Here is a 56,300-nt window from a genome sequence, read left to right on the forward strand (position 1 = left end):
ACCTGACCGCCATCGACCCGAAAATCGGCGGCGTGCTGATCGAAGGTCCGCGCGGCATGGCCAAATCCACCCTGGCCCGGGGCCTCGCGGACCTGCTGGCCAGCGGTCAGTTCGTCACCTTGCCGCTGGGCGCCACGGAAGAACGTCTGGTCGGCACCCTCGACCTCGATGCCGCGCTGAGCGACGGGCGTGCGCAATTCTCTCCCGGCGTACTGGCGAAGGCCGATGGTGGCGTGCTCTACGTCGACGAGGTCAACCTGCTGCCCGACCACCTCGTGGACCTGTTGCTCGACGTCGCCGCCAGCGGCACCAACCTGATCGAGCGTGATGGTATTTCCCATCGGCATTCGGCGAAGTTTGTGCTGATCGGCACCATGAACCCGGAAGAAGGCGAACTGCGTCCGCAATTGCTCGACCGCTTTGGCCTGAACGTCGCGCTCAGCGGCCACACCGCACCGATCGAGCGGGGGCAGATCATCCGTCGGCGCCTGGATTTCGACAGCGATCCGCAGCGCTTTTGCGCGCAGTGGGAACACCCGCAGCAATCGCTGCGCGAACGGTGCGAGAAGGCCCGCCGCCTCTTGCCGAGCATCCCGCTCGACGATCAAGCGTTGGCGCTGATCACTGAGCGCTGCTTTGCTGCCGGCGTCGATGGCTTGCGCGCTGACCTGGTGTGGCTGCGTGCGGCTCGCGCCCACGCTGCGTGGCGCGGAGCGAACGCGATCAGTGAGGACGATATCGACGCCGTCGCTGAATTCGCCTTGCGCCATCGCCGCCGCGAGCAATCACCGCCGGCCCCGCAGCACAGTCAGGCGCCATCCCCGCAACAGTCCGCCCCGAGCGAAGGCCAGGGGCAATGGGGTGAAATGCCCGCCCAGGCGCTGCCGGTTGGCGCCCGCCGTGAAGTGCCGAGCTGGCCAAAAAAGCCCTAGGCATTCGCCCTCGATCTGACGCGGGGGCGAATGCCAGACCCCGTACAGGACGGCTGGACAACGGCAAACAGGGCAAACGCCATGCTGCACGCAGCGGCTCGATCAACTGGCCCGGCACCTTGCTCAATGGTCGGCCTCGTTCGCGCAGCGACGTGTTGTTCCACCTTCGCACTCGAAGCGCCCATGAGCTGTGGCTGGTGATTGTCGACGCCTCCGCCTCGACTCGCCGACATCAGGCGTTGAGTGATGCGAAGGGGTTGCTGGCGCAGCTGTTTGACGATGCCTACCGTCAGCGTGCGCGCCTGGCGTTGTTGACGGCCAGCGGCAATGTGCCGAAATGGCAGGTGCAAGGCTTGAAAGCGTCCAGCGGATTGCGGACCTGGCTTGATGGGTTGGGCGCCAGCGGTGGCACGCCAGTGTTGGCGGCGCTGGGTGAGGCGGGGCGTTGGTTGGAGACGCGCAAAAAGCGCTTTCCGGCGGAACAGCAGCGTGTGTTGTTGCTGACTGATGGGCGATTGAAGGAGTGGTCATTGTTGCCAGCGCTGGAATGCCCCAGCCTGCTGATTGATATCGAGCGCGGGCCGATCCGGTTGGGCCGGGCGAAGCAGTTGGCGGCAGAGCTGCAAGCGGATTATCGGCACATTGATGAGCTGATTCCTGGTTGAGTGATTGACTGGCTGTCCTGGCCCCATCGCGAGCAGGCAACTCGGTCTAAATCTATTTACCCATCGCCTGACGGTACTGCCGCGTACGCCGGCCTATGTACAGCCGGTCAAGAATCAACGCCCACACCGCCCAGACCTGAGGACGAGGCTTGCGCCCGCGGCTCAATTGATGCAGCTGAAACTTCACCACTGCCATGTTCGCCAGTGCGGCGAACGGTTTGCGCTTCCATAGAATCGGCGGCAATTGCGGATGGCTGTTGCGGCCTTCGCGCCAGTGTTTGACCAACTGCGGTTCAACCGCCAGTGCCGTGCCGATACCTGCCATGGCGATGCCGCTGTCGAGCACCTGCTGGACGATGGCCAGGCGCCGAATGCCGCCTGTCACCATCACCGGCATGTGCGCGACGCTGGACAGTTCAGCGGCCATTTCCAGGAAGTAGGCTTCACGCGCCAACGTCCGGCCGTCGCGGGCTTCGCCTTGCATCGCCGGCGCTTCGTAGCTGCCGCCGGAGAGCTCCAGCAGGTCGATGCGCTGCTCGTTGAGCCACACAATCACTTGGCAAGCATCGTCGGCGTCAAAGCCGCCTCTCTGGAAGTCAGCAGAGTTGAGTTTCACCGACACGCAAAACTGCGGTGAGACCGCGCGGCGAACGGCGCGGACCACGTCCAGCAACAAGCGCGCGCGGTTCTCCAGTGAGCCGCCCCAACGGTCGGTGCGGTGATTGGTCAACGGCGAGAGGAACTGGCTGATCAGGTAACCGTGAGCCGCATGAACCTGCACGCCCGTGAACCCGGCCTTTTCCGCGAGGGCCGCGCTGGTGGCGAAGCGTGCGATCACTTGGGCGATATCGTCTTCGGACATCGGTTTGGGCTCGGCGAACATCTTGGAAAACGCGCCCAGGTCCAGTGCGACGGCAGAGGGTGCCCAGGCTTGTTGACCGAGGTTGGCCATGGTTTGGCGACCGGGATGATTGAGCTGCATCCAGAACTGCGCGCCACCGGAACGCCCGATCGTCGCCCACTGACGAAAGCGCTGCAGATCGCGTTCATCTTCCAGCACCACGCCGCCGGGACCCGTCATGGCGCGGCGGTCGATCATCACATTGCCGGTCAGCAACAGGCCCGCTTCGCCCTCGGCCCAGGCCTGATACAGCTGAAACAATGCGCCTGACGGTGCTTGCCCGGTGTCGGCGAGATTTTCTTCCATGGCGGCTTTGGCAATACGATTGCCGACGGTCTGGCCGTTGGGCAGATTCAACGCTTGGAAGGGCGACATGCTTGACTCCTCATCAGTGAAGAGCAGAGGCTAAGCTTAAAGTTAACTTTAATGTCAAGCAGGCAAATGAGGCCGGGATGAAGATTGGTGAATTGGCGCAGTTGAGCGGATTGAATGCATCGCGCATTCGCTTTTACGAGTCTCAGGGATTGATTCGTCAGGTAGAGCGCTCGGCCAACGGCTACCGGCATTATCCCGCACAAGTCCTGCAAACGCTGATGATCATCCAGTGCGCGCAGCAGGCCGGGTTCAGCCTTGAAGAGCTGAAGCAATTGTTGCCGGATACGGTGACGGGCGAGTTCAAGCACGAAGAATTATTGGCGGGGCTGCTGCGCAAGGTCGAGCAGATCGAACAGATGCAACTTCACCTGGCACAGAGCAAGGCGAAGTTGCTGGGGGTGATTGAAGGCATCCAGGCGCGGCCTGAGGGGATAGCCTGTGAGGCGAATGCCGAGCGGGTGATGGCGTCGCTCAAACATCAGTTCTGATCGATGCACGAATCACCGAACGCTTGATAGCGCAAGACGTGGGTAGCGCCCATCGTGTCGACGTAGGTCATCTCCCGTGGGCCAATGCCGCAATAGTCGCCGCGGGTGATGTTGACGACCTTGGCGATATTCAACGGTGTCGAATAGCGGTAGTCCTCGACATTCGAGGTGCTGGCGGTGGCGGCAGACGCAGCGGCGGCAGTGCCGCTGAGGGCAATCAGAAACAGCGTGGACAGGAGGCTTTTCATGGCGGGGCTCTCGTGGTGGCTACTGAACGATTTCAGTGGCAGTACGACGAGCCCGGTCAGGGTTTATTCCAGGCTGACTACAAATTTTGAAATGATTTTCGATTGTAGGAATTATCGGTTTCGCCTGTACGATCCAAGTCCTTTTGTCTTTCAGGACTTGCATGAACACCCTCTTGGAGCCTCCCGGTTATCCTTCCTCATCGCGCCATTGCGCGCTCTTGAAACACCCGGTCTTTCGACATTCAAAACACTTCGTCATTGCAATCCCACGGCCTCTGCGCCGCGCCTTGCCGTGCCTGGCATTCTGAGTTCACTGAAGAGATCGAGACGTTTTTATGGAATGGTTAGCTGACCCCACCGCTTGGCTGGGCTTATTGACGTTGATTGTGCTGGAGCTGGTGCTCGGCATCGACAACCTGGTGTTTATCGCGATCCTTGCGGACAAATTGCCGCCCGAGCAGCGCGACCGTGCGCGAATCATTGGTTTGTCGTTGGCGCTGATCATGCGCCTGGGCTTGCTGGCGAGTATCTCGTGGCTGGTCACCTTGACGCAGCCGCTGATCGAGGTGTTCGACAAGAGCTTCTCCGGTCGTGACCTGATCATGCTGTTCGGTGGAGTGTTCCTGCTGTTCAAGGCCACCATGGAATTGCACGAACGGCTCGAAGGCCATGTCGGCCAGCGCTCGGCCAACGCCGCATATGCGATGTTCTGGCCGATCGTGGCGCAGATTGTGGTGCTCGACGCGGTGTTCTCCCTCGACGCAGTGATTACCGCTGTGGGTATGGTCGATGAACTGGCGGTGATGATGATCGCGGTGATCATCTCCATCGGCCTGATGATCGTCGCCAGCAAGCCGTTGACCCGGTTCGTCAACGCGCACCCGACAGTGATCATGCTCTGTCTGGGCTTCTTGATGATGATTGGCTTCGCGTTGACGGCCGAAGGGTTGGGTTTCCACATTCCCAAAGGCTATCTGTATGCGGCCATCGGTTTCTCGATCCTGATCGAAGTGTTCAACCAGATCGCCCGCGCTCGCCGCAAGAAATCCCTGCAGGGACTGCGGCCCATGCGCGAGCGAACGGCCCATGCGGTGTTGCGTTTGCTCGGCGGTCGCAGCATGGCGGTGGAGGAAGTCGGTGAGGAGGTTGCCGACCTGCTGGACAACGGCGACGCACCGGGCGAAGCACTGTTCGACCGCCGCGAGCGGGTGATGATCAGCGGCGTACTGCAACTGGCCGAACGGCCGATCCGAACGTTGATGACCGTGCGTGCCGACGTTGATTACATCGACCTGGCCGATGATGCGCCTACCATTCGTACGCGGCTGATGCATTCGTCCTATTCGCGCTTGCCGTTGATCCGTGACGGCGCGGTGGACGAGCCGCTGGGCTTCGTGCACAAGAAGGAGTTGCTCAACGAATACCTGGCCGGCAACGAACCGGATCTGGAGCAGTTGGCGCGCAAGACCGTTAACTTGCTGGACAGCTACTCCATCCTCAATGCGCTGGAACAGATGCGCCAGGCCTCGACGCACATTGCATTCGTGGTCAATGAATTCGGTGATTTTGTGGGGGTGTTGACCATGACCGATATTCTGGAATCGATTGCCGGCGAACTGCCCGACGCCAGCGAAATCGAAGGCCCGGACGTGGTGGAAGAGCAAGGCGGTTTTTTGGTCAGCGGTGCGTTGAACCTGACACGGGTTCGACAGCAGACCGGATTCGTGGCTGAGCCTACTGAGGACTATCAGACCCTGGCCGGGTTGGTCGTGAGCTTGCTGGATCGATTGCCGGTGATCGGCGACAGCCTGGAGTGGCAGGGCTGGCGAATGAGAGTGGTGGCCGTTGAGGAGCGGCGGGTGACGCGGGTGCTGCTGGTGTGTATCGACCGCTAGTTTTTTCCGGGATTCAGGGCCTGTTCGCGAGCAGGCTCACGCCCACACGGGTCGTGTGAGCACTGGAGATCCAATGTGGGAGCGAGCTCGCTCGCGATAGCGTCCTGCCAAACGCCATCGCTCCCAAGCCCTAACACCCACTACGACAATTCAACCGCTCTAACGCCCGAGGCACCGTACACAACCCGCGCAACGTCTGGCGCAACCACGCCAGATCGTGACGCGTTTTATGCGGCACGTATCGCGGCCTGAGCCTGCCAACATGGCTGGCGAAATCCTCCTCCAGCGTCTCTCGGGTGCCAATGCCCTTGAGCTTCTTCCGCAATCGCCCGTCCTTGAAGAACAACACCGTCGGTGTGCCGGTAACGTTCGGGTGCCGCGGTGATTCACGGGTGTTCAATACATAAATGTTCGCGTGATGACGATAGCGTAGGGCGACTTCGCGAAAGACCGGTTCTGCCCATTCACAGGCCGGACAGTGTTCATCGCCGAAATACAGGATCACCGGGCGCCAGGTTTTCAGCGCCTTGCGGTAGACCGGGGCGAGCGATGCCAAGTGATGTGTCGAGCCCATTGAAAATCTCCTTTTCACAACGACCATCGAGGTTTGTCGACGTTAAAGGAGGGAGCGGGGGCGGGTCTACTGTCAGAAATTACAGGTGACACGCTGCGTCAATTTCGGTCATTCATCTCCAATTGTGGTGCAAGTACCCGCACGCTGTAGCCAACGGTAGCGCTTCCCCTCGCGTGCGTTTGGTAACAGATCCCTCAGTGTTTTTCCCATCCCGTTGATTCAAATCGATTTTCAATCTCCCCAACATTCTCTCCGCAACCTGTGGCACACTTTCTGCTGTCTATTCCGTTGTTACATACCAATGTCCGGTATAGCGGAATAAACATCATCCTGGAGTGCTTGCCATGCATCGCCGACCTTCCTTGTTAAAAGCGTGTGTTTTTGTTCTCGCGGCTACCGCCGCTGCCATGGGCGTGGCCCAGGCGGCGGACAGTAAGCTCGATAGCGTGCTGGCCCGTGGAAAATTGATTGTGGGCACGGGCAGTACCAATGCGCCGTGGCACTTCCAGGGAGCGGATGGCAAGTTGCAGGGGTTCGATATCGATATCGGGCGGATGATTGCCAAGGGGTTGTTCAACGATCCGACCAAAGTCGAGTTTGTGGTGCAGTCGTCCGATGCGCGGATTCCCAACCTGCTGACCGACAAGGTCGACATCAGTTGCCAGTTCATCACCGTCACCGCCAGTCGTGCGCAGCAGGTGGCGTTCACCCTGCCGTACTACCGCGAAGGCGTCGGCCTGCTGCTGCCGGCGAACAGCAAGTACAAGGAAATCGAAGACCTCAAGGCTGCCAACGACAGCGTGACCGTGGCGGTCTTGCAGAACGTATACGCCGAAGAACTGGTGCACCAGGCGTTGCCCAAGGCCAAGGTCGATCAATACGACAGCGTGGACCTGATGTACCAAGCCGTGAACTCGGGCCGTGCCGATGCCGCCGCCACCGATCAGTCGTCGGTGAAATACCTGATGGTGCAGAACCCTGGCCGCTACCGCAGCCCGACTTACGCCTGGAGCCCGCAAACCTACGCCTGTGCAGTTAAACGCGGTGATCAGGACTGGCTGAACTTCGTCAACACCACCCTGCATGAAGCCATGACCGGCGTTGAGTTCCCGACCTATGCGGCGTCCTTCAAGCAATGGTTCGGTGTCGATCTGCCGACTCCAGCCATCGGTTTCCCTGTCGAATTCAAATGATCCCGTGAGAGCGGGGCGCTTGTAACGCGCCCCGTTCAAGGTACTGCTGACCATGAACTATCAGTTGAACTTTGCCGCCGTGTGGCGCGATTTCGACACCTTGCTGGCGGGGCTCGGTCTGGGTCTTGAGCTGGCGCTGGTGTCGATCGCCATCGGTTGCGTGATCGGCCTGATGATGGCGTTTGCTTTGCTCTCGAAGCACCGCGCATTGCGGGTGCTGGCGTCGGTGTATGTGACGGTGATCCGTAATACGCCGATTCTGGTGTTGATTCTGTTGATCTACTTTGCCTTGCCGAGCCTGGGCATTCGTCTGGACAAGATCCCGTCGTTCATCATCACCCTGTCGCTCTACGCCGGGGCGTATCTGACCGAAGTGTTCCGTGGCGGTTTGTTGAGCATTCCCAAGGGCCAGCGTGAAGCCGGGCTCGCCATCGGCCTCGGCGAGTGGCAGGTCAAGGCTTACGTCACCGTCCCGGTGATGCTGCGCAATGTGCTGCCGGCCTTGTCGAACAACTTTATTTCGCTGTTCAAGGACACTTCGCTGGCCGCTGCGATCGCGGTGCCGGAGCTGACCTATTACGCGCGCAAGATCAATGTCGAGAGCTACCGGGTGATTGAAACCTGGCTGGTGACCACGGCGCTCTATGTGGCGGCCTGTTACCTCATTGCCATGATGCTGCGTTACCTCGAACAGCGTCTGGCGATTCGCCGATAGGAGCCCCCCATGTACGAATCCCCTGGTTGGTTGCATGAGTTATGGGTTGCCCGCGAAGTGTTGTGGCAAGGCTTCCTGACCAGTGTGCAGGTGTCGGCGCTGGCCATTTTGCTGGGCACGATGGTCGGCATTGTCGCCGGTCTGGTGCTGACCTACGGCAAGTTCTGGATGCGTGCGCCGTTTCGCGTCTACGTCGACCTGATTCGCGGTACGCCGGTGTTTGTGTTGGTGCTGGCCTGCTTTTATATGGCGCCGGCACTGGGTTGGCAGATCAGCGCGTTTCAGGCCGGTGCGTTGGGGTTGACGCTGTTTTGCGGCTCCCACGTCGCCGAGATCGTGCGCGGCGCGTTGCAAGCACTGCCTAGCGGTCAGATGGAAGCGAGCAAGGCGATTGGCCTGACGTTTTTCCAATCCCTCGGTTACGTGCTGTTGCCTCAAGCGTTGCGGCAGATCCTGCCGACCTGGGTCAACTCCTCGACGGAAATCGTCAAGGCCTCGACGCTGTTGTCGGTGATCGGCGTGGCGGAGTTACTGCTCAGCACACAGCAAATCATCGCCCGGACCTTCATGACCCTGGAGTTTTACCTGTTCGCCGGATTTCTGTTTTTCGTCATCAACTACGCCATCGAATTACTCGGCCGGCACATTGAAAAGCGGGTGGCCTTGCCATGACTCAACTCTCCAACACGCAAAACGGTCAGGCCCTGCTGGACATACGCGGCCTGCACAAACAATACGGCAAGCTCGAAGTGCTCAAGGGCGTCGACCTGAGCATGCAGCGCGGCAACGTCGTCACACTGATCGGCTCCAGCGGTTCGGGCAAGACCACCTTGCTGCGCTGCGTAAACATGCTCGAAGAATTCCAGGGCGGGCAGATCATGCTCGACGGCGAGTCCATCGGCTATGACGAGGTCGACGGCAAACGCATCCGTCACCCGGAAAAAGTCATCGCCCGGCATCGTGCAATGACGGGCATGGCGTTCCAGCAATTCAACCTGTTCCCGCACCTCACCGCCTTGCAGAACGTCACCCTGGGTTTGCTCAAGGTGAAAAAACTGCACAAGGACGAGGCCGTTGCTCTGGCGGAAAAATGGCTGGAGCGCGTCGGCTTGCTGGAACGCCGTGATCACTATCCCGGTCAGTTGTCCGGCGGTCAGCAACAGCGCGTGGCGATTGCCCGGGCGATTGCGATGAACCCGAGCCTGATGCTGTTCGACGAAGTCACCTCGGCCCTCGACCCGGAACTGGTCGGCGAAGTGCTGAACGTGATCAAGGGCCTGGCCGACGAAGGCATGACCATGTTGCTGGTCACCCACGAAATGCGTTTTGCATTCGAAGTCTCGGACAAAATCGTTTTCATGAATCAGGGGCGCATCGAAGAGCAGGGGCCACCCAAGGAGCTGTTCGAGCGCCCTCAATCACCGCGTCTGGCTGAGTTTCTCAAAAACACGCGCTTTTAACTTTTCAGAATTCAATCAGGAGAAACACTCATGAGCATTACTCGTTACGGCACCGGCAGTAGCGCCGCTGGCGGTACGCCTCGTCCTTTCGCCCGCGCCGTTGAAGCCGATGGCTGGCTGCACGTTTCCGGGCAGGTGCCGGCGCTGGATGGCGAGATCATTACGGGTGGCATCGTCGAACAGACCCACCAGACCATGAAGAATCTGATTGCGATTCTGCAAGAGGCCGGTTATGGCCTGGAAGATGTGGTGCGTGCTGGCGTGTGGTTGGAGGATCCACGGGACTTCACGAGTTTCAACAAGGTCTTCTCCGAGTACTTCAAACCCGAACACGCTCCGGCCCGTGCCTGCGTGCAGGCGAACATGATGGTCGACTGCAAGGTCGAGATCGACTGCATCGCGTACAAGAAAAAGGCCTGAACCGAGTCGCGCCCATCGCGGGCAAGCCACGCTCCCCCAGGGGAATGCATTTCAAATGTGGGAGCGTGGCTTGCCCGCGATGGCGGCCTAACAATCGCCACCGCACTCTAGGTAAACTCCCGGCACTTTGTATGGGAACCAATGAAATGACCGAAGACACCATCAAGCGCCGGGCTCGCGGTCTGGACCGGGCGTTCGATATCCTCGACTTCCTCAAGGAAATCGGCAAACCCCTGCGCCCGAATGAAATTGCCAGCGGCATCGGCAGCCCGAAATCCACGGTCTACGAATTGGTGGCCTCCCTGCTGGAACGGCGCATTCTGGAAACCGTGGGCAAGGACGGTCATGTCTACCTGGGCCGTCAGTTGTACTTCCTCGGACAGGCGCATTTGCGTCATTTCGACCTGACCCGCGAGGCCGATCTCGCCTTGCAGGAAATCGTCAGCCAGACCCACGAAACCGCCCAGATGTGCCTGCTCAATGGGCGCAAATACACCGTGGCGCTGATGAAGGAGGGCGAGCGGCATTTCCGCATTTCCTCGGACATCGGCGAGAACGCGCCGATTCCCTGGACCGCTTCCGGGCGCCTGCTGTTGGCGCATTTGAGTGACGAGGAAATTGTCGACCTGATCGACCATGACGACTTCATTCTGCCCAACGGCGAACGCCTGCCGCTGGAACAGTTTCTGGCGGAAATCCGGCAGGCCGGCATCGATGGCTTTTTCTCCTTCGATAGCGTCGCCGACACCTTTACCCATTGCTTCGCCGCCCCGGTCAAAGACCCCAACGGCGTGGCCATTGCGACCCTGTGCATCGTGGCCCCACGGGCTGATGCCAAGACCCATTACAACGACTATCGCCGAGTGCTGATCGACAACGCCAACCACCTGGCCCGGCGTATCAACGAATAAATGCGGCTGCCTGCGGCCGCGAATGTGAGGAGTTCGACCATGTCTACTGCCAACAATACTGCCGCCGTGGAAAAGGGTTTTGCCCAGACCGGCGCCAACCTGGTCCGCGATGTCAGCCTGCCGGCGCTGGTGCTGCACCGCGAAGCGCTGGAACACAACATTCGCTGGATGCAGGACTTTGTCAGCAACAGTGGCGCCGAGCTCGCGCCCCATGGCAAGACCAGCATGACCCCTGCCTTGTTTCGCCGCCAACTGGACGCCGGCGCCTGGGGCATCACCCTGGCCAGCGCCACGCAAACCCGCGCGGCCTATGCCCATGGCGTGCGTCGGGTGCTGATGGCCAACCAATTGGTCGGTACGCCGAACATGGCGTTGATCGCCGATCTGCTGGCGGACCCGACGTTCGATTTCCATTGCATGGTCGATCATCCGGACAACGTCGCGGACCTCGGTGCCTACTTTGCCTCGCGCGGCGTGCGCCTGAACGTGATGATCGAATACGGTGTGGTCGGCGGCCGTTGCGGTTGCCGCACTGAGGACGAAGTCATCGCGCTGGCCAAAGCCATCAACGCGCAACCGGCGCTGGCTCTGACCGGTATCGAAGGCTACGAAGGCGTGATCCATGGCGATCATGCGGTGACCGGTATCCGCGCATTCGCCCAGTCATTGGTGCGTTTGGCCGTGCAGTTGCAGGACAGCGGCGCGTTTGCGATCGCCAAGCCGATCATCACTGCGTCGGGTTCCGCCTGGTATGACTTGATTGCCGAGGAGTTCGAAGCACAGAACGCTGCCGGGCGTTTCCTCAGTGTGTTGCGTCCGGGCAGCTACGTGGCCCACGACCATGGCATCTACAAGGAAGCGCAATGCTGTGTGCTCGACCGTCGTAGTGACCTGAATGAAGGCCTGCGTCCGGCGCTGGAAGTCTGGGCACACGTGCAGTCGATGCCGGAACCGGGTTTTGCGGTGATTGCCCTGGGCAAGCGCGATGTAGCGTACGACGCCGGTCTGCCGGTGCCGTTGCTGCGTTACAAGGCCGGTGTGGTGCCGGCGAAGGGCGATGACGTCAGTGCCTGCAAGGTGACGGCAGTGATGGACCAGCACGCGTTCATGACCGTGGCGCCGGGGGTTGAGTTGCGGGTCGGCGACATTATTTCGTTCGGCACGTCGCACCCGTGCCTGACGTTCGACAAGTGGCGCACGGGGTGTCTGGTGGATGATCAGATGAATGTCATCGAAACCATGGAAACCTGTTTCTAAGGCTTGAGACCGAGGCGCTGCTATCGCGGGCAAGCCCGGCGCCTACATGGGTAACACGATCCCTGTGGGAGCCGGGCTAGTCCGCGATGAGGCCCGCCCAGACAACAAAGAAACACCAGAGACCCCACACCATGCACACCATCAACACCCTCGGCCCCAACATCCCGCGCATCGCCCTGATCGGCGAATGCATGATCGAGCTGCAACAACGCGCCGACGGCAGCCTGCAACAAAGCTTCGGCGGCGACACCCTGAACACCGCCGTCTACCTGTCCCGTGAACTGGGCGAGCGCAGCATCGTCGATTACGTCACCGCCCTGGGCGACGACAGCTTCAGCGACGCGATGTGCCAGAACTGGGCCAGCGAAAACATCGGCCTGGGCATGGTCCAGCGTTTACCCGGACGTTTGCCCGGCTTGTATTGCATCCAGACCGACGCCGCCGGCGAGCGTCGTTTTCTCTACTGGCGCAACGAAGCGGCCGTGCGCGATTGCTTCACCACGCCCGCCGCCGCGCCGATTCTGGCGGCGCTGCCGGATTACGACGTGTTGTACTTCAGCGGCATCACGCTGGCGGTGCTCGGTGTGCAAGGTCGGGCAAAATTGTTGGAAACCCTGATCGAAGCCCGTCAGCGAGATGCGCGCATCGTCTTCGACAACAACTATCGGCCGCGCTTGTGGGCGTCGGTTGAGGAAGCCCGCGCGGCGTATCGCAGTGTGTTGCCGTATGTGGACCTGGCGTTGCTGACGGTTGAGGACGAGCAGGCGCTGTTCCATTTCTCAAGTTGCCAGGCGGTGTTCGATGCTTACGAGCAGATCGGCACGCCGGAAGTGGTGCTCAAGCGCGGTTCAGACGCGTGCCTGATTCGCTGTGACGGTGAGTCGTTTGAAGTGCCGGCGCAGAAGGTCGACCGCGTCGTAGATACGACGGCGGCAGGGGATTCGTTCAGTGCGGCGTACCTGGCCAGTCGGCTCAAGGGCGCGAGCGCGGTGGAAGCGGCTGAGGCGGGGCATCGGTTGGCGAGTCGGGTGATTCAGGTGCCGGGGGCGCTGATCCCTAGATAAGGGATGAATGGCCGTCTGCTTCGCAGTCGGTTCGCGAGCAGGCTCGCTCCCACAGGGGAACGCATTCCAATGCAGGAGCCAAGCTTGCTCGCGATGAGGCCCTCAAGGCCACCCCTCAATCCCGGTAAAACACCTGCACCAGGTGATACCCGAACTTGCTCTTGATCGGTCCGTGTACCACCCGCAGCGGCTTCTTGAAAATCACCGCATCAATCACCCCGACCATCTGCCCCGGCCGCACTTCACCGAGGTCGCCGCCGCGCTTGCCGGACGGGCAAGTGGAGTACTTTTTTGCCAGCACGTCGAAGGCTTCGCCCTTGGCGATGCGTTGTTTGAGCTGCTCGGCTTCTTCCGAGGTTTTCACCAGAATATGGCGGGCTTGAGCTTTCATGGGGCGTACCTTGCAACGTGCTGACAGCGGGGCGGGCGATTATGCCTCAACTCACTCGGGTTGGCCGATCATCGTGCGAATCTTGTTGGCCAGCAAGTCGATGGAAAAGGGCTTGGCCACCATGTCCATACCTTCCTCCAGAAAGCCCTGACGTTCGGCGGCGGTTTCCGCGTAACCGGTCATGAACAGCACTTTGAGGTCCGGGCGATGCTGGCGGGCGATCTCCGCCAGTTGCCGACCGTTCATGCCCGGCAGTCCGACATCGGTCACCAGCAGATCAACACGCAAATCCGATTCCAGCAAGGGCAGGGCGGTCTTGGCGTCTTCGGCTTCGTGAGCGTGGTAACCCAGCTCATTGAGCAAGTCGAGCACCAGCATGCGCACCGCCGGGTCGTCTTCCACCAGCACCACGGTTTCACCGGCAATCGCCGCGGGCGCCTCGCCCGTGACCGGCACCAGCACGTTTTCCGGTTCCATGGCATGCAAGCGCGGCAGGTACAAGCGCACGCTGGTGCCCTTGCCGGGCAGGCTGAACAGGCTGACATGTCCGCCTGATTGCTGGGCGAAGCCGTAGATCATCGACAACCCCAGCCCTGTGCCCTGGCCGATGGGTTTGGTGGTGAAGAACGGGTCAAATGCCTTGGCCAGTACCGAGGGTGTCATGCCGGTGCCGTTGTCACTGACGGCGATCATCACGTAATCCCCGGCCTTGACCGGTTCCAGTGTGGTGATGTCAGTGCCGTCGAGGTAGACATTGCTCGTTTCGATCAGCAGTTGGCCGCCATCGGGCATCGCATCGCGGGCGTTGATCACCAGGTTGAGCAGGGCGTTTTCCAGTTGGCTGACGTCGGTGCTGATCGGCCAGACTTCATCGGCCAGTTTCAGATTGAGCTCGATGTGGTCGCCCGTGGTCCGGCTGAGCAAGTCTTCCAGCGAGCGCACCAATTCATTGGCATTCAGCGGTTTGCGATCCAGTGACTGGCGACGGGAAAACGCCAGCAGGCGATGGGTCAACGCGGCGGCGCGGTTGGCCGAGGACACCGCGGCTTCGGTAAAACGGCTGATCTCGTGAGTGCGCCCATCGGCGATGTAGCGCTGCATCAAGTCAAGACTGCCAATAATCCCGGTAAGCATGTTGTTGAAGTCATGGGCGATGCCGCCGGTGAGTTGGCCGACTGCTTCCATTTTTTGAGCATGGCGCAAGGCGTCCTCGGCACGCTCGCGCTCGACCATCTCGTTTTGCAGGCGCTGGTTGGCTTCGGCCAACTGCTGGGTGCGAGCGGCGACGCGCTCCTCCAGGGTTTCATTGAGATTGCGCAAGGCTTCTTCGGTCTGTTTGCGCTCGGTTTCGTCGATCACAAAAATGTAGAAGCCATTCACCGCGCCATCCGCACCGTGGCGCGGCAGGTAGTTCATCAGCGCATGCCGCAGGCTGCCGTCGCGGTGTGGCGTGCTGATGCTGAAGCAGCAAGGTTTGCCCGTAAGTGCTTCAGCAATGTGTTCGGCACGTAAGGCATAGGCCTCGTCACCCAGTACTTCGCGAATGGTTTTGCCGTAGAGCTCTTGCGGCGTCAGGCCGTACCAGTCCAGGTACGCGGAATTGTTCAGGCGGAAACGCTCTTCGCTGTCGACGTAGCTGATCAGGATCGGCATCGCGTTGATGATCAATTGCAGCTCGGTCTGGCTCTGGCGCAGGGCCTGTTCGGTGCGTTTGCGCTCGGTCAGGTCCAGCGCGGCACCGAGAAAGCGCATCGGCCGGCCGTGATGATCCTTGTAGCAGCGCCCCCGGGCAAACACCCAGCTCAACTGCCCATCGGGTTGCAGCAGGCGATATTCCTCGGCGTACTCGGTGCCATGGGTGATGCAGTGCTTGATGCTGCGCGCAATCATCGCCCGGTCTTCCGGATGCACGCCCTGGAGGTACGCGCTGATCGGCAATTCCCCGGCCAACGCCGGATCGATGCCGTGCAGTTGGGCAAAATGAGCGTCGGCGAGGAAACGGTCTTCGCCGATGTCCCAATCCCAGGTGCCCACCGAGTCGGTCGCGGCCAAGGCCAGTTGCAGGCGCTGCTCGGTTTCGCGCTGGGCCTTGAGGCTGGCGGCCGAGCGTTGTTCCAGTTCAAGGGCGATGCGGCGACGTTCGTTGGTTTCGATGGCGGTGACCAGAATGCCCGCCACCTCGGCGCTTTCATCGCGGATCGGGCTGTAGGTCAAATCCAGCCAGAAGTCGGAATCGCCACCGTCACGTTGCAGGGTAAAGCGCTGTTCGCTGTAGGTGCGCACCTGGCCTTGTAGGACGGCGCTGTAAATCGGGTCGGTAAAGTCCTGAAGTTCTGGCCAGATCTGGTGCGTCGGCTGTCCAAAAGCGTGTGGATGTTTGCTGCCAGCGAGCAGGGCGAAACCGTCGTTGTAGATCTGTGTCAGCTGTGGTCCCCATAGCAACAGCATCGGCATCGGTGAGTGAATCACGATGTCGACGGCGGTGCGCAGGCTCTGCGGCCAGGTGCCAGCAGGGCCCAAGGGGGTCTGTGTCCAGTCCAGTCGGGCAATCAAGGCCTGGGCATCGCTGCCGGTGGGTGATGCGTTCATCAAGTGGTCCTGCGCTCAAGTCGGTGTGGCGGCGTCTACTATCCTCGTAGGGCGGTAGAGGCTGGATGACCCATGTCGGGTCATTATTTTTTCATTGAATGCTTCGCGGGTGTTTTTTGCCATGGAAATCGATGCACTGTTGAAACTTCTGGCCAGCGGTAATGGCTCCGATCTTTATCTCTCCACGGCGGCACCGCCCAGCGCTCGGTTGAACGGCGTCCTTGAACCGTTGTGCGATCAGCCGTTCAAACCCGGTGAAGTCGCGGCAATGGCCGCGTCCATCATGGACGCCGAACAGCGTCTGGAGTTCGACCGTGAGCTGGAAATGAACCTGGCCATTTCGTTGTCGGGAATCGGGCGCTTTCGGGTCAATCTGTTCAAGCAACGCAACGACGTGTCCATTGTGATCCGTAACATCAAACTCGACATCCCGCGCTTCGAAGATCTCAAATTACCCCCCGTGCTGCTGGACACCGTGATGCTCAAGCAAGGCCTGATACTGTTCGTCGGCGCCACAGACTCGGGCAAGTCGACATCGCTGGCGGCGCTGATCGACTACCGCAATCGCCACAGCAGCGGTCATATCGTCACCATTGAAGACCCGATCGAATATATCCATCGGCACAAGCAGTCGATCATCAATCAGCGCGAAGTGGGCGTCGATACCCGAAGTTTTCATGCGGCATTAAAAAACACCCTGCGCCAGGCACCGGACGTGGTGCTGATCGGCGAAATTCGTGACCGCGAAACCATGGAGCACGCGCTGGCGTTCGCCGACACCGGTCATCTGGTGATTTCCACGTTGCACGCACACAACGCCCATCAGGCGCTGGACCGTATCATTAATTTCTTTCCCGAAGAGCGGCGGACGCAGTTGCTGCATGACCTGGGCAACAATCTCAAGGCGTTTGTTTCACAACGACTGGTGCGTACCCGCGACGGTCAGCGCAGGGCGGCAGTGGAAGTGATGTTGGGTACACCGACGATTGCTGACTTGATTAGACGCAATGAACTCGATGAACTTAAAAACATTATGGACAAGTCTGCAGAGTTCGGTATGCAAACGTTCGATGGCGCACTGTATGCGCTGGTGGTGGAAGGCGCAATCAGCGAGGAAGAGGCGCTAAAACATGCGGACTCGCTTTGTAATCTTAAGTTGCGCCTTAAGCTTTATGGCGCAGGGGTTTCGAACGTTAATATGCGCAGTGATGGCTGGGGGTTGGTGGATTGATTAAATTGGTAAAGTGAGTGGTTGTGAAATATTGTCTTATGACTTTTTACTGTTTAGTTATTATTCGATGAGTCAGGATTAACCGTCGTTGAATGAATCAGTTAACTAATTTCATAAGGTTGTTATGTTTTATAAGTTTAAGTATAAAGACTATCCGTTGTCCGGGGCGGTTTCTGAAGTTCAACACCTTTGGTTAAAGGTCGATGCGGCTGAGCGACAGGTGGTCGTGCGCTTATTGCAAAGTGTCTTCGAGGATCAAGAGGACGACGGGCCCTACCATTGGCAAGGCTACGAGTTTGAGCTGGCGAAAGGCTCTTCGTTGTATGAAGTCCATATGCCGGGTCGAGTGGCATGGAATAACCTGGCCAACTACACGGTCGTGATGGATGAACTCCGTCGCCACGGCCCCGAGAACATGGCCGCAACCCGTATCAACGAAACCGGCGGGCTTGAGATTTTCAGAAAAGACCGGTTAGTGTGGGACGTCGTCGACGTGAATATCGTCCAGGAGTCCCACTATTATCAGAAGCTTCTGGTGATAGGTGATATTGCCAAACAAGCCGGTGGTTACATTTATAGCGAAGATTTCGTCGATGTGGACCAATGGCTGAAGTTTCATGGCCTGATGGTTCCAAGAAATGCCAGCGAAACAAAAAACCTGATCGCGCTTTTCGAGTTCGATCCTGAGGTTGATGAGCTGGGTAACTATTGGGGGCAGCTTGTTACGGATGATCCGTCGTTAGCCGTCTTGTCGGTTGAGCAGCGCGACGCCATTCGGCAGGTCACCCAGCGTGTCGCCAAAAACACCAAACTGCTGGATAAGTTGTTCCGCGAAACGGGGCGCGTCATTGCGACGCACGATAATGCCGCGCAACGGATCGGTCAGTTGATCAAGCATCCGGTGGCCCAAGCTTGTGCCAGGAAACTCCTGGAGGAGTCGGCCTGGTTCGGCGCGCAATCCGGGCAAGAGGTCTCTTCACAAGGTCTTGAGCAACTGCTGGTAACCAGCCTGTTGCTGGATCTTTATCCGTCTCTCGGTAGCACCCAAGACCGCAAGCGTATCGCCGGTTTCGCTTTATATGCGCCGAGCAACGTTGAGCGGTCGCCGGCCGTGGTGCGCGAGGAGCTGCAAGCCTTACTCTATACCAAAGGCTGGGTTGATCCTGCCGCGGCGCCGCTGGCGTGTCATCTGCTGCTGGCGGAGATGGCGCCGGAATTTCTGGTCACGGGCGTGCCAGCAGCGATGACGATGGGCTCGGTTGCCTGGGTCACCTTTTGCCATGGCGTTGCTCTGGCGGAAGCGGTGAGGAAGGGGGCGTCGCGTGTGCTGACGTATGCGCAGATCATGGCGTATGTCGAACTGGAACCTGTCAGCGAACCGCTGTCCCGACTGCGGGAATTGGCGATGATCGATCCGATCGTTGACTGGGCGCTATTGAATGGCGTTATCAGCGAAAGCGAGCTCACTCAAGCGGCAAAGGAAACCACCGAGCGGGCAATCACGGCGTTCCAGGAATTCGCGGAGAACTTCACCCATCTGGCCAGCGTCTATTCCATCCCAATGCCCAACCGCGAAACCATTGCGCGCGAAGCGTTGAAAGGAGCAGTGCCGGAGTGTGATTTCCTGGACGATAAAGTGCTTTATCAACACCCCGGCCTCTATGCATCCCCCAACCCCATGTCGATGGTCGGCTTGCACATGTCGGCGGACCTTGCGGGTGGCCAGTGGGATTTCCGCGCGGTCTTTCCCGACGATGTTTTTTCCAGAACCCCTGATTTGTTGGCCGGTGTGACCAATCAACAAAGACCAACTCACTACGACCCCTCCGTCACCAGCCTTTATAGCCGCTTTCCAAGGTTGCAGAGCCTGCCGCCCAACAATGTCGAATACCATCGCCTGTTACGGAATTATCTCGGCGATCTGAATAAAGCGCTGGCGACCAATGTGAAGTTGGCCCTTTCACACATGCTTGCCCATGATCTGGAGATTTTTCTAAAAGGTAAGATCACCTTTTTTACCGTTCGTCTTCCAGCGACCAGCACCGAGTCTTACTTCTCAATATCGCCGGTGCCCGTTTCGACGACTTACGAAACACAGCAAAGTAACGATGCTGTGAAGGGACGTTTTGGCATTGTCATGTTCGCTGCCCACGGCAATGCGGTTGCCTGTTATGAGTTGTTTGCCTTGCGCGGTGAATTACGGAAAAACACCACGCTGGCGACGCTGATAACCTCAACGGGTAAATTGCGGACTGCCGCCCGAATGGATTTTAACGGGGAGCTGAATGCGCCCCTGCGACCTGCGACTCCCGAATTGTTGCCTCTCTCGGTTGTTGAATACACTGCCGGCGATTTTGCTGAGAATGACGCCAGCAGCGCCATGGGGATTATTGAAAAACTGGGTGAGCTTCCCGCACCAGCGTCTGTGTCGGCGCGGCAGCAGAGTCACTACCGTAATTTCGGTAATCCGCAGCTACGGCGAATTGCCGAGTTCGTTGTGAACAATCATCCGTTGCGCACATTTGACGAAATCGAGTTAATGGCCACGGTACCGACAGCACTTGAAACAGAACGCAAAAATGGCGAAGAGACTGCAGATTACATCGTGAATTTGGTGGTTCCGTTCAAGAAGTGCATCGAGGATTTGTCTTCTGGAGAACACAATAAGGTCGTTGACGGGATCTACGGTTGCGTCATGGATGCTATGGCGTTGGGCAGTGCATTTGTGGGGGCGGGCGCCAAAGCGCTGAGCATTTCGTCGAAGGCGGTCTCCTTGTCGTCCAAAGGCGCCCGCCTGACCAAACTGGCGTTTGCGACGTCCGTTTCCCTCTTCAACCCCGTGGATGATGTGCCAACGGTGTTCTATGGTGCCGGGAAACTCATCCACAAAGGCGCGTTACGGTTCAGCAAGCAGGCTGAAGAGCTTCTCGGACTGGCAAAGTCCCAGTTGGGCAGACTCCATGGCAGCCACAATTCCTATGACTTGGTCCGCGCAGCCAGCAACGTCAACACCGGACAGGGTACCTGGCGACCCCGTGGTGCCATCGGTGAGGAGCTCACGGTGGTGGCGACCCGCAATAATTTTCAATGGTATGCCCTCGACCGTCTGGGCAAAGCCTGGGGGCCAAAACTCGACAACTTTGCCTATGTGGCCCCTGTCCGTTTGCCGCGATCTACCAAGACATTGCCTGTCAGTTATACCCGACAGTTCATCGAACAAAGTCTGCCGCGGGCCCGGACGAAAATCGAAAACGCGATCAACGCCTTGACCCATCGTGACTTTGTGTCGCAGCGCAACCTGGTTGCCAGACTGCTGATGGGAAGCGACTCGAACGATGCAATCAATCAGTTATTGAACTATTTGAGAGCGGTCAGGGCCGACTTTGGGGGCGTTTCCATCAGTAACTTCATCCTTGATCCACTCAAGGACACCCACCACATTGCCGCTTTCGACACGAGCGCTTACCAACAGTGGAAAGGTGCCGCCGGGCAATCCGACGCGAAGTTCATTGAAATCTATACGCCCAATCTTAACCGGCACTTCATTGGCCTGGGATTCAATCATGACGTCGTCGCAGACGACTTGATCCATGAGCTGTTTCACGGGCCTGCGCAGATCGGTGATGTCGCCTATGCCCGCGACGCTGGCAGCGTCGGCGGTGGACAGTCGCTGGACGTGGCGTCGCTGCTGAACCTGGCTTCCGGCCGGCTTGCGGTGACAGATGAAGGCAATGCTCGTCACGCCAGTTCCAAAGCCTTTGAAAACGCCGACTCACTGGCGGTGGTCACTTCGCTGCTGAGCCAGTTGCACACCGACGAAGCCGGGTTTGACCGCAACATGTCCCTCCTGCGGAACACACTTGAAGCACATCCCGATAGCGCGATCGTCGATCCGGTGCGGATCACGTTGAACCATTCCGTGACTGCGCAGCGGCTTGGCTCTGGCTCTGGCAGGCCTGGCACGAGCGTCCAGTAGAACCGTTTAAAAAGCGAGTTCCGGCCGATCCCGAAATTGCTCCAGCGCCTCGGGATTGGCCAGCGCATCGGTGTTCTTTACCTTCTGCCCATGCACCACGTTCCTCACCGCCAGCTCAACGACCTTGCCGCTGATGGTCCGTGGAATATCGGTCACCGCGACGATCTTCGCTGGCACATGTCGCGGCGTGGTGTTAGCGCGAATCACTTGGCGGATCTGTTGCTGCAAGGCTTCATCCAGTTCGACACCGTCGCGCAATCGCACAAACAACACGACCCGCACGTCATCCTGCCATTGCTGACCAATGGCCACGCTGTCCAGCACTTGCGGGATTTTCTCTACCTGGCGGTAGATCTCCGCCGTGCCGATGCGCACGCCGCCGGGGTTGAGTACCGCATCCGAGCGGCCATGGATCATCATCGCGCCGTGGGGCAGTTGCTCGGCGTAATCGCCCTGGGACCAGACACCGGGGAACTGGCTGAAATACGAAGCGTGCAGCTTTTCCTGTTGCGGATCATTCCAGAAACCGATGGGCATGGCCGGGAAATGCCGGGTACACACCAGTTCACCCTTCTCTCCGATCACCGGTTGGCCGTCGTCATTCCAGACTTCAACCGCCATGCTCAGGCTCTTGCCCTGTATTTCGCCACGGCGCACCGGTTGAAACGGGTTGCCGTTCACAAAACACGAAACGACGTCCGTACCACCGGACATCGACGCCAGGCATACGTCGGGCTTGAAGTCGCGGTAAACATAGTCGTAACTCTGGGGCGACAGTGCGGAGCCGGTGCAGAGCAGGGTTTTCAGACTGCTCAAGTCATGGCTTTCGCGCGGCTTCACGCCATTGCTTTCCAGGGTCGCCAGGTACTTGGGGCTGGTGCCGAAGACGCTGATCTGTTCATCGTCTATCAGGTCGATCAACCGTTCGGGGCCGGGATAAAAGGGCGAACCGTCGTACAGCACCACGGCGCTGCCGACGGCGAGGGCCGAGACCAGCCAGTTCCACATCATCCAGCCGCAGGTGGTGTAGTAGAACAAACGGTCGCCAGCGCCGAGATCGCAATGCAGCCCATGTTCTTTGACATGCTGCAGCAACACACCGCCGGTGCTGTGGATGATGCATTTCGGCACGCCGGTGGTGCCGCTGGAGTAGAGGATGTACAACGGATGCGCGAAAGGCACGGGGACAAAATCCGGCTCGCCGCCCACGTCGTAGAAATCCTCCCACAACGTCACATTGGCATGGGTGTGGAAGTCGACGATGTGCGCCTGTGGCCGTGCATACGGCACCACGATCAACTGCTGCAAGGACGGCAGGCGCGAGAGGATTTCGTTGATTTTGCCGGTCTGGTCGATGTCCTTGCCGGCATAGCGGTAACCGGCGCAGGTGATCAGTACCTTTGGTTCGATTTGGCCGAAACGGTCGATCACCCCTTGGGTGCCGAAGTCCGGCGAGGAGCAGGACCAGATCGCCCCCAGGCTGGTGGTGCCGAGCATGGCCACCAGGGTTTGCCAGGTGTTGGGCATGCACGCGGCGACGCGGTCGCCGAGGCCAACGCCGGCAGCGATCAGACTGTGCTGGAACCCGGCCACATGCTCGGCCAGTTCCGCCCAGGTCAGGTGTTCGCGCTGGCCGTTCTCGCCAATGGCAATCACCGCAATGGCATCGTCGCGACGGCGCAGCAGGTGTTCGGCAAAGTTCAGGGTGGCGCCGGGAAACCACTGGGCGCTGGGCATTTGCGCGCCTTCGACCAGCACTGCGTCGGGTTGGTCGTGGAAGCGGATGTCGAAGAAGTCGACGATGGCCTGCCAGAAGTCTTCGCGCTGATCGATGGACCATTGGTGCAGGGCCGGGTAGTCATCAATGTGGACGTGGTGGCGCTGGCTGATGGAACGCCGAAAGGCCTCCATGCGCGTCTTGGCGATGCGCTCGGCACTGGGTTGCCAGAGAATGTCGGACATGGTTTGCCTCTTGTTCTATCTGGAGATCCAATCGCGGGCAAGCCACGCTCCCACCGGTAAACGCGATCTAATGTGGGAGCGTGGCTTGGCCGCGATGAACGATAACGCGGTTTGAGGGGGTTACTGCGCCAACCACCCACCATCAATATTCCACGCCGCGCCACGCACCTGACTGCCGGCCTCGCTGCACAAAAACAGCACCAGTTCACCCAATTGCGGCGGGGTGACGAACTCCAGTGACGGCTGTTTCTCGGCCAGCAAATCATGCTGCGCCTGCTGCGGATCGATCCCGGTCGCGGCACGGTCATCAATCTGCTTCTGCACCAGCGGCGTCAAGACCCAGCCCGGGCAAATCGCATTGCACGTCACGTGCGTCGTCGCGGTTTCCAGGCCCACCACTTTGGTCAAGCCGATCACCCCATGTTTGGCGGCGACGTACGCGGCTTTACCCACCGAACCCACCTGACCATGCACCGAGGCAATGTTAATGATCCGCCCCCAATTCTTCGCACGCATGCGCGGCAGGCACAGGCGGGTGCTGTGAAACACCGAGGACAGGTTGATCGCGATAATCGAGTCCCAACGCTCCACCGGAAACTCTTCTACCGACGCCACGTGCTGGATGCCGGCATTGTTGACCAGAATATCGATGCCACCGAATTCGCGCTCGGCATAGGCAACCATCTCGGCGATCTGCGCCGGGTCGCTGACGTCGGCGGGGTGATGACCGACCTTGCCACCGAACTGCTGGACCTCGGCAATCACCTTGGAAGCATCGCCGAAACCATTGAGCACCACGTTGGCGCCGGCCTTGGCCAGGCTGAGTGCAATGCCCAGGCCGATGCCGCTGGTGGAACCGGTGACCAGTGCGGTCTTGCCTGTAAGAGTCGTCATGAATACCTCACACAATGCCAGTGGCGTAGAAAGTGCCGATGACCACGAAGACCGCCAGGGTCTTGATCAGCGTAATACAGAAAATGTCTTTATAGGCTTCGCGGTGCGTCAGCCCGGTGACCGCCAGCAAGGTAATCACCGCGCCGTTGTGCGGCAGGGTGTCCATGCCACCGCTCGCCATCGCAGCCACGCGGTGCAGCACTTCCAGCGGAATGTTGGCCGCGTGGGCCGCCGCGATGAAGTCATTGGCCATGGCCGCCAGCGCGATGCTCATGCCGCCCGAGGCAGAACCGGTGATGCCCGCGAGCAAGGTCACGGTAATGGCTTCGTTGACCAGCGGGTTGGGAATGCTCTTGAGCCAGTCAGCCAGCACGAGGAAGCCTGGCAGCGAAGCAATCACCGCACCGAAGCCGTATTCCGAGGCGGTGTTCATTGCCGCGAGCAACGCGCCACTGACCGCACTTTTGCTGCCTTCAGCGAGTTTGCTGCGAATCGCCTGGAAGCCAAACACCAGCACCATGATGATGCCCACCAGCAGTGCCGCCTGAACGGCCCAGATGGCCGTCAGTTTGGCGATTTCGGTGGTCACCGGCGCGGCCATGCCTGGCAGCGCGAGGCTGTGGGTCTTGCCGTACCACTGCGGGATCCATTGGGTGAACAGCAGGTTCATAATGCCCACGGCCAGCAGCGGCGACAGGGCGATCCACGGGTTAGGCAGCTTGATATCGGCCGAGGTTTCCGGCTCGTTGCGCAACTCGGTGCCATAGCCTTCGCCGGCCCGTTGGGCCTTGTTGCGCTGACGCTGGAGAAACAGCATGCCGGCGCAGAACACGAAAATCGTGCCGATCAAGCCCAGCCACGGCGCCGCCCAGGCGGTGGTGTTGAAGAAAGTGCTGGGGATGATGTTTTGGATCTGCGGGGTGCCGGGCAGGGCGTCCATGGTGAACGAGAACGCGCCCAAGGCGATGGTCGCCGGGATCAAACGCTTGGGGATGTCGCTCTGGCGGAACATTTCAGCGGCAAACGGATAGACCGCGAACACCACCACAAACAATGACACGCCGCCGTAAGTGAGCAGGGCGCAGACCAGCACGATCACCAGCATCGCCTGGCGTGTGCCGAGCAGGCGAATGGCGGCGGCGACGATGGAGCGCGAAAAGCCGGACAACTCAATCAGCTTGCCGAACACCGCACCGAGCAGGAACACCGGGAAATACAGTTTGATGAAGCCGACCATTTTTTCCATGAACACCCCGGTGAAGGCGGGCGCGACGGCGGAAGGGTCGGTGAGCAGGACGGCGCCGAGGGCGGCAATCGGGGCGAAAAGGATAACGCTGTAGCCACGGTAAGCAGCGAGCATCAACAGCGCGAGGGCTGCCAAGGCAATGATCACACTCATGGTGTGTCTCCTGGATTGTTATTTTTGTAGGGTAGGTCTTTTGTGGGAGAGGGCTTTAGCGAGATTCGTGCCAGAGAGTTAAGCTATTGAAATATAAAGATATTTATTAGTATTCGAGGCGATGGTGAATTATTTGTCTCTTTTTTGAGATGTTTTTAAGGGTGAGGGGGGCTCATCGCGAGCAAGTTCGCTCCCACAGGTTAAGTGAGTAGGCCCTGAGAACTCGGCCCCCTACGGGAGCGAGCTTGCTCGCGATGGTCTGTCTAATAATGGAGATGTATGTCTCTTTATTGAGACTCTGCAATCCCCAACGCCACCATCTTCTTGTACAGCGTCGACCGCCCCAACCCCAGCCGCGCCGCTGCTTCAATCACCTTACCCCCGCATTGCACAAGGGCGGACTCAATCAACTGCCGGTCAAACCGCTCTCGAGCCTGGCTAAACGTCTCATGCTCAGCTGCCTCAATCATCTGCGGTGTCGAGCGCTCGACTGGCGTGAAGGTGCCAATCGCTGCACGAATCTGTGCGGCATCCAGCAGCAGATCATCACTGAGCAACGCCGCCCGCTCCAGGACGTTACGCAGTTCACGAATATTCCCCGGCCACGCGTGCTGCCCCAGCAGCTCCAGCGCCTCGCGGTTCAGTTCATGCTGACTGCGCAACTCCTCAAGAATCGCTTCGCTGAGTGCCGGCAGGTCGTCGAGGCGATCCCGCAGTGGTGGCACGTGGATGGGCAGCACGTTCAGGCGGTAATACAAATCCGCCCGAAACTCGCCACGTTTGATGGCGGCTTCGAGATCGGTCGAAGTGGCTGCGATCACCCGCACATCGCTGTGGATCACTTCATTGGAGCCGACCGGCTCGAATTCCTTCTCCTGCAAAACCCGCAGCAGTTTGCTTTGCAGTGGCAGCGGCATGTCGCCGATTTCATCCAGGAACAAGGTGCCGCCCTGGGCGATCTGCAACTTGCCGGCGCGGCCCTTGCGGTCGGCGCCGGTAAACGCGCCTGGGGCGGTGCCGAAGAATTCCGCTTCCAGCAACGATTCGGGAATTGCCGCGCTGTTGATGCTGACAAACGCTTTGTGCGCGCGCGGTGAGGCGCTGTGGATCGCCTGGGCCAGCAGCTCCTTGCCGGTGCCGGTTTCACCGAGCAACAACACGGGTGACTCGGCGCTGGCACTGCGTCGGGCGCGACGTTTGACTTCCAGGCTGGCCGCACTGGTGCCGATGAAATGGGCGAAGTTGTACTTGGTCTGCCGCGCCCGCAGTAGCGAGCGGGTCGACGCCAGTTCTTCCTGCATGCTCATGTAGCGCTTGAGCATGGGCGACAGGCTGCGCAATTCGTCGAACAGCGCAAAACCAATCGCGCCGATCACCACGCCCGCATCGTCATGAATGGGCAGGCGCATCACTACCAGCGGTTCTTTGGGGGTGTCTTGCATGTCGAGCAAAATCGGGCGTCCGGTGCGCACCACTTCGCGCAGCAGACTGCCGGGGATCACGCTTTCGCAGGCCTTGCCGATTGCCACTTCCGCCGACTCCAGGCCGAAACGCCGGGCATAGCGCTCGTTCATCCAGACGATGTTGGCATCGCGGTCGACAATCACCGTGCCTTCGCTGGACTGCTCGATGATCTCGAACAGCGAGCGGATCGCCAGCAGGCGCACACGCTGGTAGTCCTTGAGGCTTTCGGTGGTGTTCATGGGCTCTTATCCAAAATGTTTAGTGCCAGTGCGGGCCTGCTCGCGATGGCCGCGACTCGGTCTTGCGACTACCGCGGATGCGCCGCCGCCAACAGCTCTTTGGTGTACGGATGCTGCGGTGATTCAAATACCTCATGGCTGGCACCGCTTTCCACCACCTTGCCGTCCTTGATCACGATCATGTCGTGGGCCAGGGCGCGCACCACCGCCAGGTCATGGCTGATAAACAAATACGTCAGACCGTGTTTTTCCTGGAGCTGGCGGAGCAGGGCGACCACTTGCTTTTGTACGGTACGGTCCAGTGCCGAGGTCGGCTCGTCCAGCAGAATCAGTGCCGGTTTCAGCACCAGCGCCCGGGCAATGGCGATACGTTGACGTTGGCCGCCGGAAAATTCGTGCGGGTAGCGATGACGGCTTTGCGGGTCGAGGCCGACTTCCTCCAGCGCCCGAATCACTTCGGCCTTGCACTGTTCATCGGTCAACTGGCTGTGTACCTCAAGGCCCTCGCTGATGATCTGTGCCACCGACATGCGCGGGCTGAGGCTGCCATAAGGGTCCTGGAACACCACCTGCATTTTCTTGCGCCACGGCCGCAACTGCTTTTGCGTCAGGCCATCCAGCGCAGCGCCCTGAAAACGAATGCTGCCTTGGGAGTCGAGCAAGCGCAGGATCGCCTGGCCGAGCGTTGACTTGCCCGAGCCGGATTCGCCGACGATGCCCAGTGTCTTGCCGCGCTGAATGTTGAGGCTGATGCCGTCCACCGCATTGAGGTAGGTCTTGCGCTGAAACAACCCGCCACTGAGGGCGAACTGCACGCGCAGATTGTCCACTTCCAGCACGTTCTCGCGCTCGTCGCGGGGCAGGGCTTCGCCCTCCGGCTCGGCGTTCAACAGCAAGCGACTATAAGGGTGCTTCGGTTCGGTAAAGATCGTTTCACAAGTGGCCTGCTCGACGATTTCCCCGGCCTTCATCACGCACACGCGCTGGGCAATGCTGCGCACCAGGTTGAGGTCATGGCTGATCAGCAGCAGCGACATGCCGAGTCGTTGTTGCAGGGACTTGAGCAGGATCAGAATCTTGCGCTGTACCGTGACGTCCAGCGCTGTGGTCGGTTCATCAGCGATCAGCAACTCAGGCTCGCAGGCCAGGGCCATTGCGATCATCACCCGCTGACGCTGTCCGCCCGAGAGTTGATGGGGATAAGCCTTGAGCCGTTCCTTGGGCTTCTGAATGCCGACCAGGTGTAACAACTCAAGAATTCGCGCTTGCGCCGATTTGCCGGTCAGGCCTTTGTGCAGCAGCAGGGTTTCGCCGATCTGCTTTTCGATGCTGTGCAGCGGATTGAGCGAGGTCATCGGCTCCTGAAAAATCATCGCGATCCGGTTGCCGCGCAATTCACGCAACACATTGGCCGGGGCGCCGAGCAGTTGTTTGCCTCGATAACGGATGCTGCCAGTGGATTCGGTGCCGGTTTCGGGCAGCAACTGCAGGATCGAATGCGCCGTCACCGATTTGCCGGAGCCCGACTCGCCGACCAGCGCCAGGCATTCGCCGGGGCGGATGTCCAGGCACAGGTTGCGTACCACGGTTTCGCCGCTGAAGGCGACGCTGAGGTCACGGATTTCGATCAGGGGGGTACTCATATCAACCGTCCGTGTCAGGATCTCGGATCGAAAGCATCACGTAATGCCTCGCCGATAAACACCAGTAAAGAAAGGATCAGCGCCAGGGTGAAAAATGCCGTCAGCCCGAGCCATGGCGCTTGCAGGTTCTGCTTGCCCTGACCGATCAGTTCGCCGAGCGATGCGCTGCCGGCCGGCATGCCGAAACCCAGGAAGTCGAGTGCCGTCAGGGTGGTAATCGCCCCGGTCAGAATGAACGGCAGGTAACTCAGGGTCGCGTTCATCGCGTTGGGCAGGATGTGCCGCACGATCACTTTGCGATCCGACAGGCCCAGCGCCCGGGCTGCTTTGACGTATTCCAGGTTGCGCCCGCGCAGGAACTCGGCGCGCACCACATCGACCAGCGCCAGCCAGGTAAACAGCGCCATCATCCCCAGCAACCACCAGAAATTCGGTTCGACGAATCCGGACAGAATGATCAGCAGGTACAGCACCGGCAGCCCGGACCAGACCTCCAGCAAGCGCTGGCCGATCAGGTCGACCCAGCCGCCGTAATAGCCTTGAAGAGCGCCGGCGGCAATGCCGATCAGGGCGCTGACAAAAGTCAGCATCAACGCAAACAGGATCGATACCCGCGCACCAAATATCACTCGGGCTAATACATCCCGAGACTGATCGTCGGTGCCCAGCCAGTTCACACTGGAGGGCGGGCTGGGTGCAGGTTTGTTGAGGTCATAGTTGGGCGTGTCGTCACTGAACGGGATGGGCGGGAACAGCATCCAGCCGCCGTCCTTTTTGATCAGCTTCTGTACATAGTCGCTGCGGTAATCCGCCTGGAACGGCAGTTGCCCGCCGAACGCCTGCTCGGTGTGACGCTTGAACACCGGGAAATACCATTGGCCCTGATAGCTGACCACCAGCGGTTTGTCGTTGGCGATCAACTCGCCACCCAGGGTCAGCGCAAACAGGCCGATGAACAACCACAGCGACCACCAGCCCCGGCGATTTTTCTTGAAACGTTCAAAGCGGCGGCGGCCCAACGGCGAGAGCTTGAACATCAGGCATTCCTCGCGGCGAAGTCGATGCGCGGGTCGACCAGGGTGTAGCAGAGGTCGCCGACGAGTTTTATCAGCAGGCCGAACAGCGTGAAGATAAACAGCGAACCGAACACCACCGGATAGTCGCGCGAGACGGCGGCTTCATAGCTCATGCGGCCGAGGCCATCGAGGGAGAAAATCACTTCGATCAGCAAGGAGCCGGCGAAAAATACGCTGATGAACGCCTGCGGAATCCCCGATACCACCAACAGCATCGCATTGCGGAACACGTGCCCATACAGCACCCGGCGTTCGCTCATGCCTTTGGCACGGGCGGTGATCACGTATTGGCGGGTGATTTCATTGAGGAACGAGTTTTTGGTGAGGATGGTCAGGGTGGCGAAACCGCCAATCACCAGCGACGTCACCGGGAGCACCAGGTGCCAGAAGTAGTCAGCGATTTTGCCCACGGTGGACAGCGAATCAAAGTTGTCCGAGACCAGCCCGCGCACCGGGAACCAGTTCAACGAGGTGCCGCCCGCAAAGACCACGATCAGGAACATCGCGAACAAGAACGCCGGCATGGCGTAGCCGATGATGATCGCAGTGCTGCTCCAGATATCGAAATGGCTGCCGTGGTGCACGGCTTTGCGGATACCCAGGGGGATCGACACCAGGTAGGTGATCAACGTCGCCCACAGCCCGAGGGAAATGGTCACCGGCATTTTTTCGAGGATCAGGTCGGTGACCGTGGCGCCACGGAAGAAGCTCTTGCCGAAGTCGAGCCGGGCGTAACTGGTGAGCATCAGCCACAGGCGTTCATGGGCGGGTTTGTCGAAGCCGTATTGTTTTTCGATGTCCTTGATCAGTTGCGGGTCCAGGCCTCGGCTGGCGCGCGAGGTGCCGTGCATGGTTTCGCCGGAACCGCCACCGACAGTCGCACCGCCGATGCCTTGCAAGTGCGCGATGGCCTGTTCCACCGGACCACCGGGTGCCGCCTGAACGATGACGAAGTTGACCAACAGAATGATCACCAGCGTCGGGATAATCAGCAGCAAGCGCCGCAGTATGTAAGCCCACATCAGTGTGGTCCTCCGGGTCTGCCACGGCTGATTTGCTCGGCGGTCATTTGCTGGTTGGTCAGCGGGGTGGTGCTTATTTCCCACCAACTCTCAATGGCTTCGTCATTGCTGGCCTGCTCGTTGGGCCGACCGAAGCGGTTCCACCAGACCGTCGAGGTGCCCGGTGGGTAATAGTTGGGAATCCAGTAGTAGTTCCATTGCAGCACCCGGTCGAGCGCGTGGGCGTAGCGCAGCATCTCGGGCTGCGTGGTGGCGCGGACCACGCCGGTGATCAGGGTGTCGACCGCCGGATTCTTCAGCACCATGTAGTTATTGGCGCCGGGGTCGTTGGCCGAGATCGAGCCGAAGTAATTGAACAGCTCGCCCCCGGGGGAGGTGGTGACCGGGTAGCCGGTCACGATCATGTCGTAGTCGCGGCTCATCAGGCGATTCACATACTGGGACGAATCGATGCGGCGGATGTTCAGGTCGATGCCGATCTGTTTCAGGGTGCGCTTATAAGGCAGCAGCAGTCGGTCCATGCCGTTCTGGCTGACCAGGAAAGTAAAGCTCAGCGGCTCGCCCTCGGCGTTGACCAGTTGATCGCCATCGGGTTTCCAGCCGGCCTGTTCGAGCAGGTCCAGTGCTTGCAACTGCTTGTCGCGGATCACACCGCTACCATCGGTTTTCGGTGCTTCAAAGACCTGGGTGAACACCTCGTCGGGGATCTGTCCGCGCAACGGTTCAAGAATGGCTAGTTCCGCCGCATCGGGCAGGTGCCGCGCCGCCAGGTCGGTATTGGAAAAGTAGCTTTGCTGGCGGATGTACATGTCACGCATCATCTGCCGGTTGCTCCATTCGAAATCCCAGAGCATGGCCAGGGCCTGGCGCACCCGGCGATCCTGGAACATCGGGTTCTGTAAGTTGAAGACAAATCCTTGGGCCGGTTGCGGTGCGTCTTGGGCCAAATGCGCCTTTTGCAGGCGGCCGTCGCTCAGGGCCGGGCTCTCGTAACCGATGGAATAGCCGGTGGCGGAGAATTCGCGGTTGTAGTCATAAGCGCCACCACGTAGCACCTGGCGGGCAACGTCGGTGTCGCCGAAGTACTCGATGCTGAAATGATCGAAGTTGTAGAGGCCGCGGCTGACCGGCAGATCCTTGCCCCACCAGTTGGCGTCGCGCTCGAAGGTGATGCTGCGACCGGAGTCGACTTTGCCCACCTTGTAAGGACCGCTGCCCAAAGGCGCCTCGTACCCGCCGCCGTTGGCGAAGTCGCGGGTCTTCCACCAATGCTCGGGAAATACCGGCAGCGTTGCGATGTCGAGGGGCAGGGTGCGGTTTTCGTTGCTCTTGAAGTCGAACCGAACGGTCAGAGGTGATTCAACTTCCACGCCTTTGACGTCCGCGAACTGGGTGCGATAGCGCAGGCTGCCCTGAGTCATTAGCAGGTTGTATGAGTAGCGCACGTCTTCGGCCGTGATTGGCGTGCCGTCGGCAAAGCGTGCCTTGGGGTTGAGGTAGAACCTCAGGAACAGACCGTCGTCCGGGCGCTCCATTTTTTGTGCGACGAGGCCGTACACGGTGTAGGGCTCATCCAGCGAACGCTGGGCCAGCGGCGAGTAAAGCAATCCGTCGATTTGCGTGACGCCAATGCCCTTGTCGATGTACGGCAGGATATGGTCGAAGTGGCCAATTTCAATCGCCGAGCGACGCATCGTGCCACCCTTGGGGGCCTGCGGGTTGGTGTAGGCAAAGTGACTGAAGCCGGCGGGATATTTCGCGGGTTCGCCGTACACGGTCAACGCATGTTGCGGTGCGGCATTCACACCGGCGGCGCCCAACAGCAGCACCACGGCAGTGAACAATAAAGTGGGGAAAGCCAGTCGCATTGTCAGCCTTAGAGCCGGAGGATCGAAAAGCACAATTTGTACGCTAGCGGCGCGTCCCTCGCCAGTCTAAAAACGTATCCGAAACACAACGGCCCACCAAAAGGCGGGCCGTTATGGGTAAAGCCTGGCGGATCGATCAGTCCTGACGACTGGTCACTTCCAGCAAGTGATAACCGAACTGGGTTTTCACTGGGCCTTGTACAACGTTGATTGGAGCGCTGAACACCACGGTGTCGAATTCCTTGACCATCTGGCCAGGACCGAACGACCCCAGGTCGCCGCCTTGACGGCTGGACGGGCAGGTGGAGTTGGCTTTGGCGATTTCGGCGAAATCAGCGCCGCCTTCGATCTGGGCCTTGAGTTCGTTGCACTTGGCTTCCGAGGCAACCAGGATGTGACGGGCAGTGGCTTTAGCCATGGGAAATTCTCCTTTCAATATTCAGTAAAGTGCGGAGCCTACCGGATTCAGTGGCCTATTTCTCGTCAAAGTTGCGGACAGATTATAGGCCCGCGTTTCTCAGGCGCTCGGCATGCTGGACATACAACGCCGCGGGATCGATGGCTTTGCGATGCAAGCCGCCGGTATGACCGAGGCTGCTCAGGTGATCCAGCGGATAGTCGGAGCGGATGACTTTTCCCAGGTGGGAGCTGTAGCGGCCGACCAAACCGTCATTCTGCTCCGCTTCCGTGGTGAAGTAGTGGGAGAAGGCACGGAGGAAACCGTGCAGTGGATCGAGCGCTTTCAAGCCCTCGTCGAGAAGGGTTCCCTGTAACGTGCCGCTCCAGAAGTAATAACGCACGCCGTTCACCACATCTCGGCCCTTGCCGCCCCAGGTCTTCGGTAACCCTTGGGGGTATTTGTCGTTGAAAGCCCCTACGCCTTCGGTGGTCAGCGCATTGAGAGCCGCGACTGCGTTTTGTGGCAAGTGCAGGTTGCCGCTGAGTAACGACACAAAATCAGCGAACAGCGTCGCCACCGTCGCCGCGACATGTTCTGGAAGACGGCCGGGCGTCAGCGCCTTGCGCAAGAAGTCGGCCAGTTCCGAGCCGTGGTTCGGGCCACTGACTGATGTCACCGACGCCACCGCATGGGGTGCTATCGCCGCCGCATAGCGTGCCGCCAATGCTCCTTGGCTATGACCGATCAGGTTGACCTTGCTGGCGCCGGTTCCTTCCAGCACCCGTACGATCTGTGCCAATAGCTGGTCGCCACGTACTTCGTTGCTGTGGGTAGCCGACAGGTGTGGGATGAACACCCTGGCCCCCGCACTTCGCAAGGACTGCTTGACGTCCTGGAAGAATTCGGTCGTGCCGATACGGTCGAAGCCGAAGAGCCCGTGGATCAGCAGGATAGGGTACTGGGTGGTTGCGTTCCGTAGCATGTTGATTCCTTTTTCGCGATCGTTCAGAGGAGTGCAGATGGGCTCACTCTAAAGCACCCCAGCGCTTGGGCGGTGTATGAGGAATCCGCTGTAAGCTGATGAAAAAGGTATAGAAAGTGTAGGAAAGTTCGAAAGTGGTTGAGGTCTTGTTCCGATTGTTTCGACATCTTTTGATCTGTAACAGCGCGTTTGCCTGCGATGGCCTACTCAGGAAACGGCTTTACCTGTCAGTGATGTCGTGTTTCAACCACAACGCAACCTGTAGCAGCAGGCTGCGCCAACTGCTACAGAAATTGCGCTAGCCGTTTATTGATGCCCGTGCTGCGCTCGAAGCCGGTCAGCGGCGTTGCGCAACAACTCCTCCGTCCCGTTCCAGCCAAGACAGCCATCGGTCACCGAGACGCCGTAGCGCAACGTTGGACTCAAGGGCTGGCAACCTTCGAACAGATGGCTCTCGATCATCATGCCGATCAGCGAACGGTCACCTTGCAGGCGCTGTTCCAGTACGTCATTGAACACCGCTGGCTGCCGCGCCGGGTCTTTGCCGCTGTTGGCATGGCTGCAGTCGACCATGATCCGCGCAGGGATCTTGAGTCGGGTCAAATCGCGGTTCACCTGGCCGACGCTGTCGCGGTCGTAGTTCGGCCCCTGATGCCCGCCGCGCAACACCAGGTGCGTGTCGGGATTGCCCGGTGTCTGGATGATTGCCGGATGTCCCTGGCTGTCTACGCCGAAATGTCGATGCGGATGAGCGGCCGAGCGCATGGCGTCGCTGGCCACGGTCACGCCGCCATCGGTGCCGTTCTTGAACCCGACCGGCATGCTCAGGCCGCTGGCCATTTCCCGGTGGATCTGTGATTCGGTGGTTCGGGCACCAATCGCCACCCAGCTCAGCAGGTCGTCAAAGTAGCCGGCGGCCATGGGTTGCAGCAGTTCGGTGGCAATCGGCAAGCCGAGGCGGAGCATTTCGCGCATCAGCTCGCGCGACAACGTCAAGCCGCCAGCCATGTCATCACTGCCGTCCAGGTGCGGATCGTAGGCCAGGCCTTTCCAGCCGACCGTGGTGCGCGGTTTTTCGACGTAGGCGCGCATGACCAGCAGCATTTCATCGCTGACGTCGGTGGCCAGTCGGGCAAGGTTGGCGGCGTATTCGAGGGCGGATTGCGGGTCGTGAATCGAGCAAGGTCCGACGATCACCAGCAAACGGGCGTCTTCACCGTTGAGGATTGCACGGACCGCGTCGCGGTGAGCGGCGACTTGACGGGTCAGGGCGTTGCTGAGGGGCAGTTGCTGCTTGAGTTGCAATGAGCTGGGCAGACGCAGGGTCAGCGCTTCATTGGCAGGATTCAACGTGGACAGCGGCAAAGCAGAGACGGACGAGTTCATGGCATGGCTTCCTGGGCTGGCGGCGGGTTCGTTCCCGCGCGCTCGGCCCTACTGGGGTGTTCGACAATTGGCCGGATTGGCTGCGTGTGTGTGCTTGCCACCTGTGGGTGACCGATCGGAGGCGGCAGGCTGTCCCGAGCGGAGGCTGGTAAATCGCCAGGCGGTAAAACTGTCGTAACGGTAATAAGTGGCGTAGTTCATGTCGTGAATCCTCAAAGTGTCTGGTGTGTCGCAAAAGTGTTCGGGGCTGAAAAAACAAAACCCCCGGTCGGGAGGCCGACCGGGGGTTTGGAAAACTCTGGCGGCGACCCGTTTAAAGTGGGCGCCGTGTGGGTATCAGGCGCGCCAGTGGCTAAACCAATACCCAAAATAAAAGCTGACCGAAGCACAGACGTCATTCACACGCGCAGCCGCCACCGAACGCTGAGCGTTGGCAGTTGGAAGCTGTGAGAGGGCGTTGAACATGGTCTGTCTCCGATGGATGCGCCGAGCTTACTAGAGGCCGGTGCGCGGTTTCAATCAGAAAATGCTATCAATCGCCGACGGCATTTTCTATCGCTTGAGTGCGCGCTGCTTTATGACACACTTTGTGTTTTGCTCATCCACCAACGTCACAAGGACGAAACATGACGCCATTGACTATTGCCGCGGCTCAATCGATCTCGGTCGCTGGTGATCTTGCCGCCAACATTGCCCGGCATCAGCGTTTCATGCAGGTTGCTGCGGAGCAGGGCGTTCAGTTGCTGGTCTTTCCTGAATTGTCGTTGACCGGCTATGAGCGAGGCTTGGCAGCTGAATTGGCCATCGCACCGGATGCCGAGGTGTTGCGTCCGTTGCGGGATTTCGCCCGGGAAGTCGGCGTCACCAGTGTGGTCGGCATGCCGATTCGGCTGTCGGACGATTCGCCGGTATTGATTGGTGCGCTGGTGTTGGGCGCCGATGGTTCACTCGGGGTCTACAGCAAACAGCATCTGCACCCCGGCGAGGAAGTGGCGTTTGCGCCGGGCACAGGTGGCTCGATGTTGACCATCGGTGGCGATACCGTCGCGCTGGCGGTGTGTGCTGATTTTTCTCACGCCAGTCATGCTGCCGCGGCCGCGGAGCAGGGCGCCGACCTCTATGCTGCCGGTGTGCTGATCACGGAAAACGGCTATGCCCCGGACACGGCGCTCCTGCAAGGGTACGCCGGCACACATTCAATGACGGTGCTGATGGCCAACCACGGCGGTGCGACCGGAGGCTGGGAGTCTGCAGGACGCAGTGCCCTCTGGGCGTCGGACGGTTCGCTGATTGCTGCGGCACCGGGTACGGGGAATCTAATGGTGGTGGCGCGCCGCGAGGCGGGTGGCTGGAATGGCACTGTTATTGACGTTACGGAGGCTTGAATGGGTTTCGAATGGCGTCTGGCGTCACCCGCCGACCTCGACTTCGCCCGGAAACTGACCTGCGACAACATGCTGCGCTATTACATCCAGCACGATCTGCTTTGGCTGGATGAGGCGTTTGATGTCGCCTGGGCGGGGCGCGAGAACCGCATGATTGTGCGCGATGAGTCAGTGCTGGGTTTTGTCAGCCTGAGTCGCGATGCAAACGCCTTGTACATTCGCGAACTGCATGTGCTCGAAGCGTTTCAGGGGCAGGGCGCGGGTGGTTGGGTGATCGATGAGGTCTTCGCGCTCGCGTGCAAGGAACGACGTCCGGCATTGCGCCTGACCGTTTTTGAAAATAATCCGGCAAAAAAACTTTACGAACGAAAAGGGCTGAAGGTGGTCGGTCAGGACGAGTGTTTCCTGAGAATGCAGCGTGATATCGACAGGCTTCATCGCTGAAACGCGCTGGCGACAAGCCTTTCAAGATGTATTGATACTTTTTATATGATGCTTGCTGCTAGGTCTGCCAGTTGCTTTTTGCTAAGGTGTCCGGCAACCCAATAAGACCAATTCGCGAGGTGTCTGCTTGATTAGGGTGCTAGTAGTCGATGACCATGATCTCGTTCGTACAGGCATTACACGAATGCTGGCTGACATCGATGGCCTGCAAGTAGTCGGCCAGGCTGAATCAGGGGAAGAATCCCTGCTCAAAGCGCGTGAGTTGAAACCCGATGTGGTGTTGATGGACGTCAAGATGCCGGGTATCGGCGGTCTTGAAGCCACGCGCAAACTGTTGCGCAGTCACCCGGATATCAAAGTCGTCGCGGTCACTGTCTGTGAGGAAGATCCGTTTCCGACGCGGTTGCTGCAGGCGGGTGCCGCCGGATACCTGACCAAGGGCGCAGGGCTGCCGGAAATGGTCCAGGCGATTCGCCTGGTATTTGCCGGTCAACGCTACATCAGCCCGCAGATTGCCCAGCAACTGGCGATCAAATCCTTTCAGCCCACCAACGACTCGCCCTTCGATGCCTTGTCCGAGCGCGAGATCCAGATCGCGTTGATGATTGTCGGCTGCCAGAAGGTCCAGATCATTTCCGACAAGCTTTGCCTGTCACCCAAAACGGTCAACACTTACCGTTACCGCATTTTCGAGAAGCTTTCGATCAGCAGTGATGTCGAGCTGACGCTGTTGGCGGTTCGTCACGGCATGGTCGATGCCAGCCTCTGACAATGACTGACACCTTCGATCCAAGCGCTTTTCTGTCGACGGTCAGCGGGCGCCCCGGTGTGTACCGCATGTTCGACAGCGATGCGCGCCTGTTGTATGTCGGCAAAGCCAAGAACCTGAAGAATCGCCTGTCGAGTTACTTCCGCAAATCCGGTCTGGCACCCAAGACCGCCGCGCTGGTGGCGCGTATCGCTCAGGTCGAGACCACCATCACCGCCAACGAAACCGAAGCCCTGTTGCTTGAGCAGACGCTGATCAAGGAATGGCGCCCGCCGTACAACATCCTGCTGCGCGACGACAAATCCTACCCTTACGTCTTTCTCTCGGATGGCCAGTTCCCGCGCTTGAGCATTCATCGCGGTGCGAAGAAGGCCAAGGGCAAGTATTTTGGTCCGTACCCGAGCGCCGGAGCGATTCGTGAAAGCCTGAGCCTTTTGCAAAAGACCTTTTTTGTTCGCCAGTGCGAAGACAGCTATTACAAGAACCGCACGCGCCCATGCCTGCAATACCAGATCAAACGTTGCAAGGCGCCGTGCGTGGGCTTGGTCGAGCCTGAGGTTTATGCCGAAGACGTTCGTCACTCGGTAATGTTCCTTGAGGGGCGCAGCAATGCGCTGACGGACGAGTTGTCAGCAGGCATGGAAGAGGCGGCGATCAACCTCGAGTTTGAGCGTGCCGCCGAGTTGCGTGACCAGATTTCCTTGCTGCGTCGGGTCCAGGACCAGCAAAGCATGGAAGGCGGCACCGGCGATATCGATGTGATCGCTGCCTTCGTCAATCCAGGCGGTGCTTGCGTTCACTTGATCAGCGTGCGTGGCGGACGGGTGCTGGGCAGCAAGAACTTTTTCCCGCAAACCGGTATCGACGAAGACGTTTCCGAAGTCATGGCCGCGTTTCTCGGCCAATACTTCATCACCAGCCCCGAGCGCGACTTGCCGAGTGAGCTGATCGTCAACGTGGTGCATGAAGACTTCCCGACGCTGATCGAGGCCATCGATGCCCTGCGTGGGCGTGAGCTGACCATCAGTCATCGGGTGCGCGGCACGCGAGCGCGCTGGCAGCAACTGGCGGTCACCAACGCCGAGCAGGCCTTGAGCGCGCGTCTGGCGAACCGTCAGCACGTCGCCGCACGTTTCGACGCGCTGGCGGAAGTCTTGAACCTGGACGAGCCACCGCAGCGCCTGGAGTGCTACGACATCAGCCATTCCAGCGGCGAAGCCACCGTGGCGTCCTGCGTGGTGTTTGGCCCGGAAGGCCCAATCAAATCCGATTATCGCCGTTACAACATCGAAGGCGTGACGGCGGGAGATGACTACGCCGCGATGCATCAGGCCTTGACCCGCCGCTTCAGCAAGCTGAAGGAAGGTGAGGGCAAGCTGCCGGATATTCTGTTGGTGGACGGCGGCAAAGGTCAGTTGTCCATGGCCCGCGATGTGCTCAATGAACTGGCGGTGCCGGACCTGATCCTGTTGGGCGTGGCCAAAGGGGCAACGCGCAAGGCCGGTTTCGAAACCTTGTACCTCAACGACGCGGCCCATGAATTCACCTTGCGCGGCGATTCCCCCGCGCTGCATTTGATTCAGCAAATACGCGACGAAGCCCACCGTTTTGCCATTACCGGTCACCGCGCTCGCCGTGGCAAAACCCGCCGCACGTCCACGCTTGAGGGCGTCGCTGGCGTCGGGCCGACACGTCGTCGCGATTTATTGAAACATTTTGGTGGATTGCAGGAGCTGTCTCGTGCCAGCATCGAAGAGATCGCCAAAGCACCCGGGATCAGTAAAAAGCTCGCAGAGTTGATTTATGCAAATCTGCACAGCGAGTAGAATGCCAACTCACCTCGTAGCCAGTTGTGCCGATGAATATCCCTAATCTGATTACCGTTCTACGCGTCCTGCTCATCCCGATCTTCATTTTGTTGTTCTACCTGCCTTACCAATGGAGCTACGTGGCCTCCGCCTCGGTCTTCGCCTTTGCTGCCGCCACAGACTGGCTGGATGGTTATCTCGCCCGACGCCTGGAGCAAAGCACTCCGTTCGGGGCGTTCCTCGATCCCGTGGCTGACAAGCTGATGGTCGCCGTCGCACTGGTCTTGCTGGTGCAAGAACACGGCAACCTGTGGCTCACGCTGCCGGCCGCCGTCATCATCGGTCGCGAAATTGTCGTCTCGGCATTACGCGAGTGGATGGCCGAACTCGGCGCCCGTGCTCACGTCGCCGTATCGAACCTGGGCAAATGGAAAACCGCCGCGCAAATGCTCGCGCTGGTGATCCTGCTGGCCAATCCGTCAGACTTTAGCTTCTGGGTCTTGATCGGTTATGCCTTGTTGCTGGTGTCGGCGGGCCTGACATTGTGGTCCATGGTCCAGTACTTGCGGGCTGCCTGGCCACATCTGAAGACCGACGTTGAAAAGAAATAAAACTTTTTTGAATCAAGGGGTTGACGGGGCTTCTGGATTCTATAGAATGCGCCACACCAAGACGCGGGAATAGCTCAGTTGGTAGAGCACGACCTTGCCAAGGTCGGGGTCGCGAGTTCGAGTCTCGTTTCCCGCTCCAAGTTTGAACACATTTGTTGTTGTGCTACTGACAGCAAATGTTTGAGGCCGAGTAGCAAAATGGTTATGCAGTGGATTGCAAATCCACCTACGCCGGTTCGATTCCGACCTCGGCCTCCACTATAAACAAGCTCCGTAGATCTATGATTTACGGAGCTTTTTTATTTCCGCAGCCCTGCAAGATTTTGTCTTGAAAAGGTCAACTGCGAACTTGCTTCACCGGGGCGGGGTGTATATATTTCCCCCTCTGTTGCACAAGCGTCAGAACTGCCAGGTCGTCATTTGTCAGCCTTCAGACTGCTTCACCGCGCTACCGCCCGAATGGCGAAACTGGTAGACGCATGGGACTTAAAATCCCCCGCTCGTAAGGGCGTGCCGGTTCGATTCCGGCTTCGGGCACCAATTTTAGCTTCACAGGGCTTCACCAACTCGCATGAAGCTCTTATAAATAGCCGCCTTGAGCGGCTTTTTTATTGTGCGAGATTTCGCGCTCTTCCACCTCCTGCCGCAAATTTTTAGTACATTGTTTAGCACTTCCTCAGTTCGACTGACTTGGTGCTGTACTAATGCCTCTCACTGATACCGCTGTGCGTCAGGCCAAACCGGCCGAAAAAGAATTCACCCTCGCTGACACTGGCGGCTTATCGCTGTTCGTTGCACCCAACGGAACAAAGTCTTGGCACTTTAGGTTTTCATGGCACGGCAAACAGCCGCGCATGTCGCTGGGCACCTACCCCGAAATTACCCTTAGAGAGGCCCGCGAGTTTCGCGATCAGGCTCGGGCGCTCGTAGCCAAAGGCACTGATCCACGCGCCGCCCGAAAAGAGGATAAACGGGCCGCCGTATCCAGTGCGGTCAAAACATTCGAAGTCGTAGCCAATGAGTGGTACACCTTCAAGCTGCCAAGGTGGGCAACGGCAAAAAAGGGCGCTGCTGTGCAGGCCAAGTTGTATCTGGATAAAGATTTGATCCCAGCACTGGGGAAAATTCCTGTTGCTGACGTCAAGCGCGCTGATGTACTAGCGACTTTGCGGGTTATCGAAAAGCGCGGGGCGCTCAATGTGGCCCGCAAATGTCGAACCTGGTTGAACGAGATCTTCCGTTTTGGCATCGCATCTGACTATTTGGAAGTCAACCCAGCTGCTGACTTGGATATCGTTGCGGCCAAAGAGCCACCCGAAAAGCATAACCCGATGCTCAGGCAGCATGAGCTGAAGGAGTTCCTTAAGGCTCTGAGTGGGGCCGATATTACGGAGTACACGAAGAGCGCAATCCGTCTTCTATTGCTGACTGCCGTGCGTACGGGTGAATTACGTAATGCAACATGGTCACAGTTCGACCTGGATGGTGCGCTCTGGACGATCCCGGCATCAGCTGTGAAGCAACTTCAAAAAGTAATTAGGGCAAAGGGAGGAGACAACGTGCCGCCGTATTTGGTACCACTTTCGCGGCAGGCGATTGAAGAAGTGCGCAAAGTGCACCAGTTGACTGGCCGCTACAAGCTGCTGATTGCAGGCCGGAGTGATCCGAGCAAGCCAATCAGCGACGGCACAGTCAATGTTGCATTAAGGCGTATGGGATATGAAGGCAGACTGACCGGGCACGGAATCCGTGCCACGATTTCAACGGCCTTGAATGAGATGGGTTACAACGAAGATTGGATCGAGGCGCAGTTGTCGCACGCGGGCTCAAGCAAGATTAGAAAGACCTACAACCATGCAGAGTATGTGGAGCAGCGGCGGGGGATGATGCAGGACTGGGCAGATTACTTGGACTCACTCGAAGCGGGCGCCTGATCCCGCTGGCCTCGAGCTGCGGCAATCTGATCATTGCTCCATTGCAGGACTTCCGATTTGATCCAGGCGACCGCCCGCCCGCCCAGCCGCACCTGCTTCGGGAACAGGCCTATCTTGGCCATGGTGTAAATTTTGGTGGTGCCAAGGCTAACCAGCTTCTTAACTTCTGGCAGGCGGATGAACTCGATCTGATCGTCATTACGTGCGGTGTTCATTTGATGCTCCATGCCGCGCGTTACGGCAGTAGGTGGTTGAACTCGGCTTTGCCATGGGCGATCACCGCCGGCGGCGACTTCGGACAGGGCGTGGTCGATTTGGTTGGCAAATGCACCGCCGATCAGTTCTTCGAGGAACTGTGCGGTGTGGGTAGGGATGGGCACGGCTGTTTCTCCGGGATGGCCAGCAGCCCGCTGGGGGGAAGGTTGAATTGAGGCTGGCGCATGCGCAGACGAACCTGCTGATGTACGCGCTGGTTGGGCCGTTTCAATGTCCTGCGCCGAAGTAGGCGAACAAGATCAATAGGAGCGCCGAACCGGTGGTCCAGCGCAGAAGTGTGCGAGCGAATGTTTTTGCTGGCTTGTGGCAGGCAGCAAACTGGCTGAAATTGTCATGACCAAACGAGTCACCCTGTGCCGTCCCAGTGGAGCGCTCGATTACTTCAACTGTGATGCCGCCGCTTGGAACAACGGTGTACTGCAGTATGCGAACGGGCTCATCCCGACCTATGCTTTGGTACATTTCGGTGGTGGCCAGTGACGTCTGGAGACGCAACCCTTGGAGGATTGCTTGGCTCTGTCTGATCGTTTGGTTCATGGCTATTCCTCAGTGTGGGTTGCGTGTATTCGTCAGCACTCGGAGTACCTGCTGGTTGGCGTTAGGCGCAAGGGAGAGTGCTGGCGGATAAAGGCGTGAAAAAGAAAGGCCCGTGGACGTTCGGGCCTTTCGCAGATGCAGTGATCTTTGGGTTATGGTCTATTTCATTATGTTTATCCTCCAATGCGCGCCGTTGGCATCATGGCGTGCGCTCGCCGTTCTCTGGTTTGTTGCATGCAGGTGGCCGGTATAAGCCGGAATTTCGTCCGCATCGGTGAGCTCTGAAGCGATGGTGCAGGGGCCATCCAACAATCGTTGTGCTTCAGAGCTCACCGATGCGGCTTGGTGCTGGGGAGTACCAAGTGCTCGGGCAGTTATCGTCAGGCTGACGTGGAGTGATGCAGTTCGTCCTATTTCCGCCGGAGTGGCGGGGCGCATTGCTTGCCGGGTCATTCACACGGTTCTGGCGTTTCACCATCGAGCAGCCGTCCAGGTTGTTCCTGTCATGGGTAGGCTTTTGGGCCTGTCTGGTCCCCGGTAGAGGCAATGCGGTCTGTTATTTGTTGCGCTGATTATTAAAGAGCGGTGAGTCACTTGACTCTTCGCTCCCCGTCCTGATGTGGGTATCGGGTTACGACGCGATCAATATAAGCTCGCTTATATTGGAAGTCAATAAGCATGCTTATAGTTTGGCTGTGCCTTCAAAGCGTTTTCAAATCAATGGGCGTTTCGCTTCGTAAGAGCACACTCAACACCTGCGCATCATTGGGGCAGGAATCAGAGATTCCGTTTGAGGGGGCGTTCAACGTGCGGGTAGGGCATGAACTACATTAAGCAGTCAGCGTGGCTGCGACCCAGCTACGTATATCATTGAGCGGTCTGATTCGTAGGGCGCTGAGCGATCATCTGGGACAGCACGCGCAAAGCTGACCACCTTTCAATGGAATGCCCATTCATGATCACGGCGAAGTGTGTACAGATCCGCATGGGGAGGGGAGGCATCGGCAGGACGCAAGAGGGAATGAAACGCCCAGTACCGACTTTATTGGTTAAAGCACGGATCTAGGCCACTTCGCATCCACTACGCGACCAACAATTTCCCACTCATCATCTAACTCAATGGTAGGGAAAGCCGGATTTAACGGTTTCAAGAAAGCGCGTCCAGAATCCCAGACGAACTGCTTAAAAGTTGTCTCGTTGGTGTCGATCATTTTGGCGACCGCATACTGACCGCTCTCTACATCAAATCCTGGAGCAACAAGTATCACCATCCCTTCCGTAAAGGAAACACCTCCCTGCGAAGTCATAGACGGTCCCCGAACCTTCAGCCAGAAGCCGTTCGGTCCGGCCCAAGCATCTGACGGATGTTTTTCGCATGTAGCTAAATTCCACAAATCGAGCGCTTCCGTGGCTGCTCCCGCCTGAACCCAGCTTATCTCTGGATATTCGTAGAAGCGTATAGGGCCGATAGCCGGTTCAACATTGGCATCAAAAGTGGAAGTCTCAGAGGTCATCCCGCCGCTTCCGGTTGCAAGCCAAATGATGCTCACGCCGCACGCTTGTGCGATAGCCGGTAAGTGAACACTTTTCATGCTCTTCCCGGTTTCGAGCTGAGAGATGGCGGGCTGCTCAATTCCAGCCTTATCAGCTAAGGCTTTCTGAGTGAGATTCGCGTGTGAGCGGCTGAGTTTTAGTCGTTGGGCAAGGGTAGTCATACGCTCAACGCTATAAGTTTCCTTATGAGCTTGCAAATAAGCCTCCTTATTAATAGGATATAAGCACGCTTATCAAGAGGCATTGCCATGAATCCCATTGAAAAGCTCGTTGGTTTCTTTGGCGGGCAAGCAAAAACAGCAGCAGCCCTCGGAGTTTCACAGGCCGCTGTCTCTTACTGGGCTAGCGGCACTTATGACATGGGCGCAGCAAAAGCTTTTTTGGCGGAAGAGCTAACCAGGGGGGCAGTTACTGCTCGCGAGCTTTGCATGCATAGCGCCAAGAAATCAGACGCTTCACCAGGTTGCACCAGTATCTGTTTCGAGAAGGAAGAATAAAAGTTCGTAGGTTCATCCCTAATCAGTAGATGAACGAATGATTGCGGAATGCGTGGCGCTAAGCCACGTAACAATTTTCGAGGTGTTACATGCAATCACTGATGAGAGCTATCTACGACGTAGTAGACGAGCACGGTACCAAGAAGATCGCGGAAGGAGCCAGCTTCACCTCACGCACCCTTCTGGCTCAGAAGGCCAACCCTGATTACGACAGCCACAACATGAATGTGCCTGAACTTGATCGGATCATGGCTTTCACTCAGGACTTCCGACCATTGGCGGCATGGGCTGATCGCTTCGGGTTTGATCTTGTATCGCGTGAGCGTCCAGCCCCAAAGCCCCTGCTGATCGCATTGGGGAACCTGTCGGCCGAATGTGGTGACGTGGGCCGACTGATCTTCGATGCAACCATCGACAACCACATCAGCCTCAACGAGAAAGCCGAAGGCGAGAAAGCAATCCTTGAAGCAATCGACGCGCTACATGTTCTCCGCGTGTCGCTCAAGGCTGCCTGAATCGCAGGCGCAAAAAAGCCGGGCTGCAACCCGGCTTCTTCAACTACATGTAAAACAATGTGGCGTCATTATGAACACGATCGCTAACCCCGGCAATACCCACCATATCGTTGCACTTTTCGAGCAATCGAAAAACGTGTCACGACTATGTATTACGGCTGACTCTGAGATTGGAGATCGGCTGTGAGCACCATAATCATGAGCTTGTGCTGGCCGCTCCAAGGCATGAGCGGGCCGCAAAAGGCTGTGTTGATTTCATTGGCGGACAATGCGAACGATGAAGGCGTTTGCTGGCCGTCTGTTGCCCGTATCGCACAGCGCACTTGCCTTTCCCCAAGGACCGTTCAAACGGCCATCAAGTGGCTGGGGCAGGTTGGCCTGTTGTCTGTCCGCGAACGGATGGGCCGCTCGACGATGTACACGTTAACCCCGGCAGCATATGCACCCCCGCAAGAGTCGCCCCCCGCAGCAGCTGCACCACCACCCCCGCAGCTCACGACAGAAACCCCCGCAGCAGCCGCACCCAGAACCGTAATAGAACCATCAAGTGAACCGTCACCTCTTGTCGACGATGAGCAACCACCGAAGGTTTTGAAGCCGAAGTGCCCAACGCAGGCCATCGTCGATTTGTTCAACAAGACGATTCCGGAGTTTCCTCAAGTGGTGATGTTGACCAAGGATCGGATCGCCAAGATCGGTGCTCGCTGGAACGAGAGCCAGGTGCACCAAGATCTACAGTTCTGGGCTGAGTACTTCGCCCTGGTGAGCTCGAGCAAATTTTTGATGGGCGAGGTTGCCGCTACCGGTGGTAGCCCGTTCCGCTGCAACTTCGATTGGCTGATCGCGCCGAGCAACTTCGTCAAGGTCGTAGAGGGTAATTACAATGCGTGACCCCTACAACATCGAGGCCGAACACGGGCTTCTGGGCGCGATGATGCAGCGCCCTGAACTGATCGACTCCCTGAGCGATGACCTGTCCGCCGAATCGTTCTACTTCCCGGAAAACGCCGAGGTGTACCGGGGAATCATGGCGGTGCGCTCGGCCGGCAAAGCTGTCGACTTCCTCACCGTGGGTGACCACGTTGGCAACTTGCCGGATGGCTCCCCGGCCTTTGCCTACTGCGCCGAAATCGTAAACGGTACTCCCAGCGTCGCCAGCGCCAAGACTTACGCGGGCATTGTGCGCGAGCGGGCTGTCGAGCGAGCCCTGTTCGACCTCGGCGGCCAAGCCATGGACATCGCGCACAGCGCTCAGGACGTGCAAACGAAAATCGCCGCCGTTCAGGCTGCGGCTATGGCCATCGATTGCGGCGCCGGTGATGACGACATCGTCAAAGTCGGTGATGTGCTGATCGACCAACTGGAGGTGTGGCAGGAGCGCCATGATCGTCATGCCCGCGGCGAAACTCTGATTGGCCTCTCGACCGGCCTGAGAGACCTGGACGAGAAGCTCGGCGGCCTGCAACCCGATCATCTGTACATCGTGGCCGGGCGTCCCGCCATGGGCAAGACCACGCTGGCGATGGGCTTTGTGATCGATGCCGCCGTGCGCCAAAGCAAGTCTTCACTCGTCATCAGCCTGGAGATGAACAAGGGCCAACTGCTGGACCGGGCCGTGGCTTCGGAGGGTCGTGTTCCGCTCACTTTGGTGAAGAACGGAACCGCCTGCCAGACCCACGGCACGGAACTCGCCGCGGCGGCCGGTGTGCTGCGGCGCGCTCCGCTGTACATCGCCGACCGCGCAGGTTCGTCGATTGGCCGCATTCGCTCGTTGGCTCGCCGTCACAAGCTGCGGTATGGCCTCGACCTGCTGATGATCGACTACCTGCAGTTGCTGGAAGGCGAGGGCAGCAACCGCACCGAAGAAGTCAGCAGTATCAGTCGCGGTTGCAAATTGCTCGCCAAGGAATTGGGCATCCCTGTTGTGCTGTTGAGCCAGCTCTCCCGCAAGTGCGAAGAACGCCCGAACAAGCGACCAATTCCCTCGGACTTGAGGGAGTCCGGCGCCATCGAGCAGGACGCGGACGTGATTCTGTTCGTGTACCGCGATGAGGTCTATCACGAAAACACCGACGCCAAAGGCATCGCCGAAATCATCATCGGCAAGGGCCGCGACATCGAAATGGGCACAATCCGCACGGCCTTTCTCGGTCTGTACAACCGCTTTGAAAACCTTGCTGCCGGGTGGAAACCAGAGGCTGTCGAGCAGCCGGAGAAGGTCACCAGCTTGGCCGGCCGTTACCGTCAAAAGGAAACATTCTAATGGGCTCTACACGACTTGCAGTTCCCGAACCGTCCACCTACCGCTTCGCGGTGTTCTGCTGCTCGTTCAAGATGGATTTGAGCAGCACGCCCGACCATGCCCTGGCACTGTTCGCCGATGAGGCCATGGCCAAACGGTATGGTGCGTGGATGTGGCCTTCCACGTTCGAGGTGGTCGACCGTTTCACCCAGTCGGAGGCGACCGATTGAGCGCGCTGATCAAGACCCTGACCGTGAAACTGTCCGACGCTGAAATTCAGCGCAACGCCAAACTAGAGCATGTGCGTGACCTGCGGGATGCCAGCCATCCCGCGCTGCACTTTCGCTTTGCGAAAAATCGCGCGCGTGGCTCCTGGTACCTGCTGAACAAACGCCAGTGGCACCGCATCGGCGCCTTTCCTGACTTGTCCACCAAGCAGGTGGTCGCGGCGTTGCCGGCGGTGCGCTTGCGCGTGGCTGCTGATGGCGCGGCCAGCGTTTCGGGTTGGATAACTGTCGGCGAACTGCTCGACTGGTTTGCCGATCGCATGTCGCGCTCCCGTTCGCTTTCGGCCAAGCGCCGGTCAGCAATCAAGTCAGCCATCAACTGCCAGCTCAAGCCACGCCTGGATGATCTGCTCATTGGTGACGTCAACGCCCAGACACTGGACAAACTGCTGATGTGGCCGGCTCAGGCAGAGCTGTCGCTGTCATACGTCCAGCAGCTCTACCGCCTGCTCGCGGTGGCCTTCCGGCAGGCCCGCAAGCTGGACCTTATTCCTATCAACCCGATGGCCGAGCTCAAGTTCGGCAACTTCACGACAGCGCGCATCCTGCCCAAGGCCGCGCGCCTGCGCGACGTCCAATTGCCCGAGCTGGTGACGCAGCTGACCGAACGTTTCGACAGTACGCCAGGTGACGCCATGCTGGCCCTGATGATGCTGTGTCACGGCACCCGCATCGGCGAAACCCGGCAGGCTCGCTGGGCTGACATTGCGCTGCCGGAACGTGAATGGTTTCTGCCAGCCGAACACACCAAGAGCAAGACCGAGTTGCGCGTGCCGCTGACCGATCAAGTTTGCGGATTGCTGCGCCGCTACCGGGACCGTCAGGCCGCCCAAGGCTACGAAGGCCAATTCCTATTTCCTTCCCGCCGAGGCACGGCGCTGAGCGACAACCAGGCCAGCGCCATATTCACCCGACTGGGGCAGGGCGCCTGGACCAGTCATGACCTACGCAAGGTGGCCCGCACTGCCTGGACGGATCTTGGCGTTGACGGCCACATCGGCGAGATGTTGTTGAACCATTCGCTGGGCAAGATCGCCTCGACCTACATCAACACCCAGGCCAAGGAGCAGCGTCGGCTGGCGTTGGTGAAGTGGCACAACTGGTTAGATGAGCGCGGCTTCAAGGCGATCCACCAGCAGACAGACGTTAGATATGAAGAATCGCAAAACCTCGTAGACGCCTTGAATGGCACGGTCTGCGAGTCGATTCCGCAATTTGTTAAGGGCGAGGTTTGAAAACATGAAAAAAGCCCACGCCCATGGCTTTCGTAAGGAGCAGATAGAGCTGGAGCAGTGCTTGACCTGCAAGGGAAAAGCAGTGGTGCAAGGGGTGTTTCATGAGTTGGCTTGCGTCGATTGCAACTGCCAGGTTGGGTGATGGCGGGGAGTCGATTGACGATTTCTACAGACGAATTGGTGACACAGCTCAGCCTCAGATTGCAGCAGGCTCAACGCGAAATTGAGGTACTGCAGCGGGGTCCAACGTTATCCGGCCCGGCTGAGTACTACCAGCAGAACAACCGTCGCGGTGCCGGCGGATCAAATTACACTGGGGATTGAAAGCATGATGATTCGTAAGCCGGCAGGTCGACCTTTGGGCGATACCGAATACCTGGTGGAGCAGTGGGGTTGGTGGCGGATGGATGGGGCCGGGGTCCCAACGTATATTTCACCGACTTTTGCGCTAATGCGTCAGGCGGTGCCGCAAGTGTCGGCTAGTAAGAGCTATTGCATCACAGATGAATGGGCTGGAGCTATTGATAGCGCGATTGCACGGCTCTCACATCGTGACCGACAAATGGGCGATATTATTTGGCTTTACTACGGCGCTAAATGGCCCATGCTCCGAGTTGGCAAGCACTACGGCATGAGTGAAGGAAAGACGCGGGAATTAGCGAGGGCAGGTATCGCGTGGATCGATTGTGCTGTCGATGAAATGCGGAAAGCTGCTTAAACTTTTGGCTGATTGCTGCCTGCCGCGGAGGGCAGCCATCGGCCAAATGCTGTCATCGGATGGTCCAGAATATCCGGGATGATTCACTTCTCATTCACAACCATGCATGGGTTCTACTGAACTACAGTCAACCGCTCTCGATGATGGTGTTCCTGGGTTTATCTAAGGCCTCTTGGTGAGCCAAGATGATTTTCGCGCCCATGGAAGTGAAACTCGTATGGTCAACTAGCGCACCCGCATAGACACCCCATGCAAAACCCCGGGCGATTGAGACGTGCTCTAGAATGGCCAGTTCCGTGCGGGCCTGAATGATGTTTTCCAGCGACGTCTCCCAAGCGCCTTGCAACGACTCCGTCGGCAAACCCACAGAGAGTGGGTCGAGCGAGCCTATGGGGGATAATTCGTTTACGCGCAGCATATGGGCGCTTCCTGTTCAAGTTGGGCCGTATAAGAATAGAGCGTAGCGCGAGGCGAGGCGTCAGTATTACTGATTTTTAGACGCCATTGGTGTTCCCTACCAATCCGGCCACCCCTGCCACCCCTGTCGCCCTGCCGAATGTATTGACATCCGATTGCAGCCTAGGACACAGGGCGGAAATCGGCCGATTCTGTTGAAAAAGTCGGCCATGGTTTGCGCGTCAGAAAAGTAAGCATCCAAGATTGAAATCTTTACTTTTGGCAGATGCTTGCGGACTCGGATTTCACGTAGCAGCGCGCAAAAAAGGCATTTTCACCGCCCAATGAGCAGTCAGTTTTGGATGACCGACTGTTTTCAACAGAATCGGCCAAAAGCTGACATTAGGAACCGGCCACAAGGCTGAGAATCTCGACTGAGGGGGCTACCTTAGCTTTTTACCATTTGCTAGGTAGTTCCCGCACAAAGTTACTGCTATGAAAATGCCTCCAAGTACAAGTGCGTAGAGTCCGTAACTTCCTTCTAAGCCAAGCCCCCAAAGGAAAACCAAACCCAACGCACCGAATATGCATAGTATTTGGGTTCCGTAGGCGATATTAGCAGTTGAAATAGCCCGCATATCTTCCCTCGTAAAGTGATGGCGTTGCTGTCTCTAGGGGGGCAGAAATAGTCAAGTGTAGTCCAGTAGAAACGAAATCCGCTCTCAACTTCAGCATCAGAACCGTATCGATGACGGTATGACTCCACTGGAGTGTATGGCATCTCCTTGATTCTTCCACCCTTCGAAAGAGGGCGATTGATTGACGTAGAAGACGGAGAACCGGATGCATCCCAGCGAAAATAAAGTGAACGCCGCCTTCGGCCAAAAGGGGGCAGTCGAATTTGTCTACGAGAGCAGGGGTGATTCAGACAACCGGTGCTGAAGACGACTTGATTTAGTCGGAGATCGGTAAATGTATTTACCGTGCTCTTTAATATTGAGCGAATCCTCAGTCCCAGCTAAGTATTGGGTCGTATCGTCCCCACAGCGCAAGTTCAGCGCTGTTCAGGAGAGGCGAACCGCACATGAATCCCGCAAAAGCCGGATGGCTCAACAAAGTCCCCGAAGTGACACTGGCCTTCTGGGTGATCAAGATTCTCTCGACGACCGTGGGTGAAACCGGCGCCGACTTCCTCGCCGTGGATGCCGGCTTCGGCGCTGGCTGGACCAGCATCGGCATGGCGCTGTTACTCGGGGGGGCGTTGTTCCTGCAAATGCGCAAAACCGTCTATTCGCCGTGGATCTACTGGCTGACCGTTGTGCTGGTGAGCATCGTCGGCACGCAGATCACCGACATCATGACCGACATGCTCGACATCAGCCTGTATGTCAGCACCGCGGTGTTCTCGGTGTTGCTGGCGGTGAACTTTCTGCTCTGGTTCACCGTCGAGAACAACCTGTCGATCCGCGAAATCAACACGCCGCGGCGCGAGCTCTTCTATTGGTCCACGGTGCTGTGCACCTTTGCCCTGGGCACCGCCGCCGGGGATCTGGCCACGGAAGCGATGGGGCTGGGTTTCACCCTCGGTGCGGTGATTTTCGGTGCGCTGATTGCGGCGACGCTGCTGGCCTGGCGCCTCGGGGCTAACGTGGTGCTGACCTTCTGGATCGCCTACATCCTCACCCGGCCGTTCGGCGCCTCCCTCGGCGACTTGCTGACCCAGGCCAAGACCTACGGCGGCCTGGGCATGGGCGCCGCCTGGACCAGCGCGATCTTCTTGACCGTCATCGTGTTGTTGGTGGCGGTCGCGCAAATCAGCCTCGTCAACCGTAAAACCGCCATTGAATAACCTTCAGACACCTATCAAGGAATCAATATGCACAGCTTCAAAATCGCTTTTCGCCACGCCGCGATCATCTCGTCTCTGTTACTGCTCGGCAGCATCGCCGGCTGCTCGAAACCAGCTGACAAACCCGCTGCCGGTGCGCCGACCACCTCTTTGAGCGCGCCGCCGCAATCGGGCTCGAAGCTGGGTGACCTGAGCGAGTTTCGCAACATCGCCGCCGACGTCAGCGCGCGGGTCGAGAAAAATGACCTGCTCGGCGCTAAGACCCGGATCAAGGATCTGGAGAACACCTGGGACTCCGCCGAAGCCGGCATCAAGCCGCGTGCCGCTGCTGACTGGCATGTGCTGGACAAGGCCATTGACCGCGCGCTGGATGCCCTGCGCGCCAGCTCGCCCAAGCAGGCTGACTGCAAGGCGGCCATGGACGATCTGCTCAAAGCCTTCGATTCGATGAATGGCAAGCAGTGATCGCAGCGCTGAACCGGCGGCGGACAAACGTCGGTTCAAGTGCTTCAATACAGGCGCGATGGCAATGGCTTTCGCGCCTTTTTCTGTCGGAGCGCTGCATGCGGATTCTGCTGGTCGAAGATGACCTGATGATTGGCGAAGCCATCGAGGCTGCGCTCAAAGAAGCCAGTTATGCCACCGACTGGGTGAAAAATGGCCTCACCGCGCTGGCGGCGCTGGACACCCAGACCTACGATCTGGTGTTGCTGGACCTCGGCCTGCCCGGCAAGGACGGGCTCGATGTGCTGGACGCCATTCGCGCGCACAACAACCCCGTGCCGTTGCTGATTATCACCGCCCGCGATGGTCTGGATGACCGGCTGCGCGGCCTCGATGGTGGCGCTGATGACTTCCTGCTCAAACCCTTCGCCATGGTCGAGTTGCTGGCACGGATGCGGGCGGTATTGCGCCGTCGCGGCGGAAACGCACAATCGTTGCTGGATAACGGCGAGGTGTCGTTGAACCTGGTTTCCAAACAGGCCTCCACCGCTCAAATCGCCGAAGTGCAGCTTTCCAGCCGCGAGTTTGCACTGTTGCAGGCGCTGTTGATCCGCCCGGGTGCGATTCTCTCGCGCAGCGAACTTGAGGATCGGATTTACGGCTGGGGCAACGAAGTGGAAAGCAACGCGGTGGAGTTTTTGATCCATGCACTGCGGCGCAAACTAGGAAACCATATCATCAAGAATGTCAGGGGGATGGGATGGATGGTTTCAAAAGGCGTTTGAGCGACTCGGTGCAGTCACGGCTTTCCATCACGCTGTCACTGGCCATTCTCATCGTCGCCTTGCTCGCCGGTGCATTCGCGTTCATCTCGGCGCTCGACGAAGCGCACGAAATGCAGGACGAAAGCTTGCGCCAGGTGGCGCTGCTGTTCGATCGCCAGCATATGACCCTGGGTTATCCCGCTGCCGGACAGGTAGTTGGCGATGACGAAGACTCCCGGATCACCGTGCAGTACCTGGCCGACAGCAGCAAAGCCGTCGGCACTGACGACGCGAGCATTCCGTTGCCCTTTCCCCTGACCCTGGCCGATGGTCTGGTAACGCTGAATATCGCCGGTGAAAACTATCGTGTGCTGGTCAGAACCACATCGGCAGGCGAACGCATCGCCGTCGCGCAGGAAGCCGACGTGCGCGACAAGGAAGCACGGGAAAGCGCCTGGCGCAGTGTGCTGCCATTTCTGATTCTGTTTCCGGTGCTGCTGTTGGTGGTAGGGGATCTGGTGCGCAAGCTGTTTCGCCCGATCGCGACGCTCTCGGCGGAAATCGATCAGCGTGACCAACAGGCGCTGCATGCGATTGATGAACAGCACCTGCCGAACGAGATCCGGCCCTTCGTTGTGGCGATCAATCGATTACTCCGCCGCGTTGCTCAGGCCATGGAGGCGCAGCGGCGGTTTATCGCCGATGCCGCCCATGAGCTGCGTTCGCCGATGACGGCGCTGTCCCTGCAGGCAGAGCGATTGGCCGCTACGCCCATGTCGGCCGTCACCCGGCAGAACTTTTTGCCATTGGCTCAGGGGATCGAACGCAGTCGTAAGCTGATTGAGCAGTTGCTCGCCCTGGCCGCCGCGCAATCAATCGCGCAACGCGCCGAGGCCGCCGTTTCGGTGCATGCAGTGTTTCGCCGAGTGCTGGAAGACCTGCTGCCACTGGCAGATGACAAAGGCATCGATATCGGCGTGGAAAGCGTCGAGGACGTGCAGGTCGTCATCAACGAACTGGACCTCTTCATCCTGATCAAGAACGTGGTGGATAACGCCATCCGCTATACCCCGGCGGGCGGACGAGTCGACCTCAGCGTCGAACGGACGGAGCAGGGCGCGCTCATCGAAATCAAGGACTCGGGTCCGGGCATTCGCGCCGAAGAACAGGCGCTGGTGTTCGATCCGTTTTACCGCAGCCTGGGGACCGGTGAAGCTGGCTCAGGGCTAGGTTTGTCTATTGTCAGCGCGATAGCCAGTCGTAATGATGCAAGTGTCACGCTTAACTATTTAGATGAACTAAGCCAAAAAGGATTGCGAGTCACTGTACGATTGAATCGACCTGTATTTTAGGTTTGGTCTACGTCCGCGATCTTCCCAGATATTGGATAGCCTTGAACCAGTTTCGCAGTGATAAATCTGTCCATCGACGACTCACCACGTCGAGCATGTATCATTAGAGTTTTTTTATGCTTTCAAGTTGACTATGGACCGCGCTAGGGGCATCGCCCACCGCTTTCACTGCGGATTTGAGCTCGCTCGTAGTTACGCCGAATTTTTTCCCCAATAATTATGCTCGAAGGTGTCGTTAGCATTGATTCTGATCTCGTCAGAGCCATTTGTGAGATTTCGTTGCTGCATAGGTTCGTCCATGATTCGCTGGGTATGAGGAATAGGATAGCCGAATCGAGGCAGTTTCAATGTTTTTGGGAAGAATTCGCAAACTCGACTGAAATCTTATGTGGTTTTTTGTCTCCGTAGCGTGCATGAGACCCTTCTGATGGCCGTTAGTGATAGCAGGTTTAACGGCTGCTATTGGCCGAATGCCACCTGTCGACCGCGGCAGCTACGGGGTGATTACTGCCTCTCACGCAGGACTGAATTGCGTAGTTTTCTCTCCATCGTGGTTAAAGAGTGATGAGCAAATTTCTTATGTGAGATGGGCAACGCGAAAGCAAACGTATGGTCGAGTTGGGTGCGATTTTTCATTTTCAGAGGAAAAGCCTTTTCCACGCGGAATAGACCTGCTTTTATAGCAGCGTGTGTTGCTGTGACGCAGCGAGACGCCTTTCAAGAACCCGACCATTGAGTCGGTTTTTTTGTATCCATTTACAAGCCCTGCCATCGAGCAGGGTTTTTTCGTTTTCGGCTCCGCCATACCCATCGCTCCAAGCTGGGAGTGCTGCTGGAGCCGAATCTATTGCGCTCCCGAAAGGGAGAAATTCGGATGACAAACATGCCCGACAAACCAGACACCTGGCTGCTTGCTCTCGCATGGCTGGGGCAGAATGCACCGACGATCTACGCCGGAGCACTGTCGTTTGTGGTGGGTGCCTTGCGCATCATTTACGGCGGTGGCACGCGACGACAGGCACTGCTTGAAGCCTCGCTTTGCACGCTGATCACCATTGGCTTG

The 56,300-nt window shown here is 58.6% G+C and carries 55 protein-coding genes, 3 tRNA genes and 1 pseudogene (2 of these 59 running past the window's edge); 37 read left to right on the forward strand and 22 right to left on the reverse strand.

Features of this window, described 5'->3' with window-relative positions; translation table 11 throughout:
* Together SB725_RS26015 and SB725_RS26020 are read left to right on the forward strand one after the other, a co-directional pair.
* Window positions 1-932, forward strand: the 3' portion of a protein-coding gene (locus SB725_RS26015; RefSeq protein WP_194940171.1) for an ATP-binding protein. The gene continues 67 nt to the left of window position 1, outside the view; only the last 932 of its 999 coding nucleotides appear in the window; its start codon lies off the left edge, out of view; the stop codon is at window positions 930-932.
* 53 nt (window positions 933-985) lie between these two features.
* Entirely contained in the window at window positions 986-1,597 is a 612-nt protein-coding gene (locus SB725_RS26020) for a vWA domain-containing protein (protein WP_410922820.1), read from the forward strand.
* 52 nt (window positions 1,598-1,649) lie between these two features.
* Here the strand turns inward: SB725_RS26020 and SB725_RS26025 are convergent, their stop codons facing one another.
* Entirely contained in the window at window positions 1,650-2,873 is a 1,224-nt protein-coding gene (locus SB725_RS26025) for an NADH:flavin oxidoreductase/NADH oxidase family protein (protein ID WP_410922786.1), read from the reverse strand.
* Window positions 2,874-2,950: 77 nt separating this feature from the next.
* On the opposite strand from SB725_RS26025, the gene SB725_RS26030 reads away from it, so the two are divergent.
* Window positions 2,951-3,361 carry a MerR family transcriptional regulator gene (locus SB725_RS26030; protein ID WP_059182852.1) on the forward strand — a complete coding sequence of 137 codons (411 nt, stop codon included), beginning with the start codon at window positions 2,951-2,953 and terminating at the stop codon, window positions 3,359-3,361.
* On the opposite strand, the gene SB725_RS26035 is transcribed toward SB725_RS26030, so the two are convergent.
* Window positions 3,352-3,609, reverse strand: a complete 258-nt coding sequence (locus SB725_RS26035; protein ID WP_410922787.1) for a DUF2790 domain-containing protein — start codon at window positions 3,607-3,609, stop codon at window positions 3,352-3,354. The genes SB725_RS26030 and SB725_RS26035 overlap by 10 nt on opposite strands.
* A 335-nt stretch (window positions 3,610-3,944) precedes the next feature.
* Here SB725_RS26035 and SB725_RS26040 point away from each other — a divergent pair, with 335 nt between their 5' ends.
* On the forward strand, window positions 3,945-5,504 hold the full coding sequence (locus SB725_RS26040) for a TerC family protein (protein WP_027923778.1): 1,560 nt from the start codon (window positions 3,945-3,947) through the stop codon (window positions 5,502-5,504).
* Window positions 5,505-5,634: 130 nt separating this feature from the next.
* Here the strand turns inward: SB725_RS26040 and SB725_RS26045 are convergent, their stop codons facing one another.
* Complete coding sequence (locus SB725_RS26045) at window positions 5,635-6,078, reverse strand: thioredoxin family protein (protein ID WP_059182854.1); 444 nt, start codon at window positions 6,076-6,078, stop codon at window positions 5,635-5,637.
* 344 nt (window positions 6,079-6,422) lie between these two features.
* Here SB725_RS26045 and SB725_RS26050 point away from each other — a divergent pair, with 344 nt between their 5' ends.
* From SB725_RS26050 to SB725_RS26085, 8 genes are all read left to right on the forward strand, one after another.
* Window positions 6,423-7,271: a transporter substrate-binding domain-containing protein gene (locus SB725_RS26050; protein WP_027923780.1), complete on the forward strand. Its 849-nt coding sequence runs from the start codon at window positions 6,423-6,425 to the stop codon at window positions 7,269-7,271.
* 52 nt (window positions 7,272-7,323) lie between these two features.
* On the forward strand, window positions 7,324-7,986 hold the full coding sequence (locus SB725_RS26055) for an amino acid ABC transporter permease (protein WP_008015908.1): 663 nt from the start codon (window positions 7,324-7,326) through the stop codon (window positions 7,984-7,986).
* 9 nt (window positions 7,987-7,995) lie between these two features.
* Window positions 7,996-8,658: an amino acid ABC transporter permease gene (locus tag SB725_RS26060; protein WP_027923781.1), complete on the forward strand. Its 663-nt coding sequence runs from the start codon at window positions 7,996-7,998 to the stop codon at window positions 8,656-8,658.
* Window positions 8,655-9,446, forward strand: a complete 792-nt coding sequence (locus SB725_RS26065) for an amino acid ABC transporter ATP-binding protein (RefSeq protein WP_027923782.1) — start codon at window positions 8,655-8,657, stop codon at window positions 9,444-9,446. The genes SB725_RS26060 and SB725_RS26065 overlap by 4 nt, the downstream gene beginning before the upstream one ends.
* Window positions 9,447-9,476: 30 nt before the next feature.
* On the forward strand, window positions 9,477-9,866 hold the full coding sequence (locus tag SB725_RS26070) for a RidA family protein (protein WP_027923783.1): 390 nt from the start codon (window positions 9,477-9,479) through the stop codon (window positions 9,864-9,866).
* Between the two features lie 146 nt (window positions 9,867-10,012).
* The gene (locus tag SB725_RS26075; RefSeq protein ID WP_027923784.1) at window positions 10,013-10,777 is read left to right on the forward strand and encodes an IclR family transcriptional regulator; all 765 of its coding nucleotides are present in this window, start codon (window positions 10,013-10,015) and stop codon (window positions 10,775-10,777) included.
* A gap of 39 nt (window positions 10,778-10,816) precedes the next feature.
* Window positions 10,817-12,034 (forward strand): amino acid deaminase, encoded by a 1,218-nt coding sequence (locus SB725_RS26080; RefSeq protein WP_027923785.1) that lies wholly within the window; start codon window positions 10,817-10,819, stop codon window positions 12,032-12,034.
* Window positions 12,035-12,165: 131 nt separating this feature from the next.
* On the forward strand, window positions 12,166-13,098 hold the full coding sequence (locus SB725_RS26085; RefSeq protein ID WP_410922788.1) for a sugar kinase: 933 nt from the start codon (window positions 12,166-12,168) through the stop codon (window positions 13,096-13,098).
* A gap of 115 nt (window positions 13,099-13,213) precedes the next feature.
* On the opposite strand, the gene SB725_RS26090 is transcribed toward SB725_RS26085, so the two are convergent.
* Together SB725_RS26090 and SB725_RS26095 are read right to left on the reverse strand one after the other, a co-directional pair.
* Window positions 13,214-13,489: a peptidylprolyl isomerase gene (locus SB725_RS26090; protein WP_007898282.1), complete on the reverse strand. Its 276-nt coding sequence runs from the start codon at window positions 13,487-13,489 to the stop codon at window positions 13,214-13,216.
* A gap of 51 nt (window positions 13,490-13,540) precedes the next feature.
* Entirely contained in the window at window positions 13,541-16,078 is a 2,538-nt protein-coding gene (locus SB725_RS26095; protein ID WP_194940167.1) for a PAS domain-containing sensor histidine kinase, read from the reverse strand.
* Between the two features lie 121 nt (window positions 16,079-16,199).
* Between SB725_RS26095 and SB725_RS26100 the strand changes: the two genes are divergently transcribed.
* Together SB725_RS26100 and SB725_RS26105 are read left to right on the forward strand one after the other, a co-directional pair.
* Complete coding sequence (locus SB725_RS26100) at window positions 16,200-17,309, forward strand: PilT/PilU family type 4a pilus ATPase (protein ID WP_410922789.1); 1,110 nt, start codon at window positions 16,200-16,202, stop codon at window positions 17,307-17,309.
* A 124-nt stretch (window positions 17,310-17,433) separates the two neighbouring features.
* Window positions 17,434-21,285, forward strand: coding sequence for a hypothetical protein (locus SB725_RS26105; protein ID WP_410922791.1), 3,852 nt, complete (start codon window positions 17,434-17,436; stop codon window positions 21,283-21,285).
* Window positions 21,286-21,291: 6 nt separating this feature from the next.
* Here SB725_RS26105 and SB725_RS26110 read toward each other — a convergent pair whose 3' ends face one another.
* The 12 genes from SB725_RS26110 to SB725_RS26165 form a co-directional block, all read right to left on the reverse strand.
* The gene (locus tag SB725_RS26110) at window positions 21,292-23,247 is read right to left on the reverse strand and encodes an acetoacetate--CoA ligase (RefSeq protein ID WP_410922792.1); all 1,956 of its coding nucleotides are present in this window, start codon (window positions 23,245-23,247) and stop codon (window positions 21,292-21,294) included.
* Between the two features lie 120 nt (window positions 23,248-23,367).
* Window positions 23,368-24,141: a 3-hydroxybutyrate dehydrogenase gene (gene hbdH / locus SB725_RS26115; RefSeq protein WP_027923789.1), complete on the reverse strand. Its 774-nt coding sequence runs from the start codon at window positions 24,139-24,141 to the stop codon at window positions 23,368-23,370.
* Window positions 24,142-24,148: 7 nt separating this feature from the next.
* A complete protein-coding gene (locus SB725_RS26120) occupies window positions 24,149-25,540 on the reverse strand; it encodes a GntP family permease (RefSeq protein ID WP_194940163.1) in 1,392 nt (463 codons plus the stop codon).
* A 287-nt stretch (window positions 25,541-25,827) separates the two neighbouring features.
* Complete coding sequence (locus SB725_RS26125; protein ID WP_027923791.1) at window positions 25,828-27,243, reverse strand: sigma-54 interaction domain-containing protein; 1,416 nt, start codon at window positions 27,241-27,243, stop codon at window positions 25,828-25,830.
* 68 nt (window positions 27,244-27,311) lie between these two features.
* Entirely contained in the window at window positions 27,312-28,886 is a 1,575-nt protein-coding gene (locus tag SB725_RS26130; RefSeq protein ID WP_027923792.1) for an ABC transporter ATP-binding protein, read from the reverse strand.
* 14 nt (window positions 28,887-28,900) lie between these two features.
* Window positions 28,901-29,923, reverse strand: coding sequence for an ABC transporter permease (locus SB725_RS26135; RefSeq protein ID WP_027923793.1), 1,023 nt, complete (start codon window positions 29,921-29,923; stop codon window positions 28,901-28,903).
* Complete coding sequence (locus SB725_RS26140; protein WP_059182860.1) at window positions 29,923-30,984, reverse strand: microcin C ABC transporter permease YejB; 1,062 nt, start codon at window positions 30,982-30,984, stop codon at window positions 29,923-29,925. The genes SB725_RS26135 and SB725_RS26140 overlap by 1 nt, the downstream gene beginning before the upstream one ends.
* Window positions 30,984-32,852 (reverse strand): extracellular solute-binding protein, encoded by a 1,869-nt coding sequence (locus SB725_RS26145; protein WP_410922793.1) that lies wholly within the window; start codon window positions 32,850-32,852, stop codon window positions 30,984-30,986. The genes SB725_RS26140 and SB725_RS26145 overlap by 1 nt, the downstream gene beginning before the upstream one ends.
* 136 nt (window positions 32,853-32,988) lie before the next feature.
* Window positions 32,989-33,270, reverse strand: coding sequence for a peptidylprolyl isomerase (locus tag SB725_RS26150; protein ID WP_027923796.1), 282 nt, complete (start codon window positions 33,268-33,270; stop codon window positions 32,989-32,991).
* A gap of 82 nt (window positions 33,271-33,352) precedes the next feature.
* The gene (locus SB725_RS26155; RefSeq protein ID WP_410922794.1) at window positions 33,353-34,234 is read right to left on the reverse strand and encodes a lipase family alpha/beta hydrolase; all 882 of its coding nucleotides are present in this window, start codon (window positions 34,232-34,234) and stop codon (window positions 33,353-33,355) included.
* Between the two features lie 306 nt (window positions 34,235-34,540).
* Window positions 34,541-35,620, reverse strand: coding sequence for a 3-deoxy-7-phosphoheptulonate synthase (locus tag SB725_RS26160; protein ID WP_410922795.1), 1,080 nt, complete (start codon window positions 35,618-35,620; stop codon window positions 34,541-34,543).
* 336 nt (window positions 35,621-35,956) lie between these two features.
* A complete protein-coding gene (locus tag SB725_RS26165) occupies window positions 35,957-36,085 on the reverse strand; it encodes a hypothetical protein (RefSeq protein ID WP_267463975.1) in 129 nt (42 codons plus the stop codon).
* Between the two features lie 161 nt (window positions 36,086-36,246).
* On the opposite strand from SB725_RS26165, the gene SB725_RS26170 reads away from it, so the two are divergent.
* From SB725_RS26170 to SB725_RS26210, 9 genes are all read left to right on the forward strand, one after another.
* A complete protein-coding gene (locus SB725_RS26170; protein ID WP_027923799.1) occupies window positions 36,247-37,005 on the forward strand; it encodes a carbon-nitrogen hydrolase family protein in 759 nt (252 codons plus the stop codon).
* On the forward strand, window positions 37,006-37,449 hold the full coding sequence (locus tag SB725_RS26175) for a GNAT family N-acetyltransferase (RefSeq protein WP_027923800.1): 444 nt from the start codon (window positions 37,006-37,008) through the stop codon (window positions 37,447-37,449).
* Between the two features lie 127 nt (window positions 37,450-37,576).
* Window positions 37,577-38,218 carry a UvrY/SirA/GacA family response regulator transcription factor gene (uvrY, locus tag SB725_RS26180; RefSeq protein ID WP_008015884.1) on the forward strand — a complete coding sequence of 214 codons (642 nt, stop codon included), beginning with the start codon at window positions 37,577-37,579 and terminating at the stop codon, window positions 38,216-38,218.
* Between the two features lie 2 nt (window positions 38,219-38,220).
* Entirely contained in the window at window positions 38,221-40,044 is a 1,824-nt protein-coding gene (gene uvrC / locus SB725_RS26185; protein ID WP_027923801.1) for an excinuclease ABC subunit UvrC, read from the forward strand.
* 32 nt (window positions 40,045-40,076) lie between these two features.
* Entirely contained in the window at window positions 40,077-40,637 is a 561-nt protein-coding gene (gene pgsA / locus SB725_RS26190; protein ID WP_027923802.1) for a CDP-diacylglycerol--glycerol-3-phosphate 3-phosphatidyltransferase, read from the forward strand.
* A 63-nt stretch (window positions 40,638-40,700) separates the two neighbouring features.
* Window positions 40,701-40,776 (forward strand) — tRNA-Gly (locus SB725_RS26195).
* A 45-nt stretch (window positions 40,777-40,821) separates the two neighbouring features.
* A tRNA-Cys gene (locus SB725_RS26200) sits at window positions 40,822-40,895 on the forward strand.
* 195 nt (window positions 40,896-41,090) lie between these two features.
* Window positions 41,091-41,177: transfer RNA gene (locus SB725_RS26205), tRNA-Leu, on the forward strand.
* Window positions 41,178-41,341: 164 nt separating this feature from the next.
* Window positions 41,342-42,571: a tyrosine-type recombinase/integrase gene (locus tag SB725_RS26210; RefSeq protein ID WP_410922796.1), complete on the forward strand. Its 1,230-nt coding sequence runs from the start codon at window positions 41,342-41,344 to the stop codon at window positions 42,569-42,571.
* Here the strand turns inward: SB725_RS26210 and SB725_RS26215 are convergent.
* Both SB725_RS26215 and SB725_RS26220 read right to left on the reverse strand, forming a co-directional pair.
* Window positions 42,541-42,951 carry a helix-turn-helix transcriptional regulator gene (locus tag SB725_RS26215; RefSeq protein ID WP_410922797.1) on the reverse strand — a complete coding sequence of 137 codons (411 nt, stop codon included), beginning with the start codon at window positions 42,949-42,951 and terminating at the stop codon, window positions 42,541-42,543. The two genes, SB725_RS26210 and SB725_RS26215, sit on opposite strands and share 31 nt — an antisense overlap.
* Before the next feature lie 103 nt (window positions 42,952-43,054).
* A complete protein-coding gene (locus SB725_RS26220) occupies window positions 43,055-43,384 on the reverse strand; it encodes a hypothetical protein (protein ID WP_410922799.1) in 330 nt (109 codons plus the stop codon).
* 720 nt (window positions 43,385-44,104) lie between these two features.
* Between SB725_RS26220 and SB725_RS26225 the strand changes: the two genes are divergently transcribed.
* Entirely contained in the window at window positions 44,105-44,218 is a 114-nt protein-coding gene (locus SB725_RS26225; protein WP_410922822.1) for a toxin-antitoxin system HicB family antitoxin, read from the forward strand.
* A 215-nt stretch (window positions 44,219-44,433) separates the two neighbouring features.
* Here SB725_RS26225 and SB725_RS26230 read toward each other — a convergent pair whose 3' ends face one another.
* Complete coding sequence (locus tag SB725_RS26230) at window positions 44,434-45,135, reverse strand: LexA family protein (RefSeq protein ID WP_410922800.1); 702 nt, start codon at window positions 45,133-45,135, stop codon at window positions 44,434-44,436.
* 51 nt (window positions 45,136-45,186) lie between these two features.
* On the opposite strand from SB725_RS26230, the gene SB725_RS26235 reads away from it, so the two are divergent.
* The 8 genes and pseudogenes from SB725_RS26235 (at window position 45,187) to SB725_RS26270 (ending at window position 50,432) form a co-directional block, all read left to right on the forward strand.
* Complete coding sequence (locus SB725_RS26235) at window positions 45,187-45,435, forward strand: transcriptional regulator (RefSeq protein WP_410922801.1); 249 nt, start codon at window positions 45,187-45,189, stop codon at window positions 45,433-45,435.
* A gap of 89 nt (window positions 45,436-45,524) precedes the next feature.
* Window positions 45,525-45,950 (forward strand): phage regulatory CII family protein, encoded by a 426-nt coding sequence (locus tag SB725_RS26240; protein ID WP_410922802.1) that lies wholly within the window; start codon window positions 45,525-45,527, stop codon window positions 45,948-45,950.
* A gap of 183 nt (window positions 45,951-46,133) precedes the next feature.
* Window positions 46,134-46,841, forward strand: a complete 708-nt coding sequence (locus SB725_RS26245) for a helix-turn-helix domain-containing protein (protein WP_410922804.1) — start codon at window positions 46,134-46,136, stop codon at window positions 46,839-46,841.
* Window positions 46,834-48,213 (forward strand): replicative DNA helicase, encoded by a 1,380-nt coding sequence (gene dnaB, locus SB725_RS26250; protein WP_410922805.1) that lies wholly within the window; start codon window positions 46,834-46,836, stop codon window positions 48,211-48,213. Before SB725_RS26245 ends, dnaB begins: the two co-directional genes overlap by 8 nt.
* Window positions 48,213-48,422, forward strand: coding sequence for a hypothetical protein (locus tag SB725_RS26255; protein WP_410922806.1), 210 nt, complete (start codon window positions 48,213-48,215; stop codon window positions 48,420-48,422). The genes dnaB and SB725_RS26255 overlap by 1 nt, the downstream gene beginning before the upstream one ends.
* Window positions 48,419-49,714, forward strand: coding sequence for a tyrosine-type recombinase/integrase (locus tag SB725_RS26260; protein ID WP_410922807.1), 1,296 nt, complete (start codon window positions 48,419-48,421; stop codon window positions 49,712-49,714). The genes SB725_RS26255 and SB725_RS26260 overlap by 4 nt, the downstream gene beginning before the upstream one ends.
* 4 nt (window positions 49,715-49,718) lie before the next feature.
* A pseudogene (locus tag SB725_RS26265) lies at window positions 49,719-50,038 on the forward strand (hypothetical protein).
* 4 nt (window positions 50,039-50,042) lie between these two features.
* Window positions 50,043-50,432, forward strand: a complete 390-nt coding sequence (locus SB725_RS26270; protein WP_194940144.1) for an antiterminator Q family protein — start codon at window positions 50,043-50,045, stop codon at window positions 50,430-50,432.
* A 127-nt stretch (window positions 50,433-50,559) separates the two neighbouring features.
* On the opposite strand, the gene SB725_RS26275 is transcribed toward SB725_RS26270, so the two are convergent.
* Complete coding sequence (locus SB725_RS26275) at window positions 50,560-50,850, reverse strand: hypothetical protein (RefSeq protein WP_027923815.1); 291 nt, start codon at window positions 50,848-50,850, stop codon at window positions 50,560-50,562.
* 1,062 nt (window positions 50,851-51,912) lie between these two features.
* Here SB725_RS26275 and SB725_RS26280 point away from each other — a divergent pair.
* The 4 genes from SB725_RS26280 (at window position 51,913) to SB725_RS26295 (ending at window position 55,237) form a co-directional block, all read left to right on the forward strand.
* On the forward strand, window positions 51,913-52,677 hold the full coding sequence (locus SB725_RS26280) for a hypothetical protein (RefSeq protein WP_410922808.1): 765 nt from the start codon (window positions 51,913-51,915) through the stop codon (window positions 52,675-52,677).
* 27 nt (window positions 52,678-52,704) lie between these two features.
* Window positions 52,705-53,142, forward strand: a complete 438-nt coding sequence (locus SB725_RS26285) for a hypothetical protein (RefSeq protein ID WP_410922809.1) — start codon at window positions 52,705-52,707, stop codon at window positions 53,140-53,142.
* A 98-nt stretch (window positions 53,143-53,240) separates the two neighbouring features.
* On the forward strand, window positions 53,241-53,906 hold the full coding sequence (locus SB725_RS26290) for a response regulator (protein WP_194940142.1): 666 nt from the start codon (window positions 53,241-53,243) through the stop codon (window positions 53,904-53,906).
* A complete protein-coding gene (locus SB725_RS26295; RefSeq protein ID WP_410922810.1) occupies window positions 53,882-55,237 on the forward strand; it encodes an ATP-binding protein in 1,356 nt (451 codons plus the stop codon). Before SB725_RS26290 ends, SB725_RS26295 begins: the two co-directional genes overlap by 25 nt.
* A 103-nt stretch (window positions 55,238-55,340) precedes the next feature.
* Here SB725_RS26295 and SB725_RS26300 read toward each other — a convergent pair whose 3' ends face one another.
* Entirely contained in the window at window positions 55,341-55,451 is a 111-nt protein-coding gene (locus SB725_RS26300; protein WP_081743959.1) for a DUF3606 domain-containing protein, read from the reverse strand.
* Window positions 55,452-56,111: 660 nt separating this feature from the next.
* On the opposite strand from SB725_RS26300, the gene SB725_RS26305 reads away from it, so the two are divergent.
* A protein-coding gene (locus SB725_RS26305; protein ID WP_194940140.1) for a phage holin, lambda family crosses the window boundary here: on the forward strand, window positions 56,112-56,300 show its 5' portion. 147 nt of this gene lie beyond the right edge of the window; 189 of the gene's 336 nt are visible here — the first part of the coding sequence; the start codon lies at window positions 56,112-56,114; its stop codon lies beyond the right edge, outside the window.

The organism is Pseudomonas sp. SIMBA_041, from assembly GCF_046535095.1.
Taxonomy (GTDB): Bacteria; Pseudomonadota; Gammaproteobacteria; order Pseudomonadales; family Pseudomonadaceae; genus Aquipseudomonas; species Aquipseudomonas mucoides.

Bases quoted from the DNA above. Each gene is read 5' to 3' on its own strand.
- SB725_RS26025 (WP_410922786.1), bottom strand. From the start codon at position 2,873: ATGTCGCCCTTCCAAGCGTTGAATCTGCCCAACGGCCAGACCGTCGGC.
- SB725_RS26030 (WP_059182852.1), top strand. From the start codon at position 2,951: ATGAAGATTGGTGAATTGGCGCAGTTGAGCGGATTGAATGCATCGCGC.
- SB725_RS26035 (WP_410922787.1), bottom strand. From the start codon at position 3,609: ATGAAAAGCCTCCTGTCCACGCTGTTTCTGATTGCCCTCAGCGGCACT.
- SB725_RS26040 (WP_027923778.1), top strand. From the start codon at position 3,945: ATGGAATGGTTAGCTGACCCCACCGCTTGGCTGGGCTTATTGACGTTG.
- SB725_RS26045 (WP_059182854.1), bottom strand. From the start codon at position 6,078: ATGGGCTCGACACATCACTTGGCATCGCTCGCCCCGGTCTACCGCAAG.
- SB725_RS26050 (WP_027923780.1), top strand. From the start codon at position 6,423: ATGCATCGCCGACCTTCCTTGTTAAAAGCGTGTGTTTTTGTTCTCGCG.
- SB725_RS26055 (WP_008015908.1), top strand. From the start codon at position 7,324: ATGAACTATCAGTTGAACTTTGCCGCCGTGTGGCGCGATTTCGACACC.
- SB725_RS26060 (WP_027923781.1), top strand. From the start codon at position 7,996: ATGTACGAATCCCCTGGTTGGTTGCATGAGTTATGGGTTGCCCGCGAA.
- SB725_RS26065 (WP_027923782.1), top strand. From the start codon at position 8,655: ATGACTCAACTCTCCAACACGCAAAACGGTCAGGCCCTGCTGGACATA.
- SB725_RS26070 (WP_027923783.1), top strand. From the start codon at position 9,477: ATGAGCATTACTCGTTACGGCACCGGCAGTAGCGCCGCTGGCGGTACG.
- SB725_RS26075 (WP_027923784.1), top strand. From the start codon at position 10,013: ATGACCGAAGACACCATCAAGCGCCGGGCTCGCGGTCTGGACCGGGCG.
- SB725_RS26080 (WP_027923785.1), top strand. From the start codon at position 10,817: ATGTCTACTGCCAACAATACTGCCGCCGTGGAAAAGGGTTTTGCCCAG.
- SB725_RS26085 (WP_410922788.1), top strand. From the start codon at position 12,166: ATGCACACCATCAACACCCTCGGCCCCAACATCCCGCGCATCGCCCTG.
- SB725_RS26090 (WP_007898282.1), bottom strand. From the start codon at position 13,489: ATGAAAGCTCAAGCCCGCCATATTCTGGTGAAAACCTCGGAAGAAGCC.
- SB725_RS26095 (WP_194940167.1), bottom strand. From the start codon at position 16,078: ATGAACGCATCACCCACCGGCAGCGATGCCCAGGCCTTGATTGCCCGA.
- SB725_RS26100 (WP_410922789.1), top strand. From the start codon at position 16,200: ATGGAAATCGATGCACTGTTGAAACTTCTGGCCAGCGGTAATGGCTCC.
- SB725_RS26105 (WP_410922791.1), top strand. From the start codon at position 17,434: ATGTTTTATAAGTTTAAGTATAAAGACTATCCGTTGTCCGGGGCGGTT.
- SB725_RS26110 (WP_410922792.1), bottom strand. From the start codon at position 23,247: ATGTCCGACATTCTCTGGCAACCCAGTGCCGAGCGCATCGCCAAGACG.
- hbdH (WP_027923789.1), bottom strand. From the start codon at position 24,141: ATGACGACTCTTACAGGCAAGACCGCACTGGTCACCGGTTCCACCAGC.
- SB725_RS26120 (WP_194940163.1), bottom strand. From the start codon at position 25,540: ATGAGTGTGATCATTGCCTTGGCAGCCCTCGCGCTGTTGATGCTCGCT.
- SB725_RS26125 (WP_027923791.1), bottom strand. From the start codon at position 27,243: ATGAACACCACCGAAAGCCTCAAGGACTACCAGCGTGTGCGCCTGCTG.
- SB725_RS26130 (WP_027923792.1), bottom strand. From the start codon at position 28,886: ATGAGTACCCCCCTGATCGAAATCCGTGACCTCAGCGTCGCCTTCAGC.
- SB725_RS26135 (WP_027923793.1), bottom strand. From the start codon at position 29,923: ATGTTCAAGCTCTCGCCGTTGGGCCGCCGCCGCTTTGAACGTTTCAAG.
- SB725_RS26140 (WP_059182860.1), bottom strand. From the start codon at position 30,984: ATGTGGGCTTACATACTGCGGCGCTTGCTGCTGATTATCCCGACGCTG.
- SB725_RS26145 (WP_410922793.1), bottom strand. From the start codon at position 32,852: ATGCGACTGGCTTTCCCCACTTTATTGTTCACTGCCGTGGTGCTGCTG.
- SB725_RS26150 (WP_027923796.1), bottom strand. From the start codon at position 33,270: ATGGCTAAAGCCACTGCCCGTCACATCCTGGTTGCCTCGGAAGCCAAG.
- SB725_RS26155 (WP_410922794.1), bottom strand. From the start codon at position 34,234: ATGCTACGGAACGCAACCACCCAGTACCCTATCCTGCTGATCCACGGG.
- SB725_RS26160 (WP_410922795.1), bottom strand. From the start codon at position 35,620: ATGAACTCGTCCGTCTCTGCTTTGCCGCTGTCCACGTTGAATCCTGCC.
- SB725_RS26165 (WP_267463975.1), bottom strand. From the start codon at position 36,085: ATGTTCAACGCCCTCTCACAGCTTCCAACTGCCAACGCTCAGCGTTCG.
- SB725_RS26170 (WP_027923799.1), top strand. From the start codon at position 36,247: ATGACGCCATTGACTATTGCCGCGGCTCAATCGATCTCGGTCGCTGGT.
- SB725_RS26175 (WP_027923800.1), top strand. From the start codon at position 37,006: ATGGGTTTCGAATGGCGTCTGGCGTCACCCGCCGACCTCGACTTCGCC.
- uvrC (WP_027923801.1), top strand. From the start codon at position 38,221: ATGACTGACACCTTCGATCCAAGCGCTTTTCTGTCGACGGTCAGCGGG.
- pgsA (WP_027923802.1), top strand. From the start codon at position 40,077: ATGAATATCCCTAATCTGATTACCGTTCTACGCGTCCTGCTCATCCCG.
- SB725_RS26210 (WP_410922796.1), top strand. From the start codon at position 41,342: ATGCCTCTCACTGATACCGCTGTGCGTCAGGCCAAACCGGCCGAAAAA.
- SB725_RS26220 (WP_410922799.1), bottom strand. From the start codon at position 43,384: ATGAACCAAACGATCAGACAGAGCCAAGCAATCCTCCAAGGGTTGCGT.
- SB725_RS26225 (WP_410922822.1), top strand. From the start codon at position 44,105: ATGGGCGTTTCGCTTCGTAAGAGCACACTCAACACCTGCGCATCATTG.
- SB725_RS26235 (WP_410922801.1), top strand. From the start codon at position 45,187: ATGAATCCCATTGAAAAGCTCGTTGGTTTCTTTGGCGGGCAAGCAAAA.
- SB725_RS26240 (WP_410922802.1), top strand. From the start codon at position 45,525: ATGCAATCACTGATGAGAGCTATCTACGACGTAGTAGACGAGCACGGT.
- dnaB (WP_410922805.1), top strand. From the start codon at position 46,834: ATGCGTGACCCCTACAACATCGAGGCCGAACACGGGCTTCTGGGCGCG.
- SB725_RS26255 (WP_410922806.1), top strand. From the start codon at position 48,213: ATGGGCTCTACACGACTTGCAGTTCCCGAACCGTCCACCTACCGCTTC.
- SB725_RS26270 (WP_194940144.1), top strand. From the start codon at position 50,043: ATGATGATTCGTAAGCCGGCAGGTCGACCTTTGGGCGATACCGAATAC.
- SB725_RS26275 (WP_027923815.1), bottom strand. From the start codon at position 50,850: ATGCTGCGCGTAAACGAATTATCCCCCATAGGCTCGCTCGACCCACTC.
- SB725_RS26280 (WP_410922808.1), top strand. From the start codon at position 51,913: ATGAATCCCGCAAAAGCCGGATGGCTCAACAAAGTCCCCGAAGTGACA.
- SB725_RS26285 (WP_410922809.1), top strand. From the start codon at position 52,705: ATGCACAGCTTCAAAATCGCTTTTCGCCACGCCGCGATCATCTCGTCT.
- SB725_RS26290 (WP_194940142.1), top strand. From the start codon at position 53,241: ATGCGGATTCTGCTGGTCGAAGATGACCTGATGATTGGCGAAGCCATC.
- SB725_RS26295 (WP_410922810.1), top strand. From the start codon at position 53,882: ATGGATGGTTTCAAAAGGCGTTTGAGCGACTCGGTGCAGTCACGGCTT.